This is a genomic window from Ruegeria sp. HKCCD7628 (assembly GCF_057221005.1).
In genome coordinates this window covers 1-55,987 of the sequence record NZ_JBWVBA010000015.1, presented here as the reverse complement: position 1 = coordinate 55,987, position 55,987 = coordinate 1, and the positions used below count along the sequence as shown (strand labels likewise).

The 55,987-nt window shown below is 56.0% G+C and carries 62 protein-coding genes and 1 tRNA gene (1 of these 63 cut by a window edge); 49 read left to right on the top strand and 14 right to left on the bottom strand.

Features of this window, described 5'->3' with window-relative positions:
* From AC2TAD_RS20650 to AC2TAD_RS20615, 8 genes are all read left to right on the top strand, one after another.
* A protein-coding gene (locus AC2TAD_RS20650) for a hypothetical protein (RefSeq protein WP_480870110.1) crosses the window boundary here: on the top strand, positions 1-771 show its 3' portion. 159 nt of this gene lie to the left of the window's left edge; the window shows 771 of its 930 coding nt (coding positions 160-930); its start codon lies beyond the left edge, outside the window; it ends in the stop codon at positions 769-771.
* A 276-nt stretch (positions 772-1,047) separates the two neighbouring features.
* Positions 1,048-1,890 (top strand): 50S ribosomal protein L2, encoded by an 843-nt coding sequence (gene rplB / locus AC2TAD_RS20645; RefSeq protein ID WP_170356688.1) that lies wholly within the window; start codon positions 1,048-1,050, stop codon positions 1,888-1,890.
* A gap of 3 nt (positions 1,891-1,893) precedes the next feature.
* A complete protein-coding gene (gene rpsS / locus AC2TAD_RS20640) occupies positions 1,894-2,172 on the top strand; it encodes a 30S ribosomal protein S19 (protein WP_005980699.1) in 279 nt (92 codons plus the stop codon).
* A 3-nt stretch (positions 2,173-2,175) separates the two neighbouring features.
* On the top strand, positions 2,176-2,556 hold the full coding sequence (gene rplV, locus AC2TAD_RS20635; RefSeq protein ID WP_039538267.1) for a 50S ribosomal protein L22: 381 nt from the start codon (positions 2,176-2,178) through the stop codon (positions 2,554-2,556).
* Positions 2,556-3,266, top strand: coding sequence for a 30S ribosomal protein S3 (rpsC, locus tag AC2TAD_RS20630; RefSeq protein ID WP_170356687.1), 711 nt, complete (start codon positions 2,556-2,558; stop codon positions 3,264-3,266). Before rplV ends, rpsC begins: the two co-directional genes overlap by 1 nt.
* Positions 3,267-3,278: 12 nt before the next feature.
* Complete coding sequence (gene rplP, locus AC2TAD_RS20625; protein WP_058283513.1) at positions 3,279-3,692, top strand: 50S ribosomal protein L16; 414 nt, start codon at positions 3,279-3,281, stop codon at positions 3,690-3,692.
* Positions 3,693-3,867: 175 nt separating this feature from the next.
* Positions 3,868-4,395: an amino acid synthesis family protein gene (locus AC2TAD_RS20620; protein ID WP_480870107.1), complete on the top strand. Its 528-nt coding sequence runs from the start codon at positions 3,868-3,870 to the stop codon at positions 4,393-4,395.
* Between the two features lie 40 nt (positions 4,396-4,435).
* Positions 4,436-5,056, top strand: coding sequence for a 2OG-Fe(II) oxygenase family protein (locus AC2TAD_RS20615; RefSeq protein ID WP_480870105.1), 621 nt, complete (start codon positions 4,436-4,438; stop codon positions 5,054-5,056).
* A gap of 24 nt (positions 5,057-5,080) precedes the next feature.
* Here the strand turns inward: AC2TAD_RS20615 and AC2TAD_RS20610 are convergent, their stop codons facing one another.
* Positions 5,081-6,004 carry a response regulator gene (locus tag AC2TAD_RS20610; RefSeq protein WP_480870103.1) on the bottom strand — a complete coding sequence of 308 codons (924 nt, stop codon included), beginning with the start codon at positions 6,002-6,004 and terminating at the stop codon, positions 5,081-5,083.
* Positions 6,005-6,423: 419 nt separating this feature from the next.
* Positions 6,424-7,473 (bottom strand): cytochrome-c peroxidase, encoded by a 1,050-nt coding sequence (locus AC2TAD_RS20605; RefSeq protein ID WP_480870101.1) that lies wholly within the window; start codon positions 7,471-7,473, stop codon positions 6,424-6,426.
* Between the two features lie 395 nt (positions 7,474-7,868).
* On the opposite strand from AC2TAD_RS20605, the gene rpmC reads away from it, so the two are divergent.
* From rpmC to AC2TAD_RS20445, 32 genes are all read left to right on the top strand, one after another.
* Positions 7,869-8,075 (top strand): 50S ribosomal protein L29, encoded by a 207-nt coding sequence (gene rpmC / locus AC2TAD_RS20600; protein ID WP_010437082.1) that lies wholly within the window; start codon positions 7,869-7,871, stop codon positions 8,073-8,075.
* Positions 8,076-8,079: 4 nt separating this feature from the next.
* On the top strand, positions 8,080-8,310 hold the full coding sequence (gene rpsQ / locus AC2TAD_RS20595; protein WP_170356682.1) for a 30S ribosomal protein S17: 231 nt from the start codon (positions 8,080-8,082) through the stop codon (positions 8,308-8,310).
* 76 nt (positions 8,311-8,386) lie between these two features.
* Entirely contained in the window at positions 8,387-8,755 is a 369-nt protein-coding gene (gene rplN / locus AC2TAD_RS20590; protein ID WP_039523372.1) for a 50S ribosomal protein L14, read from the top strand.
* Between the two features lie 2 nt (positions 8,756-8,757).
* Positions 8,758-9,069, top strand: a complete 312-nt coding sequence (gene rplX, locus AC2TAD_RS20585) for a 50S ribosomal protein L24 (protein ID WP_155148683.1) — start codon at positions 8,758-8,760, stop codon at positions 9,067-9,069.
* On the top strand, positions 9,062-9,622 hold the full coding sequence (gene rplE / locus AC2TAD_RS20580; protein WP_480870098.1) for a 50S ribosomal protein L5: 561 nt from the start codon (positions 9,062-9,064) through the stop codon (positions 9,620-9,622). The genes rplX and rplE overlap by 8 nt, the downstream gene beginning before the upstream one ends.
* A 19-nt stretch (positions 9,623-9,641) precedes the next feature.
* Complete coding sequence (rpsN, locus tag AC2TAD_RS20575) at positions 9,642-9,947, top strand: 30S ribosomal protein S14 (RefSeq protein ID WP_068340744.1); 306 nt, start codon at positions 9,642-9,644, stop codon at positions 9,945-9,947.
* A gap of 13 nt (positions 9,948-9,960) precedes the next feature.
* On the top strand, positions 9,961-10,353 hold the full coding sequence (gene rpsH / locus AC2TAD_RS20570) for a 30S ribosomal protein S8 (RefSeq protein WP_068340741.1): 393 nt from the start codon (positions 9,961-9,963) through the stop codon (positions 10,351-10,353).
* An 11-nt stretch (positions 10,354-10,364) separates the two neighbouring features.
* Entirely contained in the window at positions 10,365-10,898 is a 534-nt protein-coding gene (gene rplF / locus AC2TAD_RS20565) for a 50S ribosomal protein L6 (protein WP_170531622.1), read from the top strand.
* A gap of 11 nt (positions 10,899-10,909) precedes the next feature.
* Positions 10,910-11,269, top strand: a complete 360-nt coding sequence (gene rplR / locus AC2TAD_RS20560; RefSeq protein WP_170356678.1) for a 50S ribosomal protein L18 — start codon at positions 10,910-10,912, stop codon at positions 11,267-11,269.
* A gap of 116 nt (positions 11,270-11,385) precedes the next feature.
* Positions 11,386-11,949, top strand: a complete 564-nt coding sequence (gene rpsE, locus AC2TAD_RS20555; protein WP_170356677.1) for a 30S ribosomal protein S5 — start codon at positions 11,386-11,388, stop codon at positions 11,947-11,949.
* A gap of 13 nt (positions 11,950-11,962) precedes the next feature.
* Entirely contained in the window at positions 11,963-12,151 is a 189-nt protein-coding gene (rpmD, locus tag AC2TAD_RS20550; RefSeq protein ID WP_074736195.1) for a 50S ribosomal protein L30, read from the top strand.
* A 200-nt stretch (positions 12,152-12,351) separates the two neighbouring features.
* Positions 12,352-13,212 carry an endonuclease/exonuclease/phosphatase family protein gene (locus AC2TAD_RS20545; RefSeq protein WP_480870096.1) on the top strand — a complete coding sequence of 287 codons (861 nt, stop codon included), beginning with the start codon at positions 12,352-12,354 and terminating at the stop codon, positions 13,210-13,212.
* Between the two features lie 227 nt (positions 13,213-13,439).
* Complete coding sequence (locus tag AC2TAD_RS20540; RefSeq protein ID WP_170356675.1) at positions 13,440-13,655, top strand: DUF1127 domain-containing protein; 216 nt, start codon at positions 13,440-13,442, stop codon at positions 13,653-13,655.
* A gap of 120 nt (positions 13,656-13,775) precedes the next feature.
* Positions 13,776-14,648, top strand: coding sequence for a hypothetical protein (locus AC2TAD_RS20535; protein WP_480870094.1), 873 nt, complete (start codon positions 13,776-13,778; stop codon positions 14,646-14,648).
* Positions 14,649-14,798: 150 nt separating this feature from the next.
* Positions 14,799-15,272 (top strand): 50S ribosomal protein L15, encoded by a 474-nt coding sequence (gene rplO / locus AC2TAD_RS20530; protein WP_170356674.1) that lies wholly within the window; start codon positions 14,799-14,801, stop codon positions 15,270-15,272.
* 109 nt (positions 15,273-15,381) lie between these two features.
* A complete protein-coding gene (secY, locus tag AC2TAD_RS20525; RefSeq protein WP_170356673.1) occupies positions 15,382-16,746 on the top strand; it encodes a preprotein translocase subunit SecY in 1,365 nt (454 codons plus the stop codon).
* Complete coding sequence (locus AC2TAD_RS20520) at positions 16,743-17,390, top strand: adenylate kinase (RefSeq protein ID WP_170755581.1); 648 nt, start codon at positions 16,743-16,745, stop codon at positions 17,388-17,390. The genes secY and AC2TAD_RS20520 overlap by 4 nt, the downstream gene beginning before the upstream one ends.
* A 211-nt stretch (positions 17,391-17,601) precedes the next feature.
* Positions 17,602-17,970 carry a 30S ribosomal protein S13 gene (rpsM, locus tag AC2TAD_RS20515; protein ID WP_170332212.1) on the top strand — a complete coding sequence of 123 codons (369 nt, stop codon included), beginning with the start codon at positions 17,602-17,604 and terminating at the stop codon, positions 17,968-17,970.
* A 15-nt stretch (positions 17,971-17,985) separates the two neighbouring features.
* Positions 17,986-18,375, top strand: a complete 390-nt coding sequence (gene rpsK / locus AC2TAD_RS20510; protein ID WP_008757289.1) for a 30S ribosomal protein S11 — start codon at positions 17,986-17,988, stop codon at positions 18,373-18,375.
* Between the two features lie 114 nt (positions 18,376-18,489).
* A complete protein-coding gene (locus tag AC2TAD_RS20505) occupies positions 18,490-19,506 on the top strand; it encodes a DNA-directed RNA polymerase subunit alpha (RefSeq protein WP_480497475.1) in 1,017 nt (338 codons plus the stop codon).
* Between the two features lie 118 nt (positions 19,507-19,624).
* The gene (gene rplQ / locus AC2TAD_RS20500; protein ID WP_170356670.1) at positions 19,625-20,047 is read left to right on the top strand and encodes a 50S ribosomal protein L17; all 423 of its coding nucleotides are present in this window, start codon (positions 19,625-19,627) and stop codon (positions 20,045-20,047) included.
* A 112-nt stretch (positions 20,048-20,159) separates the two neighbouring features.
* Positions 20,160-20,783 carry a YitT family protein gene (locus tag AC2TAD_RS20495; protein WP_480870091.1) on the top strand — a complete coding sequence of 208 codons (624 nt, stop codon included), beginning with the start codon at positions 20,160-20,162 and terminating at the stop codon, positions 20,781-20,783.
* Positions 20,784-20,843: 60 nt separating this feature from the next.
* Positions 20,844-22,232: a trypsin-like peptidase domain-containing protein gene (locus tag AC2TAD_RS20490; protein ID WP_480870089.1), complete on the top strand. Its 1,389-nt coding sequence runs from the start codon at positions 20,844-20,846 to the stop codon at positions 22,230-22,232.
* The gene (locus AC2TAD_RS20485) at positions 22,229-23,539 is read left to right on the top strand and encodes a replication-associated recombination protein A (RefSeq protein ID WP_480870087.1); all 1,311 of its coding nucleotides are present in this window, start codon (positions 22,229-22,231) and stop codon (positions 23,537-23,539) included. The genes AC2TAD_RS20490 and AC2TAD_RS20485 overlap by 4 nt, the downstream gene beginning before the upstream one ends.
* A gap of 74 nt (positions 23,540-23,613) precedes the next feature.
* Entirely contained in the window at positions 23,614-24,420 is an 807-nt protein-coding gene (locus tag AC2TAD_RS20480; protein ID WP_480870085.1) for a crotonase/enoyl-CoA hydratase family protein, read from the top strand.
* A 104-nt stretch (positions 24,421-24,524) separates the two neighbouring features.
* Positions 24,525-25,568 carry an RluA family pseudouridine synthase gene (locus AC2TAD_RS20475; RefSeq protein WP_480870083.1) on the top strand — a complete coding sequence of 348 codons (1,044 nt, stop codon included), beginning with the start codon at positions 24,525-24,527 and terminating at the stop codon, positions 25,566-25,568.
* Positions 25,565-26,236, top strand: a complete 672-nt coding sequence (locus AC2TAD_RS20470; RefSeq protein ID WP_480870081.1) for an HAD-IA family hydrolase — start codon at positions 25,565-25,567, stop codon at positions 26,234-26,236. The genes AC2TAD_RS20475 and AC2TAD_RS20470 overlap by 4 nt, the downstream gene beginning before the upstream one ends.
* A gap of 4 nt (positions 26,237-26,240) precedes the next feature.
* The gene (locus AC2TAD_RS20465; RefSeq protein WP_480870079.1) at positions 26,241-26,948 is read left to right on the top strand and encodes an ATP12 family chaperone protein; all 708 of its coding nucleotides are present in this window, start codon (positions 26,241-26,243) and stop codon (positions 26,946-26,948) included.
* A gap of 207 nt (positions 26,949-27,155) precedes the next feature.
* Positions 27,156-28,172, top strand: a complete 1,017-nt coding sequence (locus AC2TAD_RS20460) for an amino acid ABC transporter substrate-binding protein (RefSeq protein ID WP_170356663.1) — start codon at positions 27,156-27,158, stop codon at positions 28,170-28,172.
* 126 nt (positions 28,173-28,298) lie between these two features.
* Positions 28,299-29,531, top strand: coding sequence for an amino acid ABC transporter permease (locus AC2TAD_RS20455; RefSeq protein ID WP_170356662.1), 1,233 nt, complete (start codon positions 28,299-28,301; stop codon positions 29,529-29,531).
* A gap of 2 nt (positions 29,532-29,533) precedes the next feature.
* Positions 29,534-30,832: an amino acid ABC transporter permease gene (locus AC2TAD_RS20450; RefSeq protein WP_353394382.1), complete on the top strand. Its 1,299-nt coding sequence runs from the start codon at positions 29,534-29,536 to the stop codon at positions 30,830-30,832.
* A 12-nt stretch (positions 30,833-30,844) separates the two neighbouring features.
* Positions 30,845-31,636 (top strand): amino acid ABC transporter ATP-binding protein, encoded by a 792-nt coding sequence (locus tag AC2TAD_RS20445; protein WP_353394379.1) that lies wholly within the window; start codon positions 30,845-30,847, stop codon positions 31,634-31,636.
* Positions 31,637-31,682: 46 nt separating this feature from the next.
* Here the strand turns inward: AC2TAD_RS20445 and AC2TAD_RS20440 are convergent, their stop codons facing one another.
* From AC2TAD_RS20440 to rpmH, 12 genes are all read right to left on the bottom strand, one after another.
* Complete coding sequence (locus AC2TAD_RS20440) at positions 31,683-32,180, bottom strand: SixA phosphatase family protein (protein WP_170755590.1); 498 nt, start codon at positions 32,178-32,180, stop codon at positions 31,683-31,685.
* Positions 32,177-32,863: a ferredoxin gene (locus AC2TAD_RS20435; RefSeq protein ID WP_480870075.1), complete on the bottom strand. Its 687-nt coding sequence runs from the start codon at positions 32,861-32,863 to the stop codon at positions 32,177-32,179. Before AC2TAD_RS20435 ends, AC2TAD_RS20440 begins: the two co-directional genes overlap by 4 nt.
* A 21-nt stretch (positions 32,864-32,884) precedes the next feature.
* Complete coding sequence (gene argB / locus AC2TAD_RS20430) at positions 32,885-33,748, bottom strand: acetylglutamate kinase (RefSeq protein ID WP_170356658.1); 864 nt, start codon at positions 33,746-33,748, stop codon at positions 32,885-32,887.
* 60 nt (positions 33,749-33,808) lie between these two features.
* Positions 33,809-34,462, bottom strand: coding sequence for a ribosome biogenesis GTP-binding protein YihA/YsxC (yihA, locus tag AC2TAD_RS20425; protein WP_170356657.1), 654 nt, complete (start codon positions 34,460-34,462; stop codon positions 33,809-33,811).
* The gene (locus AC2TAD_RS20420; protein ID WP_480870073.1) at positions 34,459-35,196 is read right to left on the bottom strand and encodes an MOSC domain-containing protein; all 738 of its coding nucleotides are present in this window, start codon (positions 35,194-35,196) and stop codon (positions 34,459-34,461) included. The genes yihA and AC2TAD_RS20420 overlap by 4 nt, the downstream gene beginning before the upstream one ends.
* Complete coding sequence (yidC, locus tag AC2TAD_RS20415) at positions 35,193-37,022, bottom strand: membrane protein insertase YidC (protein WP_480870071.1); 1,830 nt, start codon at positions 37,020-37,022, stop codon at positions 35,193-35,195. The genes AC2TAD_RS20420 and yidC overlap by 4 nt, the downstream gene beginning before the upstream one ends.
* Before the next feature lie 123 nt (positions 37,023-37,145).
* Positions 37,146-38,687, bottom strand: a complete 1,542-nt coding sequence (locus AC2TAD_RS20410) for a putative bifunctional diguanylate cyclase/phosphodiesterase (protein ID WP_480870069.1) — start codon at positions 38,685-38,687, stop codon at positions 37,146-37,148.
* Positions 38,688-38,757: 70 nt separating this feature from the next.
* Complete coding sequence (gene ttcA, locus AC2TAD_RS20405; protein ID WP_480870067.1) at positions 38,758-39,651, bottom strand: tRNA 2-thiocytidine(32) synthetase TtcA; 894 nt, start codon at positions 39,649-39,651, stop codon at positions 38,758-38,760.
* Positions 39,652-39,695: 44 nt separating this feature from the next.
* Positions 39,696-41,312, bottom strand: a complete 1,617-nt coding sequence (locus AC2TAD_RS20400; RefSeq protein ID WP_480870065.1) for an acyl-CoA dehydrogenase family protein — start codon at positions 41,310-41,312, stop codon at positions 39,696-39,698.
* Positions 41,313-41,343: 31 nt separating this feature from the next.
* Positions 41,344-41,580 (bottom strand): membrane protein insertion efficiency factor YidD, encoded by a 237-nt coding sequence (gene yidD / locus AC2TAD_RS20395; RefSeq protein ID WP_170356651.1) that lies wholly within the window; start codon positions 41,578-41,580, stop codon positions 41,344-41,346.
* Positions 41,577-41,999, bottom strand: a complete 423-nt coding sequence (gene rnpA, locus AC2TAD_RS20390; RefSeq protein ID WP_480870063.1) for a ribonuclease P protein component — start codon at positions 41,997-41,999, stop codon at positions 41,577-41,579. Before rnpA ends, yidD begins: the two co-directional genes overlap by 4 nt.
* A 26-nt stretch (positions 42,000-42,025) precedes the next feature.
* Complete coding sequence (rpmH, locus tag AC2TAD_RS20385) at positions 42,026-42,160, bottom strand: 50S ribosomal protein L34 (protein ID WP_005980833.1); 135 nt, start codon at positions 42,158-42,160, stop codon at positions 42,026-42,028.
* A 296-nt stretch (positions 42,161-42,456) separates the two neighbouring features.
* On the opposite strand from rpmH, the gene AC2TAD_RS20380 reads away from it, so the two are divergent.
* The 9 genes from AC2TAD_RS20380 to AC2TAD_RS20340 form a co-directional block, all read left to right on the top strand.
* Positions 42,457-43,188: a TVP38/TMEM64 family protein gene (locus AC2TAD_RS20380; RefSeq protein ID WP_480870061.1), complete on the top strand. Its 732-nt coding sequence runs from the start codon at positions 42,457-42,459 to the stop codon at positions 43,186-43,188.
* Positions 43,189-43,192: 4 nt separating this feature from the next.
* Positions 43,193-44,611, top strand: coding sequence for a dihydrolipoyl dehydrogenase family protein (locus AC2TAD_RS20375; RefSeq protein WP_480870059.1), 1,419 nt, complete (start codon positions 43,193-43,195; stop codon positions 44,609-44,611).
* Positions 44,612-44,629: 18 nt separating this feature from the next.
* Positions 44,630-46,012: a sensor histidine kinase gene (locus tag AC2TAD_RS20370; protein ID WP_480870057.1), complete on the top strand. Its 1,383-nt coding sequence runs from the start codon at positions 44,630-44,632 to the stop codon at positions 46,010-46,012.
* Between the two features lie 64 nt (positions 46,013-46,076).
* A tRNA-Arg gene (locus tag AC2TAD_RS20365) sits at positions 46,077-46,153 on the top strand.
* Positions 46,154-46,552: 399 nt separating this feature from the next.
* A complete protein-coding gene (locus tag AC2TAD_RS20360) occupies positions 46,553-46,894 on the top strand; it encodes a hypothetical protein (RefSeq protein WP_480870055.1) in 342 nt (113 codons plus the stop codon).
* Positions 46,895-47,971: 1,077 nt separating this feature from the next.
* The gene (locus AC2TAD_RS20355; RefSeq protein WP_480870053.1) at positions 47,972-48,904 is read left to right on the top strand and encodes a lysophospholipid acyltransferase family protein; all 933 of its coding nucleotides are present in this window, start codon (positions 47,972-47,974) and stop codon (positions 48,902-48,904) included.
* Positions 48,905-50,286: 1,382 nt separating this feature from the next.
* Complete coding sequence (locus AC2TAD_RS20350; protein ID WP_480870051.1) at positions 50,287-52,185, top strand: type I secretion system permease/ATPase; 1,899 nt, start codon at positions 50,287-50,289, stop codon at positions 52,183-52,185.
* Between the two features lie 43 nt (positions 52,186-52,228).
* Positions 52,229-53,482: an HlyD family type I secretion periplasmic adaptor subunit gene (locus AC2TAD_RS20345; RefSeq protein WP_480870117.1), complete on the top strand. Its 1,254-nt coding sequence runs from the start codon at positions 52,229-52,231 to the stop codon at positions 53,480-53,482.
* A 319-nt stretch (positions 53,483-53,801) separates the two neighbouring features.
* Positions 53,802-55,987: DUF7507 domain-containing protein (locus tag AC2TAD_RS20340; RefSeq protein WP_480870049.1), on the top strand; the 2,186-nt coding region annotated here is incomplete at its 3' end.

Here is a 55,987-nt window from a genome sequence, read left to right as displayed (position 1 = left end):
GGAAAGAAGTTGGTCAAATGGTTAATCAACTACCTTTTCCCGCCATTTCATAAAAAGATTGTTCGTTGGGTTATTGGTATTGGGTCAGCGATATTGCTGGATTCATATTTTTTTCAAGGATTAATCCAGTGGCTGCTGAGTGCTTTGGTAGCGCACTTTTTCAATCAATCAATCCCAGCGTATGATGGGCAAGACCAGAGCGGCGTGTTTGGAGTGATCCTTATATGCTTAGCGCTACTTTACAGTTTGTTAGCTCACTTTCTGGAGGATTTGCCAGGTATTTTGGATGCAAAACACCAAAGAGAAGTAGGCAGAGCAAAGTTGTCGCGAGACTTTGATTTATATCAGAAATTCTTGGGCGATTTTGGTAGTTCCACGGGGCTGGCGATGTTCATCAAAAATCACAATTTTGGAAACACATGGCAGTCGGTACTGTCGGAAAAATTAGACAATATGTGCTTTGAGTGGGACGTGCCGGAAAGGAAATTTCTTGTTGAGCCTTTGTGTGATCAATTTCCGAAATTGCTGAGTGAGCTTCAAGAGTTGCGTGCACTGTTGGCAGAAAATTCTGGCAGGCTCCAGGCCAACCACGAACTAGAAGGGATTTTTGATCCTTCGATTCATGACGAAATGGATATGCCAGCATATATTGAAAAAGCCATAGTTGATGCGAATAGGCTTTCTTCATCAATTGCTGAACAACGCGCTGAATTTGTTCAAGTGGCAGAAGAAAAGTTCGCCCTACTCAGCAGAACCACAGATGGTGATTAGCTACTGCCAGAAAATTTGCGTTAACACCGGTTAGGGCCATGTATCACTTCGATAGGATTGGGCCATTAGAAAGCTCCAATAAAAAGAAGTCTTGAGGCCCTATAGACACCCACCCCCAACCCTGTTACACGCTCCCAATCTTGCGGCCTCGGATTCGTTCCGGGGCCTCTGATATTTGTAACCGGGGACCTTCGGGGCCCTATACCCTTGGCACCTACGGGGGCCTATCACATAGCGGGGAAACTCCCTGCACTTGCTAAACGGAAGACAGAAAGCATGGCACTCAAGTCGTACAAGCCGACGACGCCGGGCCAGCGCGGGCTGGTGCTGATCGACCGTTCGGAGCTTTGGAAAGGACGTCCGGTCAAGTCTCTCACAGAGGGTTTGACCAAATCGGGCGGCCGGAACAACACCGGACGGATCACTTCACGCCGCCGCGGCGGTGGCGCAAAGCGTCTCTACCGGATCGTTGACTTCAAACGGAACAAATTTGATGTCGCGGCAACCGTCGAGCGGATCGAATATGACCCGAACCGGACCGCATTCATCGCACTGGTAAAATACGAAGACGGCGAGCAGGCATATATCCTGGCTCCGCAGCGTCTGGCTGTTGGTGACAAAGTCATTGCGTCGGCGAAAGCTGACATCAAGCCGGGCAACGCAATGCCGTTCTCGGGCATGCCCATTGGTACCATCGTCCACAACATCGAGATGAAGCCTGGTAAAGGCGGTCAGATCGCACGTGCGGCCGGTACTTACGCTCAGTTCGTTGGTCGCGATGGCGGCTACGCTCAGATCCGTCTGAGCTCGGGCGAGCTGCGCATGGTCCGTCAGGAATGCATGGCCACCGTTGGTGCCGTGTCCAACCCCGACAACAGCAACCAAAACCTCGGTAAAGCCGGTCGTATGCGCCACAAAGGCGTGCGTCCGTCGGTTCGTGGTGTTGCAATGAACCCGATCGATCACCCGCACGGTGGTGGTGAAGGTCGTACCTCGGGTGGCCGTACACCGGTTACACCTTGGGGTAAGGACACCAAGGGTAAGCGTACCCGCAACAAGAACAAAGCGTCCCAGAAGCTGATCATCCGCTCGCGGCACGCCAAGAAGAAGGGACGTTAATCCATGTCTCGCTCTGTTTGGAAGGGTCCTTTCGTCGATGCTTACGTGCTGAAAAAAGCCGAAGCAGCGCGCGAGTCGGGCCGCAACGAAGTCATCAAAATCTGGTCGCGTCGTTCCACCATTCTGCCCCAGTTCGTGGGTCTGACCTTTGGTGTGTACAACGGCCAGAAGCATATCCCCGTCAACGTCTCGGAAGACATGATCGGTCAGAAGTTCGGTGAATACTCGCCGACCCGTACCTATTATGGCCACGCCGCAGACAAAAAAGCGAAGCGGAAGTAAGTCATGGGCAAGGAAAAGAACCCCCGCCGCGTGGCTGAAAACGAAGCAATGGCGAAAACCCGCATGCTTCGCACCAGCCCGCAGAAACTGAACCTGGTTGCGCAAATGATCCGCGGCAAGAAAGTTGAGAAGGCTCTGACCGACCTGACTTTCTCGAACAAGCGTGTCGCGCAGGACGTCAAGAAGTGCCTGCAATCCGCAATCGCGAATGCCGAAAACAACCACAACCTGGACGTTGACGAGCTGATCGTCGCAGAAGCATGGGTTGGCAAGAACCTGGTCATGAAGCGCGGTCGTCCGCGTGCCCGTGGTCGTTTCGGCAAGATCATGAAGCCGTTCTCGGAGATCACCATCAAGGTGCGTCAAGTTGAGGAGCAAGCCTAATGGGTCATAAAGTAAATCCGATCGGCATGCGCCTGCAGGTCAACCGCACCTGGGACAGCCGCTGGTACGCCGACACCAAGGACTACGGTGATCTTCTGCTCGAAGACCTCAAGATCCGTGAGTTCATCAACAAAGAGTGCAAGCAGGCCGGTATCGCCCGTGTGATCATCGAACGTCCGCACAAAAAGTGCCGCGTTACGATCCACACAGCACGTCCGGGTGTCATCATCGGCAAGAAAGGCGCGGACATTGAAGTTCTGCGCAAGAAGATCGCCCTGATGACAGACAGCGAACTGCACCTGAACATCGTCGAAGTGCGCAAGCCCGAGCTTGACGCGCAGCTGGTTGCCGAGTCCATCGCTCAGCAGCTGGAACGTCGTGTTTCGTTCCGTCGCGCAATGAAGCGGTCGGTTCAGAATGCCATGCGCATGGGCGCCCTGGGTATCCGGGTGAACGTCGCTGGTCGTCTGGGCGGCGCTGAAATCGCACGGACCGAGTGGTACCGCGAAGGCCGCGTGCCTCTGCACACTCTGCGTGCCGACATCGATTACGCACATGCCGAAGCGATGACCCCCTACGGGATCATCGGGATCAAGGTCTGGATCTTCAAAGGTGAGATCATGGAGCACGATCCGCAGGCACGTGACCGTAAAGCACAGGAACTCCAGGACGGCCCTGCACCTCGTGGTGCTGGTGGCGGTCGTCGCTAAGGAGGGAAAGATATGCTTCAACCAAAGCGTACTAAATTCCGCAAGATGCACAAAGGCCGGATCAAGGGTCTCGCCAAAGGCGGCTCTGATCTGAACTTTGGCACCTACGGCCTGAAAGCTCTTGAGCCTGAGCGTGTAACTGCACGCCAGATCGAAGCTGCACGTCGTGCCATGACGCGTCACATGAAGCGTCAGGGTCGTGTTTGGATCCGCATCTTCCCCGACACTCCGGTCACTGCAAAGCCGATCGAAGTTCGTATGGGTAAAGGTAAAGGTTCGGTCGACCGCTGGGCATGCAAAGTCAAGCCCGGCCGCGTGATGTTCGAGATCGACGGCGTCAATGACGACATCGCCCGCGAGGCCCTGCGCCTGGCTGCGATGAAGCTGCCGATCAAGACCCGCGTCGTGGTTCGCGAAGACTGGTAAGCGATCGGGGCTTAGGCCCTGTTCGTGACAAGATTGACCCTCGTCGGGAAACCGACGGGGGTTTTCTGTTGCGCTTGTGAAATTAAGGGCCGCAAAAACCGTCGACCTCGTCTCACTGCGCCCCTAGGCTGCCCGGTAGAAATGGGAGGGCCCTGTGGTTCAGTTGCGCAAAAAAATGTTCGTCAAGGAAATCATAACCACCGATCAGTTGGGCCAGCCCTGCGATCCGATCAGCCGGGTTGCTGCGCTGGCGGTGTTCACGAACCCTCTGGCCAGCTGTCAGGCGGATGACCTTTCAGAGTTGTTTGAGATTGGTGCGCTTCTTGGCCCGGACCTCGCTTCCGAAGCGATATCCCAACTAGACGGTGCTCCGGTATCCTACGGCAAGGCAGCGATCATCGGCATAAACGGCGATCTTGAACAGGGCGGGGCGGTGATCCATCCCAAGCTTGGCGCGCCCATGCGCGCGGCAGCTGGCGGAGGAGACGCCGTGATCCCTTCGAACGCTAAGCTGGGCGCGCCGGGTTGCGCGATTGATCTGCCGCTGGGGCACAAGGACAACCCTTGGTCGTTCGACCATTTCGACACGATGACGTTGAACATCCCGGACGCACCTAAACCGGATGAGATCGTTCTGTGCCTTGCCTATGCCGATGGCGGTCGCCCGATCCCACGCTGTGGCAAAGGGCCCGTCAAAGGCTAATCGACTGGCCTTGCCGAAAACACTGGGGTATGCCCGGCCCATGGCACAGATTGAATCACTCTTCGTAACCCGTCTCTACCGCGCGTCCGTCTCCGAGTTCGATCCGAAGATCGACGCTCAGGAATTGGAAAGCTCATGCCTTGTCATCGCCGAGGATGATGAGGCCGGACAGGAATGGTGTGAAGAAAACGGCTATCCCGGCTACACCAGTTACGCCTCGCTGACCGATTTGCCGTGGCGGTTTCCGATCTTTGCCGATTTAGTCGCTGCGCTAGACCAGCACGTCGCCGCCTTTGCCAAGGATCTTGAGTTCGATCTGGGCGAGGGCGCGCTGAAGCTGGAAGACCTGTGGATCAACATCCTGCCCGAGGGCGGAATGCACTCCAGCCACCTGCACCCGCACAGCGTGATCTCGGGCACGACCTATGTGGCTATGCCCGAAGGCGCGAGCGCACTGAAACTGGAAGACCCCCGCTCAGGCCGGATGATGGCCGCGCCAACGCGGGTCAAAGGCGGGCGGCGGGATTTGCAGCCGTTCATCTATATGAAGCCGCAAGTCGGGGACGTGCTGCTTTGGGAAAGCTGGCTGCGCCACGAAGTGCCAATGAACATGGCCGAAGAAGAACGCATCAGCGTCAGCTTCAACTACAAGTGGGAATAACGTCGAAAGCGTGACGTCCCACGCTTATTGAAAAAGGGGCTCATCTGATTGAGCGGCTGTCTTCAGTTCTCCGATCATACGGTCGACGAAGGCCACTTGGGTGTGGGGCGACAAAAACGTTTTGCGGCCAATTCCGATGACGTCAAATTCAACGTGCACGGGGCTGCCGTCCCGGAACACCAACCCGGTTTCCAAAATCTGACGGCGGATATTGTCTGAAACGTTGACGATGGAATCAACGTAATGACCATGAGTGGCGATGCCGAAGATTCCCCGTCCGAAATAGGTGATCATCGGCGCATGATCGCAAAGTGCGTCTGAGATGCACTCAGCGATATCGGTCACTTCGTCAATAAATTCCTGTGATGTGCATCTTTCATAGATGGACGCGATATTTGTAACTGTCAGGATTTGCAGCTTGGTCGCACGGAACTTCAGCCTGCCAAGATGCGTCAGGTAGTTTTCAAAAGAATGTACTTTTAGAACCCCATCTACATCGTCGATTGTTATTGCGTCGCTGAGGGCAACGGCTTTGGTCATGTTTTGCGAAGTCGTGTCAAGTCGTTCAACACGCGCCGATGACTGCAATGCGTGCTTGATGCGTAGTTGCAGGTCATCGAAGTCCACCGGCTTGTTTACATAATCTGTCGCCCCTGCGGCAAAGGCATCGTCAACATGTTTCTTGTCGGACATCGCAGTGACCATGATGATCGGCGCATAGCGATAGTCAGGCAAAGATCGAATCCGGCGGCATAGCTCGACCCCGGTCATTTTGGGCATTTGAATGTCCAGAAGGAACAAATCAAACGGACGGTCAGCGTGAGCGATTTTTTCCAAGCCCTGAATCGCGGACGATGCTGTCTCTACAGTGAAACTTCCATTCGAGGCCAGCCCAAGCGAAAGCACCTTTAAGATGTCCATATCGTCGTCGACTAAAAGAACTCTCATTGCAAACCTCCTGTATGGTTGGCGGTCTTTGGCTGAACTCAAATTTGGTTAGTTCTATGTGGCCACAAATGGATGCGACGCTGAATGCTGTTTTGAAAGTCAGTGCAACTTAAAGTGTTGTCACTTTAAGATGGTGCCGTCAAAATTGCCGAACTGAAAAGATGTATTTCAGGCATAGCACCTGCCATTGCGGATTTTCTTATCACTATCGGGTGAAAAGGCCATGCAGATCGCCATCGCGACAGACGGGGTGAGTGGGAGAATGAGCTTTCCCTTGCAAGCTATCCGCTAATACCTTGCGCGGCAGCATACTGCGGTCTCTTGGTGTTATCATGCATCCGCTATGTCCAAGGTGGCATGCTCAGGGGTCGTCTGGTCTTTAAGGTTAAAAGGCAGGCCGTTAGGCCTGCCTTACGTGTTTATTCGGCGATGATCTCGCCCGAGGGGCGGGGGGTCGTCGCCGTCTCGGCCGGCAGCACCGGATAAGTTACTTCAGGCAAAGTGCCGGTCAGGCTTTCCAGAAGGGCAACGATCTGGTTGGCTTCGTTGTCGCCCAGTTCCTCACCCAGTTGCGACTCGGCCATGATCTGAACCGCGACTTTCAGGTCCCATACTTTGCCTGAGTGGAAATAGGGCGCAGTCAATGCGACGTTCCGCAAAGGTGCCGCGCGGAACACATATTCGTCGTCCACAGTCTCGGTCACGGCAAAGCGGCCTTTATCGCCGACGGGCAGAACATCCGCGCCGGGTTTTTCGATCAGACCGAAGGGGTAGTACCCGCTGCCGCCGACATTGACGCCCGAGTGGCAGGCGGCGCAGCCCATGTCCATGAATTGGGACAGACCGGCCAGCTGCTCTTGGGTCATGGCGTTGTCGTCACCGTTCAACCAGGCGTCGAACGGGGCAGGAGTGATAAGGGTGGCTTCGAATGCTTCGATGGCCTTGGCAAAATTGTCAAAGTTTACCGGGTCTTCTTCACCTTCGAATGATTCAGAGAACCACTCCACATATTGCGGCATCGAATTTAGCGTTTGCACCAGATTATCCGGTGTGTTGGCCATTTCGACACCGGCCTGAACCGGACCTTTCGCCTGCGCGGCCAAGTCTTCGGCGCGCCCATCCCAGAACTGCGCTTCGTTGAAAACCGAGTTCAGGGCAGTGGGGGAGTTGCGCGGGCCACGTTGCCAGCCGTGCCCGATCGAGGTTTCAAGGTTGTCGTCCCCGCCGGTCGCCAGATTGTGGCATGAGTTGCACGAGAACACACCCGATGCGGACATGCGCGGATCGAAGAACAAGGCTTTGCCCAACTCGATCTTTTCAACAGTGATCGGGTTATCATTCACTGCAGGTACGGTCGAAGGCAGGGGTTCGAAAATATCAAGCGCTTCGTTGCGCAAGTCATTCGCCTGAGCACCTGTAGCCAGGACCGCGATCATTGCTGCATGAGTGAGGCCGGATTTCAGTTTCATTGTTAGCTCCAATAACTGTAATCTCCCTGCTGAACTATTTAGTTTACTTTGAGTCAGGCACTTTGATTTAGATCAATTCTAAATTGGCTGCGCGACACATTTTTAGAATTCATCTAATTTACCCTGATGTTCTCTTAGAAACGGGGAAATACCGGTGGCATGTTTGCCGGTATTCGGGCAGCCCGGACGTGTTAGTTGGCTGAAGGACTCGCCGAAGTCTGACAACTGTCGATAGCTCAAACTTCCTCTTGCCACCTATCCCCTAAACCCTTATACGGCGGCATCCTGCGATCTCCCGGCGTTGTCGGGCGATTCGTATGTCTATCATTCATCCACCAGGTCCAAGGTGACCCTATCAGGGGGCCTTCTGGTGTTTTGAGCAAAGGAAAAAGGCGATGAACGCCCAAGAACTGCGTGACAAGACCCCGGACCAGCTCCGCGAGGAACTGGCCAACCTGAAGAAAGAAAGCTTTAACCTGCGCTTTCAACAGGCAACCGGTCAGCTGGAAAACACTGCCGGCATCAAAGCGGCCCGCCGCAATGCCGCCCGTGTCAAAACCATTCTGAACGAAAAGGCCGCTGCTGCGGCATCCGAGGAGTAATCAGATGCCCAAGCGTATCCTGCAAGGCACCGTGACCAGCGACGCCAACGAACAGACTGTAACCGTTCAGGTAGAGCGCCGCTTTACACATCCGGTTCTGAAGAAAACCATCCGTAAGTCCAAAAAATACCGGGCTCACGATGAAAAGAACGCCTTCAAGGTCGGCGACACCGTACGCATAATCGAATGCGCGCCGAAATCGAAGACGAAACGTTGGGAAGTTCTGGAAGCGTAAGCCTCCGGGATTTTCCCATTTGTCGAAACCCTGGGGGATCTAACGAGACCAGCCCCCACAGGTCGGGAGAAACCACATGATCCAGATGCAGACCAATCTGGATGTCGCTGACAACTCCGGCGCACGCCGAGTTCAGTGCATCAAGGTCCTGGGTGGTTCCAAGCGTAAATACGCCTCCGTCGGCGACATCATTGTCGTCTCGGTGAAGGAAGCCATCCCGCGCGGCCGCGTAAAGAAAGGTGACGTCCGTAAGGCCGTCGTCGTACGCACCGCCAAGGAAGTCCGTCGCGAAGACGGCACCGCGATCCGTTTCGATCGCAACGCCGCCGTCATCCTGAACAACAACAACGAGCCCATAGGTACCCGTATCTTTGGCCCCGTTGTTCGCGAACTGCGCGGCAAGAACTTCATGAAAATCATCTCGCTGGCTCCGGAGGTGCTGTAATCATGGCTGCTAAACTCCGCAAAGGCGACAAGGTCGTCGTGCTGGCCGGCAAGGACAAGGGCAAAGAGGGAACCATTTCCTCGGTTGACCCCAAAGCCGGTAAAGCTGTTGTCGATGGCATCAACATCGCCATCCGCCACACCCGCCAGACCCAGAACTCGCAAGGTGGTCGCCTGCCTCAGGCAAACCCGATCGAGCTGTCGAACCTGGCACTGCTGGACAAAAACGGCAAAGCAACTCGCGTTGGCTTCCGCATGGAAGGTGACAAGAAGGTCCGCTTCGCCAAGACCACAGGGGACGTGATCGATGCTTGATAACGCAACCTACACCCCGCGTCTGAAAGCTCAGTACGTTGAAACCATCCGTGCCGCTCTGAAAGAAGAGTTCGGCTATAAGAACAACATGCAGCTGCCTAAGCTGGAAAAAATCGTTCTGAACATCGGTTGTGGTGCTGAGGCCGTCAAAGACTCGAAGAAAGCGAAAGCTGCTGTCGAAGATCTGACTGCAATTGCTGGTCAACAGGCCGTTGCAACCAAGGCGAAGAAGTCGATCGCGGGTTTCCGCGTCCGTGAAGACATGCCGCTGGGCGCGAAAGTGACCCTGCGCGGTGACCGGATGTACGAATTCCTGGATCGTCTGATCACCATCGCGCTGCCGCGCGTTCGTGACTTCCGCGGTGTTAAGCCTTCTTTCGATGGCCAGGGCAACTTTGCCATGGGCATGAAAGAGCACATCGTGTTCCCGGAAATCGACTTCGACAAGGTCGACGAGGTCTGGGGCCTGGATATCGTAATTGCCACCACAGCGAAAACCGACGCTGAAGCGAAGAGCCTGTTGAAAGCATTCAACATGCCGTTCAACGCGTAAGCGCCGGGAGGATTGAGACATGGCTAAAAAAGCAATGATCGAACGCGAGAAGAAGCGCGAACGCCTGGTGGCCAAATATGCCGCAAAGCGTGCCGAGCTGAAAGAAATCGCGAATGACGAGAGCCGCCCGATGGAAGAGCGTTTCAAAGCGCGTCTGAAACTGGCGAAACTGCCGCGCAACAGCTCGGCTACCCGTCTGCACAACCGCTGTCAGCTGACCGGTCGTCCCCACGCTTACTACCGTAAGCTGAAGGTCAGCCGTATTGCGCTGCGCGAGCTGGGTTCTGCTGGTCAGATCCCCGGCATGGTGAAATCGAGCTGGTAAGGGAGACATAGATATGAATGATCCTATCGGCGATATGCTCACCCGTATCCGCAACGCGCAAATGCGCGGCAAGTCCACCGTTTCCACCCCGGCTTCCAAGCTGCGCGGTTGGGTTCTGGACGTGCTGGCGGACGAAGGTTACATCCGTGGCTATGAAAAGACGACCGGTGAAAACGGTCATCCGGCCATCGAAATCAGCCTGAAATACTACGAAGGCACCCCTGTCATTCGCGAACTGAAGCGGGTCTCGAAGCCCGGTCGCCGCGTGTACATGGGCGTCAATGACATCCCGCAGGTCCGTCAGGGTCTGGGTGTGTCGATTGTCAGCACTCCGAAAGGTGTGATGTCGGACGCAAACGCTCGCTCCAACAATGTTGGCGGCGAAGTGCTCTGCACCGTCTTCTAAGGAGGTCTGCAATGTCTCGTATTGGTAAAAAACCGGTCGAGCTGCCCAGCGGCGTTACCGCCTCTGTGTCCGGCCAGACCATCGAAGTGAAAGGTCCGAAAGGCACCCGCAGCTTCACCGCCACCGACGACGTTACGCTGTCGGTAGAAGACAACGTGGTCAAGATCGACCCCCGTGGCATGTCCAAGCGTGCCCGCCAGCAGTGGGGCATGAGCCGCACCATGGTTGCCAACCTGGTAACCGGTGTGACCCAAGGCTTCAAAAAAGAGCTGGAGATCCAGGGTGTTGGTTACCGGGCTCAGATGCAGGGCAATACCCTGAAGCTGAACCTGGGTTACAGCCACGATGTTGATTTCACTGCTCCGGAAGGTGTCACCATCACCGCGCCGAAGCAGACCGAGATCGTTGTGGAAGGTATCGACCAGCAGCAGGTGGGCGAAGTCGCGGCCAAAATCCGCGAATGGCGCCGTCCCGAGCCTTATAAAGGCAAGGGCATCCGCTATAAGGGCGAGTTCATCTTCCGCAAGGAAGGCAAGAAGAAGTAAGGACGCAGACAATGGCAAACAGCAAAAGAACCCTGTTTCTGAAGCGCCGCCTGCGCGTTCGGAACAAACTTCGCAAAGTCAACGCGGGCCGCGTACGCCTGTCGGTTCACCGTTCGAACAAGAACATCAGCGTTCAGCTGATCGACGACGTTCGTGGCGTGACCCTGGCCGCAGCCTCGACCCTGGAAAAAGATCTGGGTGTTGTTGGCAAGAACAACGTCGAAGCGGCCACCAAAGTGGGTGCGGCCATCGCCGAGCGTGCCAAGAAGGCAGGCGTCGAAGAGGCCTATTTCGATCGTGGTGGCTTCCTGTTCCACGGCAAGGTGAAGGCAGTCGCTGACGCCGCGCGTGAAGGTGGTCTGAAGATCTAAGACTTGCGGGCAGCTTGGCGGCTGCCCCGATGATCCGGGGGCCCTGACGTTAGTCGGGGCTCACTTGGATTGAAGAAAACGGCGCCGTATGCGCCACATGAGAAAAGGGATGCCAAATGGCAGAACGTGAAAACCGTCGGGGCCGTGGCCGCGACCGTGAAGAAGCACCGGAATTTGCAGATCGTCTGGTCGCAATCAACCGCGTTTCGAAAACCGTAAAAGGTGGTAAGCGCTTTGGCTTCGCCGCTCTGGTGGTTGTAGGCGATCAGAAAGGCCGCGTCGGCTTTGGCAAAGGTAAAGCGAAAGAAGTACCTGAGGCCATCCGTAAGGCGACTGAGCAAGCCAAGCGTCAGATGATCCGCGTGCAACTGCGCGAAGGTCGTACTCTGCACCACGATATCGAGGGCCGTCACGGCGCTGGTAAAGTGGTTATGCGCACCGCACCTGAAGGTACTGGTATCATCGCCGGTGGTCCGATGCGTGCCGTGTTCGAAATGCTGGGCGTTAAGGACGTTGTGTCCAAGTCGCTGGGCTCGCAGAACCCGTACAACATGATCCGCGCCACCATCAACGGCCTGCAGAAAGAGCAAAGCCCGCGTTCGGTCGCCGCACGTCGTGGCAAAAAAGTTGCTGACATCCTGCCCAAGCGGGACGAAGCACCGGCTGAAGCCGAAGCGTAAGGAGTAGCGTACCATGGCAAAAACCATCGTCGTCAAGCAGATCGGTTCCCCGATCCGCCGCCCCGCCGAACAGCGCGCAACCCTGATCGGTCTGGGCCTGAACAAGATGCACCGCACCCGTGAACTGGAAGATACCCCTTCGGTCCGCGGCATGGTCAACAAGATCCCGCATCTGGTTGAGATCATCGAAGAGCGCGGCTAAGCGCGACTCTTTCAGAAGTTCTTGAAACGCCCTCGACAGTGTCGAGGGCGTTTTCTTTGTTTTAATGATTGTTTGCTTTGTACCCGGACCCTCTGCACCATAAAACCTGAAAATCTCCGATACTTCAGACCTTTAACTGCCGTTAATGCAACTATTGTGAGTGCCTTAAGGATAGGCATTCGGGGTTAAGTATCAAAGTGATGCGCGGTGTTTTGATTGGATTGAGCTGTGTGGCGGGCACTCTCGTGATAGTCGGGTTTCTTGGCCAGTTTCACAGAGTTCCCGACACAATTTCGATAGGACGGCCGTTTTTCGGCCTTTTTTGTATTGCCGGTATGTTCGCTGCAAGGCCATTTTGGCTTAAGGTGGCCTTCGCGTTCGTTGTTGCCGCAGCGTTCTTTACGGCGGTAAGGCTTCTTTTACCTCAACAGCCGGGCGGTGACCTAAAGGTTTACGCGAAAAATCTGTGGTTCGCTAATACCGAAATTCCGGTTTTGGTGGACGATATTGAAGCAACGGGTGCAGACGCTGTAATGCTGCAGGAGGTTTCTGATAGAAATATAGAAGTTCTAAGTCTGCTGGAAAAAAGTTACCCGTATCAACACTTTTGCAGGTTTTCGAGTTGGAGTGGGATCGCGTTGGCGTCACGTCATCCGATCCAAGGCGAGCCTATTTGCCCGAACTCACGTGCTATTGCAGCCGTGCCAGTTGTTATCGAGAATTCAAAGGTCTGGTTAGTGTCTGTTCATATCCCTTGGCCCTGGCCCCATGACAGCCTCAATAACGAAATAGATGCCGAAAGAGTTCTGACCGATCTCGATGGCGCTCTCGTCATTGCTGGTGATTTCAACTCCATGCCATGGTCTGGACGTGTTGGACGGATAGCATCGCTAACGAACACACGGCTTGCCGGGCCAGTTCGACCCACATTTAAACTTCGACATGTACCGCTGCCGCTTGATTTTGTTTTGGCACCGGGAGGCGGGTCTCAGGAAATACGGCCTTTATTCGGTTCTGACCACGCCGGAGTATTGGCGAACATCAGGCTTTGGGTGCCGTAGATGTTTCTTTGAACGAGATTTATTGCAGGACAGGATTGTCAGACACGGGACCGACTATCACCGCGAAATTGGGAAAAAAGCTATACGGCCATTCCGCCAACGCATACCGGATAGACCGAAACATCCGTTGTTAGCGATACCCGTCCTCCTTATCTGAACGCTGTCCCAAACAGGAACGCAAACAGTATCCCGAGGAATTCGCCTTGGGCTCAGAAAGGAATCGAACCATGGCTAACACAGCAACATTTACTCGCGAGGGCTTTGGCCTGAGCGCCCGCATCGCAACGCTCGTCGCCCGCGTTAAAGAGGCATATGCCCTGCGCGCCGAGTACAACCGCACCTATTCCGAGCTTCAGGGTCTGAGCGACCGTGAATTGAACGACATTGGTGTGCGTCGTTGTGACATCAAGGATATCGCACGCGAACACGCGTATTGCTCCTAACCAAAACGCGAACACGCGAAGGCTTTGATCAGGAGGCGCCGGCAGGCGCCTCTTTGCGTTTGGGTGATTAGTTTGACACGATGGCGTTGAAATCGGACTTCCTGCGTTGCAGCCCGAGCAATGATCCGCCAAACACGTTGCGAATTAGGGACGAATGAAGGGCTGGACAGGGTGACAGAATTCCAGATTGGCATGCTGTGGGTCGATGGCCCGCTAAGCTACCTCGAGCAGCTCTGCATCAAGTCTTTCTTGGATGTTGGGCAACCCGTCCGTCTTTACACCTACGGGACAGTTTCAAATGTCCCTGACGGGGTCGAGCAACGTGATGCGCGAGAAGTTTTGCAGGATAGCGAATTCGTTACCCATGGTCGAACCGGCAGTCCTGCACCTCATGCTGACAAATTTCGCTACAGAATGCTGGCGCAGGAACCGGACCTGATTTGGGCTGACACGGATGCGTATTGCATCAAACCCTTCGAAACAGAGACCGGGCATTACTACGCGTATCTTGAAGGAACGATGGGAATTGGCGTCCTCAAATTACCGCCAGACAGCGAGGCGCTGGCGTTGCTGAACGAATTCACGCAGGATCCGTTTCGCATCCCGCCCTGGTTGCCAAAACGACACAGACAAACGTTGCAGGCCGCACTGGACAGTGGCTCTCCAATAAATGTACCCGAGGAATATTGGGGCGCTTGGGGGCCGGGTGCTGTTTTATGGGCGCTGCACACCTCCGGAGAAATCCGTTACGCACTGCCAGAGCATGTCTTTTACCCGGTCAATTTTACCCGGAGGCGGGCTCTTGCCCGACCAGATGTTGATCTGTCGCCCTATCTCAAGGACGATACGGTATCGATCCATTTTTACGGCAGGCGGATGAGGTCGATTTTGCGCAACCGTTTCGGAGGAGTCCCTGATCCGAACAGTTTAGTCGGGCAGTTGGTTGAAAAACACGGTATCGACCCGGCGGCAGCGCCCATTTTAGACACGTGAAATACGGGTTGCCCTGACAACAAACTTGCATAGATCGGCGCAACGCTGTATCGGGCTGCGGTGGCCTTGTGGCCATGAGAATCAAAACCAAGAAACGCCGCGTTTGGCCCATCACGCTTCGGGGGTCACATCCGGCTAAGGAGAAGCGAAATGAAACTGAATGAATTGCGCGACAATCCCGGCGCCGCACCGAAACGGACCCGCGTTGGCCGTGGTCCGGGTTCCGGCAAAGGTAAAATGGGTGGCCGTGGTATCAAAGGCCAGAAATCCCGCTCGGGTGTGGCCATCAACGGCTACGAAGGCGGCCAGATGCCTTTGTATCAGCGTCTGCCCAAGCGTGGCTTCAACAAGCCGAACCGTAAGGAATTCGCCGTTATCAACCTGGGCCTGATCCAGAAATTCGTTGACGCCGGCAAGCTGGACGCATCGGCTGCGATCACCGAGGATGCGTTGGTCGCATCCGGTCTGGTTCGTCGCAAGCTGGACGGCATCCGCGTACTGGCCAAAGGCGAAATCAGCGCCAAAGTGAACCTGGAAGTAACCGGTGCTTCGAAATCTGCCGTTGCGGCAGTCGAGAAAGCGGGCGGATCACTGACGGTCACAAAAGCCGCTGCGGCAGAGTAAGCGCTTGTGAGCGGGCAAAGACCCGCTTACATAGACATCAGAGTTTTCCAAGACGCCGCCCGAGCCGGAAAACGGTTCCGGGCGGTGTTTTCATAAGAGAGACCGATTTATGGTATCAGCAGCAGAACAAATGGCAGCCAACACAAGCTGGTCTGCCCTTGGGAAAGCCACCGATCTGCGCAACCGCATCCTGTTCACGCTTGCATTGCTGATCGTCTACCGTCTGGGCACCTTCATTCCGGTTCCAGGCATCGACGGCCAAGCACTGCGCGAGTTCATGGAGCAAGCGGGGCAGGGCATCGGCGGCATGGTTTCGATGTTTACCGGCGGGGCGCTGGGGCGCATGGGTATCTTTGCCCTCGGCATCATGCCCTACATTTCAGCTTCGATCATCGTGCAGCTGCTGACATCTATGGTTCCCGCGCTCGAACAGCTCAAGAAAGAGGGCGAGCAGGGACGCAAGAAAATCAACCAATATACTCGTTTCGGCACCGTGGCGCTGGCCACCGTTCAGGCTTATGGTCTGGCGGTGTCGCTGGAATCGGGCGATCTGGCGACCGATCCGGGCCTGTTCTTCCGCCTGTCGACCATGATCACTTTGGTTGGTGGCACAATGTTCCTGATGTGGCTGGGTGAGCAGATCACCGCACGCGGCATCGGCAACGGTATCTCTCTGATCATTTTCGTGGGCATCATTGCCGAAGTTCCGGCTGCTCTGGCACAGTTCTTTGCTTCGGGCCGCTCGGGCGCGATCAGCCCTGCTGTGATCATCGGTGTGATCGTGATGGTGATTGCCGTGATTACCTTTGTGGTCTTCATGGAACGCGCTTTGCGCAAGATCCATATCCAATACCCACGCCGTCAGGCCGGTATGAAGATCTATGAGGGCGGCTCGAGCCACCTGCCGGTCAAAGTGAACCCTGCGGGCGTGATCCCGGCGATCTTTGCAAGCTCGCTGCTGCTGCTGCCGGTGACGATTTCGACCTTCTCGTCGGGCGCAACCAACGGGCCGGTGATGTCGTGGCTGCTGGCCAACTTTGGCCCCGGTCAACCGCTGTACCTGCTGTTCTTCGCCTCGATGATCGTGTTCTTTGCCTATTTCTACACGTTCAACGTGTCGTTCAAACCGGACGATGTGGCGGACAATCTGAAAAAGCAGAACGGTTTTGTGCCGGGTATTCGACCAGGCAAGAAAACCGCCGAGTATCTGGAATACGTGGTCAACCGCGTGCTGGTTCTGGGTTCGGCCTATCTGGCGGCGGTCTGTCTGTTGCCTGAAATTCTTCGGGGCCAGTTTGCCATCCCGTTCTATTTCGGCGGTACCTCGGTTCTGATTATCGTCTCTGTGACAATGGACACGATCCAACAAGTCCAGAGCCACCTGCTGGCGCATCAATACGAAGGGCTTATTGAAAAGTCCCAACTGCGTGGCAAAGGTAAGAAACGCGGCAGGAAGGGACCCGCTCGTCGATGAACATCATTCTTCTCGGCCCCCCGGGGGCAGGTAAAGGAACGCAAGCGCGTCACCTGGTTGAAACCCGCGGCATGGTCCAGCTGAGCACTGGCGACATGCTGCGCGAGGCCAAGGACAGCGGCACCGAAATGGGCAACCGCGTGGCCGAGGTGATGGCTAAGGGCCAGCTTGTGACCGATGAGATCGTGATCGGCCTGATCCGCGAAAAGTTGGAACAAGGCGCTGAAGGCGGGTTCATCTTTGACGGTTTCCCGCGCACTCTGGCCCAAGCCGATGCGCTGGGTGAGCTGCTGGACAGCACCGGCGAGACGTTGGACGCGGTCATCGCGATGGAAGTGAACGATGACGCGCTGGTCGCGCGTATCACGGCTCGATCAACCTGCGGCGGTTGCGGTGAAGTCTATAACGACATAACCAAACCGATCCCGGCGGATGGAAAGTGTTCGAACTGCGGCAAGGAAGGTGACTTCAAGCGCCGCGCGGACGATAATGAGGAAAGCCTCAAGACCCGTCTGATGGAGTATTACAAGAAAACCTCGATGCTGATCGGCTATTACCACGCCAAGGGCAACCTGTCCTGGGTCGATGGTCTGGGCGAGATTGACGAGGTTCAGGGCGCGATTGCAGCCGCATTGGACGCCTGACCTGACCCGCATTTGAATATGGGCTTGACGGCACCGCCAAAAGCCCATATCGACCCCCATCCCCAAGGGGAATCAAGACCGCGTGCGGGATTCGTCCCAACCGCCCCGACCACCTCGAATAATGCTGAACCCTCTGGCGACACTGCCACGGTAAAGCGTTGTGAAAAAAGGTTCTGGAGTTACGGAACCGCAACGAAAAGGAAAGTGACACGTGGCACGTATTGCCGGCGTAAACATCCCGACTGCAAAGCGGGTACCTATCGCCCTCACATATATCACCGGAATCGGCAACACCTCGGCCAAAGCGATCTGCGAAGCCGTGGGCATTGAAGCGACCCGTCGCGTCAACGAACTGTCCGACGCCGAAGTTCTGAAAATTCGCGAGTATATCGACGAAAACTTCACCGTCGAAGGCGACCTGCGCCGCGAAGTTCAGATGAATGTCAAGCGCCTGATGGACCTGGGCTGCTATCGCGGTCTGCGTCACCGCCGCAACCTGCCGGTTCGCGGTCAGCGCACCCACACCAACGCTCGTACTCGCAAAGGCCCGGCAAAGGCCATTGCTGGTAAGAAGAAATAAGGGAGGGTCTGACTGATGGCACGTGATAAGACTCGCGTTAAGCGCAAAGAGCGTAAGAACATCGCATCGGGCGTCGCCCATGTGAACTCGACCTTCAACAACACCAAGATCCTGATCTCGGACGTACAAGGCAACGCCATCTCGTGGTCGTCTGCCGGTACCATGGGCTTCAAAGGGTCGCGGAAATCGACACCCTACGCCGCTCAGATGGCTGCAGAAGATGCAGGCAAAAAGGCGCAGGAACATGGCGTCAAGACGCTGGAAGTCGAAGTTCAGGGCCCCGGTTCGGGTCGTGAATCGGCTCTGCGCGCGCTGGCTGCTGTGGGCTTCAACATCACGTCGATCCGCGACGTGACGCCGATTGCTCACAATGGCTGCCGCCCGCCGAAACGTCGCCGCGTCTAAGCGATTTTGAATTGAGCTGGGGCTGTGTTTTTGCACGGCCCCAGCACGTCATTTTGAACCTCGGGCGTCTGCACCTTGTTGGTCATGGGGCGCGGACAGGAATGGAGGGATTACATGATCCACAAGAATTGGGCAGAATTGATCAAGCCAACCCAGCTGGACGCCAAGCCGGGAAACGATCCTGCGCGTCAGGCAACGCTGGTTGCTGAGCCGCTGGAGCGTGGCTTTGGTTTGACTCTGGGTAACGCGCTGCGCCGCGTTCTGATGAGCTCGCTGCAAGGTGCGGCCATCACCAGCGTCCAGATCGACAACGTTCTGCATGAGTTTTCGTCGGTCGCAGGTGTCCGCGAAGACGTCACCGACATCATCCTGAACCTTAAAGGCGTGTCGCTGCGCATGGAAGTCGAAGGCCCTAAGCGCCTGTCGATCAATGCCAAAGGCCCTGCCGTTGTCACCGCAGGTGACATCAGTGAAAGCGCCGGTATCGAGGTTCTGAACCGCGATCACGTCATCTGTCACCTGGATGATGGCGCCGACCTGTTCATGGAACTGACGGTCAACACCGGTAAGGGTTACGTCTCGGCTGAGAAGAACAAGCCCGAAGATGCACCCATCGGCCTGATCCCGATCGACGCGATCTATTCGCCGGTCAAGAAGGTTGCCTATGACGTTCAGCCGACCCGTGAAGGTCAGGTTCTGGACTATGACAAGCTGACCCTGAAGATCGAAACCGACGGTTCAATCACACCCGAGGACGCGCTGGCCTATGCGGCTCGTATCCTGCAGGATCAATTGTCGATCTTCGTCAACTTCGACGAGCCGGAATCGGCTGGCCGCCAGGACGAGGACGATGGTCTGGAGTTCAACCCGCTGCTGCTGAAGAAAGTGGACGAGTTGGAACTGTCGGTCCGTTCGGCAAACTGCCTGAAGAACGACAACATCGTTTACATCGGCGATCTGATCCAGAAGACCGAAGCCGAGATGCTGCGCACCCCGAACTTCGGCCGCAAATCGCTGAACGAGATCAAAGAAGTGCTGTCGGGCATGGGTCTGCACCTCGGCATGGATGTAGAGGACTGGCCGCCCGACAATATCGAAGATCTGGCGAAGAAATTCGAAGACGCGTTCTAAGCGCGTCTTCCCCAATGCCCGGGCTGCCGGGGACTGTATGGGCGATGATGCCCCAAGGAGAGCCGGTGACACGCATCGCCGGCCAGACAAAGCAAAAACGCAAGATAGGAATTGAACAATGCGTCACGCACGTGGTTACCGCCGCCTGAACCGTACTCATGAGCACCGCAAGGCTCTGTTTGCAAACATGGCTGGCTCGCTCATCGAGCATGAGCAAATCAAAACAACTCTGCCCAAGGCAAAAGAACTGCGCCCGATCATCGAAAAGCTGGTCACTCTGGGCAAGCGCGGCGACCTGCACGCGCGCCGTCAGGCCGCAGCTCAGCTGAAAGAAGACAAAGATGTCGCCAAGCTGTTCGAAGTTCTGGGACCCCGCTATGCCGAGCGTCCGGGCGGTTATGTCCGCATCCTGAAAGCCGGTTTCCGCTATGGTGACATGGCTCCGATGGCGATCATCGAATTCGTGGATCGCGACGTCGACGCCAAAGGTGCAGCCGACAAGGCTCGCGTTGCCGCCGAAGAGGCCGCAGACGAAGAATAAGAAAGCTTCGCTTTCTGACTTTGGCCCCTGCGTCCCAGACGCGGGGGTTTTTCTTTTTAATTGCGCGATAAACCTAGCTGGTTTGCTTCCTGCGCTAAAACCGGAGCTTTTCGTGTCCGTTCGCATGTCCGTATTTGATGTTCAGGGCCTTGCCTTTGGTATCGTCATGACAAGCCTTAGCGTCGTTTTTTTTAAAGCGGCTGGTTTGGTGACAGGGCAAACTGCGGGTCTTGCGCTTTTGCTTTCCTATGTTTTGCCGATTGGATTTGGCCCTTTGTTCTTCTTGATCGGTATCCCGTTTCTGATACTGGCTTGGGTAAAACGCGGCCCAGTTTTTGCTATTCGGACGATTGTCGTGGTGATCGGGATTTCGACGCTTTCACAACTGTTGGGAAAAATAGTCATCTTCGAACGGCTTGACCCGCTGATCGCCGCTGTTCTTGGGGGTGCGTGTAGCGGCATGGGATTGATTGCTATCTTCCGCCACAATGCCTCGGCGGGCGGGATGACTATTCTGGGGATCATTCTGGAACATAAGACCGGCCTGAAGGCTGGGTGGTTCCAACTTTCGGTCGATGTCATGGTATTTTTGGCCTCGGCCTTTGTGCTTAGCCCGTCGCAACTGCTGTATTCCTTCCTTGGGGCTGTGATCACCAATATGGCAATCGTATGGAACTTCGACGTGGCCCAGAGCGGCACCGGGCGTCCCGGTTATGGTCGGTCTGCAAACTCATAGCGATCTTGCAAACGGTCGGTGTTGCGGACATATCAATCCGTAAACATCCATGAGGGTCACATGCTCCGCGCGCTTTTGCTTTGTCTGCCGTTTGCCCTGTTGCAAGCCCCCGCCCATGCTCAAACCAAAGTGCCGCAATCGCAGGCCGAGATCAGCTTAGGCTTTGCGCCGGTGGTCAAACAGGCCGCGCCTGCGGTGGTCAATATCTATGCCAAGATCGTGCGGCAGGGGCGGGCGAACCCGTTTTTCTCGGACCCGTTCTTTCAGGATTTTTTTGGCGGCGGGTTTAACGAGCCGCGACAGCGGGTACAGAACTCGTTGGGTTCGGGGGTGATCCTGTCTGACGACGGCTATGTGGTGTCAAATTACCACGTGGTCGGCACGGCGACAGAAATCCGTGTTGTCACCACCGACCGGCGCGAGTTCTCGGCGCAGGTGGTGCTGGGCGATAAGGAAAGCGACATCGCCATTTTGCGGTTGGAGGACGCTGAGCGGCTGCCTTACTTGCCGCTGCGCGATTCAGATCAGGTTGAGGTGGGTGAGCTTGCGCTCGCCATCGGCAACCCGTTTGGTGTGGGGCAGACGGTGTCTTCGGGCATCATCTCGGGTCTGGCGCGGACGGGCACGGCCACGGGCAATGCGCGGGGCTATTTCATTCAGACCGATGCGGCGATCAATCCGGGCAATTCAGGTGGGGCGCTGATTGATGTGAATGGTGATCTGATCGGGATCAATACCTCGATCCTGACGCGTTCGGGCGGATCGAACGGCATCGGCTTTGCGATCCCGGCCAATCTGGTGGCCGAATTCCTGCGGCAGGCGCAGGCAGGTAATGACCAGTTCGTCGGCCCTTGGGCTGGGATCTCGGGTCAACACATGAGCGCAGATATCGCGGAATCTCTGGGTATGGCGATCCCACAGGGCGTGGTGATTTCCAACCTCCACCCGCTCAGCCCCTTGGCTGAGGGCGGGTTGCGTGTAGGCGATGTGGTGACGCATGTGGACGGGGATGAAGTCAATTCCCCCGCCGAGATGAAGTTCCGCATGTCTGTTGCCGGCGTCGGTGGCACGTCGGTTTTGACCTTGTTGCGTGGTGGGACGCAGGATGAGGTCGAGGTTGCCCTGATCCCGGCCCCTGATACGCCCTCGGCGGATGAAACCACGCTGGATGATCGGACGGTGATGCCGGGGCTGGTGGTCTCGCGCGTCAACCCGGCGGTGATCGCCAAGATGGGCCTGCGGTTGACGGAAGCCGGCGTGGTTGTGTTGGATGCCGGGCGGTATGGCGGGCGCTCGGGGTTGCGCGTTGGGGACGTTCTTAACAGCATCAACGGCAACGCGATTGCCCATCCCGATGACGTAACCCGCGCGCTGACCGATCCGGGCCGCCGGGTTCAGTTTGAATTGCTGCGCGGTGGGCGATCGGTCTCGCTGCGGTTCCGGCTATGAGCGATCTGTTCGACACCGGGGGCGACCGACTTGCGCCGCCCGCGCATCGCCCTCTGGCCGACCGGCTGCGCCCGCAGACACTGGCCGAGGTGATCGGGCAGGAACAGGTGTTGGGCCCTGATGCGCCTTTGGGGGTGATGCTGGCCTCGGGCAGCTTATCCAGTCTGGTGTTCTGGGGGCCGCCGGGGGTGGGCAAGACCACCATCGCGCGGCTTTTGGCGCAGGAAACCGATCTGCATTTCGTTCAGATCAGTGCGATTTTTACCGGCGTTCCCGATCTGCGAAAGGTGTTCGAGGCCGCGAAAATCCGCCATCAGAACGGGCAGGGCACGCTGCTGTTCGTGGATGAGATTCATCGTTTCAACAAGGCCCAGCAGGATGGCTTCCTGCCCCATATGGAGGACGGCACGATCCTGCTGGTGGGGGCGACAACCGAGAACCCCTCGTTCGAGTTGAACGCCGCTGTGCTGAGCCGCGCGCAAGTGTTGGTGCTGGAACGCCTTGATTTGGCCGATCTGGAGCGTCTGACGCAGCGCGCCGAAAAGGAGCTGGGCAAGGCGCTACCTTTGACCGGGCCTGCACGTGACGCATTGCACGAGATGGCTGATGGCGACGGGCGGGCGTTGTTGAACCTAATCGAACAGATTGCGGCGTGGAAAGTCGATACTCCGCTGGATCGTGAGGTGCTGGCAACCCGCCTGATGCGGCGCGCGACGAAATACGACAAGTCGGGGGACGAGCACTACAACCTGATCTCGGCTCTGCACAAATCGGTGCGTGGCTCAGACCCGGATGCGGCGTTGTATTGGTTTGCCCGAATGCTGGAAGGGGGTGAAGACCCTCGCTATATCGCGCGGCGTCTGACCATCATGGCGGTCGAGGATATCAGCCTGGCCGATCCGCAGGCACAGGCTTTGGCGCTTCATGCGTGGGAAGTCTATGAACGGATTGGCAGTCCCGAAGGCGAATTGGCGCTGGCGCAGGCGGTGGTCTATTTGGCCTTGGCACCCAAATCGAACGGGGCCTATGCGGGCTACAAGGCTGCTCGCGAACTGGCGCGAAAATCGGGTAGCGAACCTCCACCCAAACATATCCTGAACGCACCGACTTCGTTGATGAAAGAACAGGGCTATGGTGCGGGCTATGCCTATGATCACGACGCCGAGGATGGATTTTCGGGCCAGAACTATTTTCCCGATGGCATGGACCGCCCGGACCTGTACCAGCCGGTCGAGCGCGGGTTCGAGCGAGAGTTGAAGAAACGTCTGGAGTATTTCGCCAAGCTACGGGCCCAACGCAATCGTTAGTGCCGCTGCGTCAAGGGCGACAGGGCGGTAAAATCGCGCTTGGCTTGGGTCATGAGAGTTCAGGGAGGAAGCTCATGACCGTATCCATAGACAAAACCGATGACGTCTGGACTATCATCCACGACCGCCCCGAGGCCCGGAATGCCGTGGACAATATCCATGCCGAGACGCTGGTCGACGCGTTTCTGGAATTTGAAGGCAGCCCGGCCAAGGTGGCTGTGTTCTGGGGCAAGGGCGGGAATTTCTGCGCTGGATGGGATCTGAAACTGGCAGCCACTCTCTCTGACCCGGATTTGCGTGAGGCATATTTTGACCGTCTGTCCTTTCCCATCGGCTCGGCGCCCTCGATGGTCGGGCCATTGGGGCCATCAAGGCTGGAGCTGTCCAAACCCGTCATAGGCGCGGTTGAGGGCGCGGCTGTGGCTGGCGGGATGGAGCTGGCGCTGTGGTGCGATATCCGCGTGATGGCGGAAACCGCATACCTGGGTGTCTATTGCCGCCGCTGGGGGATCACGCTCATGGATGGGGGTTCAGTCCGGTTGCCGCGCCTAGTCGGGCAGGGCAAAGCTTTGGAAATCGCTCTGACCGGTCGCAAGGTTGAGGCGCAGGAGTGCTACAATATCGGATTGGCCGAAAAGATCGTGCCGCATGGTCAGGCCCGCGCCGCAGCCGAGGCCATGGCGCATGAAATCGCCCGCTTTCCGCAAGAGGCGGTGCGAGCCGATCGTCGCTCGATCATCGAAACGCGGGGGATGCCGGTGCGCGAAGCGCTTAAGGTCGAATGGGCCAACGGGTTGGATGCGATCCGCCGCGAAGGCACCGCCGGGGCGAGCAGGTTCCGGGATGGGGCCGGGCGCGGGGGTGACTTTACCAATATCTGACCGGGTTGACTCTGCCGGTAAGTCACGCCACAGACGCGCATGTTTTCAATGGCACTGAATGGCACACAACCCGCGCGGATCCGGCGCGCGAAAGGGATATCGGCATGAGCGGCGTACAGATGATCACCGTGGCAGAAGGCGATGGCGACCAGCGGGTCGATCGGTGGCTGCGCCGCCTGTTTCCACATGTCAGCCAGGGCCGCATTGAAAAGATGTGCCGCAAGGGTGAGCTCCGCGTGGACGGCGGGCGGGTGAAAGCTGCGACCCGGCTTGAGGTCGGACAGGTCGTACGGGTGCCGCCGCTGCCCGATGCCGATCACAAACCGGCCGAGATCAAGCGACGCATTTCGGATGCGGATGCCAAGATGATCCAGGCCTGTGTGATCTACCGCGACGATCACGTGCTGGTGCTGAACAAACCGCATGGCCTGCCGGTGCAGGGCGGCAGCGGACAGACGCGGCACGTTGACTGCCTGTCCGAGGCGCTGCGCTTTGGTTATGACGAAAATCCGCGTCTTGTGCATCGGCTGGACAAGGACACATCCGGCGTTCTGCTGCTGGCCCGCACGCGCGAGGCCGCCAAGGGGCTGACGGCGGCCTTCCGGCATCGCGATACGCGCAAAATCTACTGGGCCTTGGTTGCAGGTGTGCCGACCCCTTATCTGGGTGAGATCAAGACTGGTCTGGTCAAGGCCGCCGGTCACGGCAAGCACGGCGAGGGTGAGAAAATGATCCCCGTCCACCTGAACGAGGTCAACGACACCCCCGGCGCGAAACGGGCGCATACGCATTATGCAACGCTCTACCGTGTGGCAGGGCGGGCGGCTTGGGTTGCGATGGAGCCGATCACCGGCCGCACTCACCAGCTTCGGGCGCATATGGCGGCGATTGGGCATCCGATCATCGGGGACGGCAAATACGGTGGCTCGGGTCAGGAAAACCTTGGCGATGGCTGGGGCGCACAGCTAGGCGGGATCATAAGCAAAAAGCTGCACCTACACGCGCGGCAGGCCTCGTTCGAACACCCGGTGACGCGCAAGACGATTACCGTGAAAGCCCCCTTGCCGGATCACATGAAACACAGCTGGGACACGTTCGGCTGGACCGAGGACCTGGCCGCCGACGACCCGTTCGAGGAACTGCAATGAACACACCGCTGCGTCTGGTGCTGTTCGACGTGGATGGCACTCTGGTTGACAGTCAGGGCAGCATCGTTGCCGCGATGACGGCCAGTTTCGACGCGCTGTCCTTGCCGGTGCCGGATCGCTCGGCGATCCTGTCCATTGTTGGCCTGTCGCTGCCCAAGGCGATGGCGCAGCTTGCGCCGCAGCATTCGGATGCGGATCAGGTGCGGCTGGTCGAGGGGTATAAACAGGCGTACCACGCACATCGGCTGGAACAGGGTATGGCGGGATCGCCGCTCTATCCCGGTGCCCGCGAGGTGATTGAGGCGTTGCACGCCATCCCCGAAGTTCTGCTGGGCGTGGCCACCGGGAAGTCTCAGCGCGGATTGGATGCGTTGATCGAAGGGCACGGGCTGCAGGGTTATTTTGTCACGCGGCAGGTGGCGGATCATCACCCCTCGAAACCGCACCCGTCGATGATTGACACCGCGCGGGCCGAGACGGGGGTTGAGGCAATCGATACCGTAATGATCGGCGACACCCGGTTTGACATGGACATGGCCACCGCTGCGGGCGTGCCCAGCGTTGGCGTCACCTGGGGTTATCACCCGCGCCCCGCGCTAGAGGCCGCGACAACCATCATTGAAACCTTTGACCAGTTGCCCAATGCGCTGGAACAAATCTGGACCTGAGACGATGAGCGACTGGAAACCCAAACGATTCTGGACCCAAAGCGCAGTAGTCGAGGCTGAAGGCGGCTTTACCGTCGAGCTGGATGGCCGCCGGGTGAAAACGCCCGCCAAGGCGGGTTTGATCGTGCCTACGCAGACCATGGCGCAGGAGATTGCCGCCGAGTGGGACGCGCAGGAAAAAGAAGTCGACCCGACCAACATGCCCTTCACCCGCTCTGCCAATGCGGCCATCGACAAGGTGCAGCATCAGCACGCCGAAGTTGCAGACATGTTGGCTGATTACGGCGATTCGGACTTGTTATGTTACCGTGCGACGCACCCGCAAGAGTTGCAGCAGTGGCAAGCCGAGCAATGGGACCCGGCGCTGGATTGGGCGGCAGAGACACTCGCCGCGCGTTTGGTGCCCGTTGCTGGTGTCTTGCACAGACCTCAGGACACGTCGACCCTGCAGAGCTTGAGGCAGCGTGTCCATGATTTCAATGACTTCCAGCTTGCAGCCTTCCACGATCTGGTCAGCCTGTCCGGGTCGCTGATCCTTGGGTTCGCCGTTTCGGCCAATTGGCGCGCGGTGGAAGATATCTGGGAAATTTCGCGGCTGGACGAACTTTGGCAAATTGAACAATGGGGCCATGACGACGAAGCGCATGCTGCGTCCGAAGTCAAACGCGCCGCGTTCCTACACGCCAAACGGTTCTTTGATCTCTCGGTTTGAGCCCTGACGCCTGAAATTCCGCCAAAGACGCGGACATCTGCAAGGTGATCCATCGTTTTCGCTGATCCGACCCTTGACGTTTGTTTATGAATGCGACCAAACTCAAGCCCACTAAAGGGGAGACACCTTTGGGGAAACCTTTCCGGTGCCAAAGGTGCCGGACAGAACCGTCTCTGGACAGGGGCGGAAAATCAGGAAGAGGTAAAAATGAAAAAATCCGTAATTTTGGGCGTGGCGACCGTTGCCGGCCTGGCTGCAGGCGCAGCGACAGCGGGGACTGTCGATGATGTTAAAGCGCGCGGTAAGCTGAACTGCGGTGTAACCACCGGTCTGGTTGGCTTTGCTGCACCCGATGCAAATGGTGAATGGAAAGGCTTTGACGTTGCGGTCTGCCGTGCTGTCGCAGCAGCCGTTCTGGGCGATGCAAGCGCCGTCGAGTTTGTTCCGACAACTGGTAAAACCCGCTTTACTGCGCTGGCCTCGGGTGAGATCGACATGCTGGCCCGTAACACCACGTGGACGTTCAGCCGCGACGTGGACCTGAAGTTCGAATTCGTGGGCGTAAACTACTACGACGGTCAGGGCTTCATGGTTCCCAAGGCGCTGGGCGTCAGCTCGGCCAAGGAACTGGACGGCGCAACCGTCTGCATCCAGACCGGCACCACCACCGAGCTGAACCTGGCGGACTTCTTCCGCTCGAACAACATCAGCTACGAGCCGGTTCCGATCGAAACCAACGCTGAAGCGCAGCAGCAGTATCTGGCTGGCGCATGTGACGTTTACACCACCGACGCATCTGGTCTGGCCGCAACCCGCGCCACATTTGAAGATCCGTCGGCGCACGTCCTGCTGCCCGAAATCATCTCGAAAGAGCCGCTGGGCCCGCTGGTCCGTCATGGCGATCACGAGTGGGGCGACGTTGTCCGCTGGACTCTGAACGCGCTGATCTCGGCTGAAGAGCTGGGCGTGACCTCAGCCAACATCGACGAGATGGCCGCTGGCACCAACAACCCGGAAGTGAACCGTCTGCTGGGTACCGAAGGTACTCTGGGCGAGATGCTGGGTCTGGATGCCGACTGGGCTATGAAAGCGATCAAATCGGGCGGCAACTATGGCGAAGTCTTCGCGCAGAACATCGGCGAAGAAACTCCAATCGGTCTGGCACGCGGTCTGAACGCACAGTGGACCGATGGCGGCCTGCTGTACTCGCCGCCGTTCCGATAAAATCCATTGAAAAGGGCGCAGGGTTAACCTGCGCCCTTTTTCCAAAACAGAATGCTACGGACTGCTCGGGAGCGGGGAAAACCCTGCCGGGAAGGAAGCGTCCGAAAAGCACGGGGATCCCATAATATGTCGACTATGACTGACCCACCGAAAGCTGACTTTCGGTTGTCTATGCTCATAAACGATACCCGCTATCGCTCACTTACTTTCCAGGTGATTGCGGCAATCGTCATTGCGCTTTGTATTTGGTATCTGGGTAATAACCTGATCCAGAACCTTCGGGCCGCGGGGCTCAATATCTCCTACACATTCCTGGGCGACCCGGCCGGGTATGACATCAACCAGCGACTGATCGAGTATGACAGCCAGTCTTCGCACGGAAGAGCGGCTGTCGTCGGTATTCTGAACACCCTTTTGGTTGCGTTTTTGGCATGTATTACGGCCACAGTGTTCGGCGTAATCGCAGGTGTGCTGCGTTTGTCGAACAACTGGCTCGTTTCCAAGTTGATGGCGGTGTATGTCGAGATATTCCGGAATATTCCGGTTCTCATCTGGATCATCATCATTTTCACCATCATGACGGCAGTTTTGCCGGGGCCGCGGGCTTTCCGAGGCGACAACCCGACTTCAAGCATGCTGTTTGATTTGTTCGCCTTCACCAACCGTGGCGTCTATATTCCCCGCCCAGAATTTACAAACGGCTTGTTTGGCGCGACGGTCTTGAATTGGCTGCTGGTTGTCGTGGTTCTGATCGGATCCTGGTTCGGATCTCGTGAAATCGAGAAACGTGCCACTTTGAAGCAAGAGCAAACCGGCGAACGGCCCAAAACCCTGGTCGTCAAGCTGGCAGTTTGGCTGGTACCGTTTGCTCTGTTGATGGTTTTGATGGGATTGACTTGGGATGTCCCGGCGCTGAAAGGCTTTAACTTCAGCGGAGGAATTAAGGTCGGTGGTCCGCTCATTGCGCTTTGGTTCGCATTGTCGATCTACACCGGTGCCTTCATCGCGGAAAACGTCCGGGCGGGTATCCAAGCGATATCGAAAGGTCAGACAGAGGCCGCCGCCGCGTTGGGTCTGCGTCAGGGTCGGATCATGAATCTGGTCATCTTGCCTCAGGCTTTGCGGGTCATCATCCCGCCGCTGATTTCGCAGTATCTCAACATCACCAAGAACTCGTCTCTGGCGATTGCGGTGGGTTACGCGGACATCACTGCGACGCTGGGCGGTATCACGTTGAACCAAACGGGTCGTGCGATTGAATGCGTCTTGCTGCTGATGCTGTTCTATCTGACAGCCTCTCTGATGATCTCGATGGTGATGAATATCTACAACGCATCCGTCAAGTTGAAGGAGCGCTGAGCATGGCTGATCAAACAACAAACCCGATCGCCTTTGTGGCTGAAGGAACTATTCCTCCTTCTCCACCGCCGGCAAACCAGACGGGTATTGTCAAATGGCTGCGCGAGAACTTGTTCTCGGGCGTCACGAACACGATACTGACAGTTCTATCCATCTTGCTAATCTATGTTCTTCTCAAGAACACGTTGCCATGGATTTTGAACGGCGTGTGGAACGCGGACTCGCTTGCTCAATGCCGCGAGATTCTGGATGGAAAAACCGGTGCGTGCTTTGCAGTTCTGACCGAACGCTGGCATCAGTTGATCTATGGGTTCAAATACCCTGCAGAAGCTTATTGGCGCCCAAATCTGGCCTTTGTGCTTATGCTGGTGGCGCTGGCGCCGGTTCTGTTCTTTGACCTGCCGCGCAAACTTCTGGTGTTCACGGCGCTGTATCCCTTCATCGCATTCTGGCTGATTTGGGGTGGCAGCATTCTGGTTCCAATCGTGGCGCTGCTTGGTTTTGTTGCCGCGGGTGTCGTTTTCCAGAAACTTGGCCGTAACAGCTTTGCCGCTGGGTTCTTTGGCGCGATAGTGGTGGCTCTGATCGTTTGGAATATCGGTGGGGCTCTGATCCCGGAAGGTGCCAACGAAGGTGCTATGCTCACCGCCGTTCCAAGCCGTGATCTGGGTGGCTTTATGCTGAACATGATGCTGGGTTTGACCTGCGTATCGCTTTCAGTGCCGCTTGGGATCGCTTTGGCGCTGGGTCGTCAGTCGTCAATGCCGCTGATCAAATGGGTCTGTGTCATCTTCATCGAATTCATCCGTGGCGTGCCTTTGATCACGCTGCTGTTCGTGGCTTCGGTGATGCTGGCCTACTTCTTCCCGCCTGACAGTACGGTCGACCTGTTTCTGCGCGTGGTGATCATGATCACCATGTTCTCGGCCGCTTATATCGCCGAGGTGATCCGGGGCGGTCTGGCAGCGCTTCCACGTGGGCAGTACGAGGCAGCAGATAGCCTTGGTTTGGATTACCCGCAGGCGATGCGCCTGATCATCCTGCCGCAGGCTCTGAAGATCTCGATCCCTGGTATCGTGAACGTGGCCGTAGGCCTGTTTAAAGATACCACACTGGTTTCGGTCATTTCGATGTTCGATCTGGTGGGCATGATCCGGGGGCCCATCCTGGCGTCAACCGAATGGAACGGCGTCTATTGGGAGCTTCTTGGCTTTGCCGCGCTTCTGTTCTTCGTCGTCTGCTACGGCATTTCTCAATATTCCCAGTGGCTCGAGCGTCGCCTTGCCACGGACCATCGTTAAGGAGTTCAACACATGTCTGAACTTGCAATTGAACGCGAAATCGACCGCTCGAAGATGCAGGTGAGCGACGAGGTCGCCATCGAAATCAACGGCATGAACAAGTGGTACGGGTCATTCCACGTGCTGCGCGACATCAATCTGACCGTCAATCAGGGCGAGCGGATCGTGATCGCGGGGCCATCAGGGTCGGGCAAATCCACGCTGATCCGCTGCCTGAACGCGCTGGAGGAACATCAGCAGGGCACGATTATCGTGGACGGGACCGAGCTGTCGAATGACTTAAAAAACATCGACAAGATCCGGTCCGAGGTTGGCATGGTGTTCCAGCACTTTAACCTGTTCCCGCACCTGACCATTCTGGAAAACTGCACGCTGGCCCCGATCTGGGTGCGCAAGACGCCCAAGAAAGAAGCCGAAGAACGCGCGATGCATTTCCTGGAAAAGGTGAAAATCCCGGATCAGGCGCTGAAGTATCCCGGCCAATTGTCTGGTGGTCAGCAGCAGCGTGTGGCGATTGCGCGGTCCTTGTGCATGATGCCGCGGATCATGTTGTTCGATGAACCAACATCGGCGCTGGACCCCGAGATGATCAAAGAGGTGCTCGACACCATGATCGAACTGGCCGAGGAAGGCATGACCATGCTGTGCGTCACACACGAGATGGGGTTTGCCCGTCAGGTCGCCAACCGCGTGATCTTTATGGATGCCGGTCAGATCGTGGAACAGAACGAACCCGAAGAGTTCTTCAACAACCCGCAGAGCGAACGGACCAAGCTGTTCCTCAGTCAGATTTTGGGTCACTGATCCGGCGAAAATCCAGGAAAGGGCGGGGCTTCGGCCTCGCCTTTTTCTATTCCAGCAATTCGCGCGGTGTGATGAAGCCCATAACATCCCCACTTCGCCAGTCGATATCTGCCCAATCCTTGATGCTAAACTGGATCACGGTTGTCGCACATGTCGGGTAATCCAAGAAACGTGGGTGATCTGGGGGACGACGAACGATCCGGCGGGCGAACTCGCATATGCCCGAGTTGTGGCCTAGCATCATAACCGTTGGCTGCGTCGCGCCCGACAGTTCAATCAGCATGTCTTCGGGTTCGGCTAGATATAGTGCGCGGTGAAAGCAAATCCTGTCGGCTTGCAGCCCCATGCGATCCCATGTTTCACGCGTCCGGATTGCCGTAGAGCTGATTACTTCGTCCGGCGTCCATCCGTGTTCATTCAACCACCTGCCAATGGCGCGTGCAGATTTCCGGCCGCGTTTGTTCAGGGGGCGGTCATGATCCTCGAGCGTTGTATCGCCCCAACTGGATTTTGCGTGGCGGGTAAGGATCAGAGTCAGGCTCATGATGGGTGGAACGCTTTCATATGATGGGCGGACTGCTCGGGGTCGCGATTGGCGCCGGCGCTGACAGGGCAGGACAGACGTGCAAGGCAGCCTCCCGTCATGCAGGTTTGGCCCTCGTCTGTGGAGAGGTGCGCATGGCATGCGCCCACGTCATAGAATTCCTGATCGTTCAACGCGCCCACGGGGCAGGTCGAGGTGCAGGGCGCGGCACAGGTGGTGCACGGCGAGGGTGCTACCGCCTCGGGTACCTCGAACTCCTGTGCGAAATGCAGCGCACCCCGATATGAGATCATCATACCCACGGTGTCATGCACCAGCGCGCCCACCGGGCTGCTGAAGGTTCGCCCGGATTTCAGCGCCCAGTCGATGAAAGGTGCATAAGGTGGGCCGCCGAAAGGGAAATGCGCATCAGCCCCCAGATCAAGCGCCATTTGTCCAATCACGCGGGTTGACCAGCGGTCGACAGGATCGGGGCCGTTCCATTCCGGGGCCGCTTTCAGGACCGGCCAAAAGCCTGGCCCCGCGCCCAACAGAACCAGAGTGCCACCGTCCAGCCCCTTGGCTCCGCTGGTACGGGGATGGGTCGCGCCCATGGTGATTAACCCGGCCTGATGCGCGACACGTCCCACCCAGCCATAGCTGATGGCCGCTTTATAGGCTGAGGCGGGGGCGTGTTGCGTCATCTCTTCTCCGCTGTGGGGGACTCAGTCGGGGCGGATCAGTGACCCTGCGCCGTGTTCGGTAAACAGTTCCAAGAGCACCGCGTTGGGGGCGCGACCGTCCAGAATGACCACCGCCCGTACGCCGCTGTGCAAAGCATCCAGTGCCGTTTCAGTCTTGGGGATCATACCGCCTGCGATCGTACCTTCCATGGTCATCTCGCGGATCTGACCGGCCTTCAGTTCGGTTACGACTTCGCCCGCAGCGTTCTTGACGCCCGAAACATCGGTCAGCAGCAACAGGCGATCCGCTTTCAGTGCCGAGGCAATCGCACCTGCGGCGGTATCGCCATTGACGTTCAGCGTCTCTCCGTTCCGGCCTGCACCCAGCGGCGCGATCACCGGGATCACATCATGCGAAAACAGGTCGTGTAGGATTTTCGGGTTCATGTCCGCCGGAGAGCCTACAAAGCCAAGGGCCGGATCGGCTTGATCGCAGACCATCAGGTTGGCATCTTTGCCCGACAGGCCCACAGCCGAGCCGCCCTGATCGTTGATCGCTTGGACGATGCGCTTGTTCACAAGGCCAGACAGGACCATCTCGACCACTTCGACGGTGGCTTTATCGGTCACGCGTTTGCCGCCTACAAATTCGGACTGGATGTCCAACTTGCCTAGCATTGCGTTGATCATCGGGCCGCCACCGTGGACGACCACCGGGTTCACACCGACCTGACGCATCAGCACGACGTCGCGGGCAAAGCTTTCCATCGCCTCGTCACTGCCCATTGCGTGTCCGCCCAGCTTGATGACGACAATGGCATCGTCATAACGCTGCAGATACGGCAAAGCGCTATTCAAGGTGGCTGCGGTGGCGATCCAGTCCCGGTTCATATCTCTTGTCTTCATGGCTGCTGTCCCTCTGGCATTCCGTGTTAGGGCCTTTGCCCGGTGCTGCCAAGGGGCAAGCTATTCCAGATGCGCAATGATAGAGCGCAGCGTGGGAATCCCGTCGCCCTTTTCGGACGAGGTCAGCACGATTTCAGGGAAGGCGGCAGGGTGTTTCGACAGCGCTCCGCGTACCTGATCCAGAACCTTTTCGCGCTCGTTGGCTTTGACCTTGTCGGCCTTGGTCATCACGCATTGAAAGGTCACGGCGCTGGTGTCCAGGAGCTTCATGATCTCGGCATCGACAGGCTTCACCCCGTGGCGCGAGTCGATCAGAACAAAGGCCCTGCGCAGTGTTTGACGTCCGCTCAGGTATTGTTTCAGCAGCCGCTGCCATTTTTCGACAACCTTGACCGGCGCATTAGCATAGCCATAGCCGGGCAGGTCGACCAGATACAGCTCGGGGCCTTGGGTGAAAAAGTTGATCTCTTGTGTGCGGCCCGGCGTGTTCGAGGCACGCGCCAATCCCTTGGTGCCGGTCAGCGCGTTGATCAGGCTGGACTTGCCCACATTCGAACGCCCGGCAAAACACACCTCTAGCCGGTCTGGCGCGGGTAAGCCGTTCATGGCGACCACGCCTTTGACAAACTCGGATTCGCCGGCAAACAGTTTGCGGCCACGCTCTTGCGCGAACTCATCCGGTGTTTCGGCTAAGGGAAAGGGCAGGGTGGTCATAGCAGTTGAACCTTGTCACCGGTTTTGACCTCGCCACCCCTTATCACCTCGGCGTAAACACCGAAATCCTGATGATCCCAGGTATTGAGCGCCGCCAAAGTATCGGCATCACGCGCACCTGTATCGGGGTTGGCAGTCGTCGCAAGGCATCGGGTGATACGCTCGCGGACATGCAACACAGCCTGCCCGATCTGTACTTCGCGGCCCAGCCATTCGAATTCTTCCCACAGGGGCAGCCCGTCGAACCAAATATTGCCGCGCCAGCGTACTGGGGAAAGTTCTTGCCCCAACTTCTGCTCGACCGCGCGATGCGTGGCCATGTTGCACAGGCTAATCGAAGGGAAATCGCTGTCCGTCATCCCTCGTCCAGGCACTCGGACGATGCGGGCCGAGGCCGCACGATCCGCAGGCATCAGCGGCTTGACCCAATCCAGAAAGGCATCTTGTTGCGTGTCGGGCTGAAAGTGCAGCTCGGGTCGTTCGGGATGGGTCAGTGTGACCGTATCACCTTTGGTACGGGCCGAGATTGCCATCAGCGACGGTGCTTTGGCACCGCGGCTGAAATTGACACAAGGTGCCCATTCGGTTCCATCCGTTTTCGACGCTTCATGCGCGACGGCCCAAACACGATCCCCGGGCATGGTTTGCCCGGGGTTCAAAGTGACGGTCTGCACGGCCTCGCGGCCATGGCTTTTGATCGGATGTCGCCAGAGGTTGGTTACTTCACCTGTCATTTGTCATCCGTCTTCGGTGTTCGTTTGAAGCTTGACTTTATGTTTCCGAACACGTCCGGCTTGTAGCCCTGGCTGCGCATGATCAGGTATTGCTGGGTAAATGTAATCGTGTTGTTCGCAATCCAGTAGACCACCAGGCCACTGGCAAAGCTGCCAAGCATGAACATAAAGACCCACGGCATCCACGCAAAGATCATCGCCTGGGTCGCGTCAGTTGGTGCCGGGTTCAGCTTTTGCTGCAGCCACATTGAAACACCCAGCAACAGCGGCAGAATACCGATGAAGATCAGCGCCATCAGTGTATCGGGCTGCGGACCGGCCCACGGTAGCCAGCCAAAGAAGTTCAGTATCGAGGTTGGGTCGGGCGCGCTGAGGTCCTGGAATGGTCCAAACCACGGGGCCTGACGCAGTTCGATCGTGACAAAGATCACCTTATACAGCGAGAAGAAGATCGGAATCTGCATCAGGATCGGCAAACAACCTGCGGCGGGGTTCACCTTTTCCTTCTTGTACAGCTCCATCATGCCTTGCTGCATCTTCTGGCGGTCGTCACCAGCGGCCTCTTTCAGGGCTTCCATCTGCGGCTGCAGTTCCTTCATCTTCGCCATCGAGACGTAGGATTTGAATGCCAGCGGGAAGAGGATCGCCTTGATGATCAGGGTCAGGCCGATAATAGACCAGCCCATGTTGCCGATCAGAACGTTGATGTTGTGCAGCAGCCAGAAGATCGGCTTGGTCAGGAAATAGAACCAGCCCCAGTCGATGCTATCGATAAACTTCTGTACGCCTTCGGCTTGATACTCACGGATGGTTTCCCATTCCTTCGCGCCTGCGAATAGTTGGGTGGTCACTTCTTCTGTCGCGCCGGGGGCGACGGTCAGTGTGGGCAGGACTGTCTCGGTCTGATAAATCTTGCGGCGGGCGTCGTATTTCGCAGCAGCCTTGAAGGTCGCACCTTCTTCGGGGATCAGAGTGGTCATCCAGTAGTGATCAGTGAAGCCGACCCAGCCGCCTTCCTTGACCTGAAACACCTCGGCCTGAGCGCGTTCGTTCGGGTCGATGTCAAAGTCGCGGACGTCGCCATAGTCGATCTCGTCCAGCACGCCGTCGGCCATAACCATGACCCCTTCGTGGAGGATGAAGAAATTCTTCAGGTCGGGCAGGTCACCGTCTTCACCGATGCCGTGGCGGGCCAGAATGCCATAGGGGGCCATGCCCACCTCGGCCTGCGTGTTGTTTTCCACCGATTGGGTGACGTCGAACATATAGTTTTCGTCCACCGAGATTGTGCGGCGGAAGGTCAGGCCGTTGCCATTGTCCCATTTCAGCGTGACCGGCGTGTCGACGCCCAACGTCTCACCGCTTTCCAAAGTCCACAACGTGTTCGGGCCCGGGACATCGGTGCCTGCAACACCTGTGCCAGGTGCCCAGCCGTACAGCGCATAATAGGCCGATTCCGATCCGACCGGGGACAGCAGTTCCACAATCGGCGCGCCTTCTTCGATCGAGACTTTGTAGTCCTTCAGGAATAGCTCATCGATGCGGCCACCTGACAGGGAGAGGCTGCCCTCCAGACGAGGTGTGTCGATCACAATGCGTGGTGCTTCGGCATCGGGCAGCGTTTCTTCTGCAGCAGCTGTCGCCTCACCGGTCGTGCCGGCGTTTGTGGCGCTGGGCGTCTGAACCTCGGTCGCGTCGGTGGCGTTGATTTCAGCCTGATCGGGCAGCGCGGTTTGTTCCGGCGGTGGGAACAGCACGAACCAAACAAGGATCACGAGAAAGCTGAGCGCGGTTGCGAGGATGAGATTCTTATTCTGATCGTCCATCTGGGACAGCCACCTTAAGCAGTGAAACACACCCGGTGGGTTCAACAGAGTGCAGCCCCAAAGGTCAAGCGGATTCGCCCGTCAAACCGTCGCGGATTGGGTTTTTCATGCGGAATTGGCCGATCAAGAGCCAGTTTGCCGCCCTATCTTGGGAACTCCATTCACCTTGTTCTGATGCGCTGCGATCCAGTCCAGCGTTTTTTCGAATGGCATGGGTTTTCCGATCCCAAAACCCTGAACGTGATCGCATCCCAACTGGGCCATCAATGCATGCTCTCCCGGAGTTTCCACGCCTTCAGCCAGAGTTTCCAAATTCAGCCGTTCCGCCATTGTGAGAATGGCACTGACCATTTGCTGCTGGCTGGCGTCCTTGTCCGCCTTTGTCACGAAAGAACGATCAATCTTGATGCGCGAGACGTCAAAACGTTTGATCGACGCGATCGAGGCATGACCTGTACCGAAATCGTCAAGGTCAATGCAACAGCCCAGCTTTGACATACTTGTCACGTTGCGGGTGATCACGTCATCCGGTCTGCGAGAAAACACTGTCTCAAGCACTTCGACGGCCAATCTGTCCGGGGTCAGATCATTCTGATCCAATTCCCATTTTAGCCGATCAATGAGTGTAGGATCCCGCAACTCGTCCGATGAAAAGTTGATCCCGATCCGCGGCACTATAACCCCGGCGCGATCCCATTTTTGCATCGCTGTGAACGCGTGGTGGCGCATTGCCTGACCAAACCGCTCCATCAGCTCGGCCTGCTCAGCGAAGGGCAGGAAGATATTCGGACCCAGCACGCCCTTTTGCGGATGCTCCCACCGGGCCAGCGCCTCGAATCCGGTCACGCGTCCCGTATCGGTCGAGACTTGCGGTTGGAACCATGGGCGGATTTCTCCGCTGTCCAGAGCCGCGTCGAACTCTTTACGTAAATTTGCACGAATGCGCGATCGACGACGCGTTTCGTTGGAATAAGCGCGTATGGTCGAGGGCCCATTTCTTTGCGCCTCTTCCAGCGCGGATGAGGCTGCGTCGATCCAAGTTTCGAATCCGTCGTCGCGTGAAGAGGTTAGCAAGCTGAACCCGATCGAGCATGAGACGTAGATTCCAGAACCATTGAGGGTCAAGGGCTCTTCAATGGCAGATTGGATACGACCGGACATCTGAATGCAAGCCTCAAGGTCAAGGTGCTTTGATGGCCGCAAGCCAATGGCAATCTTGTGCGGGTCCAGCTGCGTGGCAATATCCTGCGCGCGGATAGCAGATAAAACGCGGGCACAGAATTGTTCTGCCATATGGTTGGCCGCCGCATTCCCGTGCAGATCAATAAACTCGTCGAAGTTGTCCAAAGCGACGATCAGGCAGGCGGATTCTTCGCGGATATTGCGCGCCGTTTGATAGAACCCCTCGATTTCCGAGGCGAAACTGCCGATAGATTTAAGGCCGTTGGCTTCGCTTCGGTCTGCGTGTGACTTAGCAGTATCTGCAGCCGTCAGGATGATTGCTACTAGAACCGGTAGGGACAGGGCCACGATGACCAGGGCGCGTTCCCCGCCGATCCAGAAGGCAGCGAGGCTGATCGCAGGGATGAAAGCCAAGGCCTGAGGGCCGCTGAGTACGGTTGTCAGGACATTCAGAACTCTGCTGACAGAGATATTTTTCCACATCAGATTACGGGCCTTTTTCTTGGGCGTCGCACGCTGTGGTCAACCCTAGAAAAGCAATCTGAGTCAGACGTTAACGCAGATGTGGAATTTCGTCAGCAATTTTGCCTTTTTCGCCGGGTTCTAAAGAAAGCCCTGCGAAATCAAACAATTTTGGGTCCAAAAGATGAGACGGCCGCGCGTTTGTCAGAGCGCGGAACATCACTTGTCGCCGACCGGGGCTGTTCTTTTCCCACTGGTCGAGAATCTGTTTCACCTGCTGACGCTGCAACCCGTCCTGACTGCCGCACAGATCGCAGGGGATGATTGGGTAGCTCATTGCGTTGGCGAATTTCTCGCAATCGGCTTCGGCCACATGGGCCAGCGGGCGGAACACGAACAGGTCGCCTTCTTCATTCACCAGTTTCGGAGGCATCGTGGCCAGACGTCCGCCGTGGAACAGGTTCATGAAGAACGTCTCGAGGATGTCGTCGCGGTGGTGCCCCAAAACGACGGCGGAACAGCCTTCCTCACGCGCAATACGATAGAGATTGCCACGGCGCAGACGCGAGCAAAGTGCACAATAGGTGCGACCCTGTGGTACTTTGTCCATCACGACAGAATAGGTGTCTTGATATTCGATCCGGTGGGGTACGCCCATCCGTTCCAGAAACTCGGGTAGGACAGTGGCGGGAAAACCGGGTTGCCCCTGATCCAGATTGCAGGCCAGCAGATCGACGGGCAGAAGACCGCGCCATTTCAGCCCATACAGCACTGCCAGCAGGGTATAACTGTCCTTGCCGCCTGACAGGCAGACCAACCAACGCGGAGGTTTGCCAACTTTGTCATGGGCCGACGGGTCCACCATCCCGTATTGCTCGATGGCTTCGCGGGTTTGGCGCACGATGCGCTTGCGCAGCTTCTTGAACTCGGTGGTCGAGGGCGCGCCGGCAAAGAGCGGGTGGATATCGTCAGCTTCGTCAAACATGCGCAGCCCCTACAATAGTTGGCGCAACCGGGCAAGGGTGACGCTTAGCCCAGCCGTGCGAGCAAGGCATCTGTGTCTAGCCCCCGGACCGATCCGGGGATGCGACCGCTGTCACCTGTCAGGCGCGTCACGATGAACCCGTCGGCCACGGCGGATGGGGCGTTGCGCAACAGTAGCGAAGCCGTCAGCAGCAGAGCGGTGCGTTCAGCAAACCAGCGCGCCTCGGGTTCAGAGGGCAGGCCGGGCCATTGGTCACGATAGGTTTGCAAGGCCGCGTCATAGGCGCGGTCTGCGCCGCGCGCGGTCTCCAGTTCGGCCTGCAAAACCTCGGCGGCCAAAGGCTCACGCGCCAGCGTTCGCAGGATATCAAGGCAGATCACATTGCCCGATCCCTCCCAGATGCCATTCAGGGGTGCCTCGCGGTAGAGAAGGGGAAGGGGCGTATCTTCGACGTACCCCATGCCGCCCAGAACCTCCATCGCTTCGACTACGACCACGGGGCAGCGTTTGTTGTTGAGGAACTTGGCCAGCGCCACGCCGATACGGGCAAAGGCGCGGTCCTTGGGGGTTTGCCCGTCAAAAGCCTGCGCAACGCGCATCCCGAGGGTCAGCGCGCCCTCCCAATCCAGAATCAGATCACTCAGCACGGCGTGCATCAGAGGTTGGTCGATCAGGCGGCGCTGAAAGGCGCTGCGGTGACTGACCCAGTGATGCGCCGAGGACAGGGCCGCGCGCATCAGCCCGGCGGGGGCCATCGCGGTATCAAGCCGTGTGTGATGCACCATCTCAAGGATCGTGCGAATGCCCGCGCCTTCGTCGCCCAGTTGATGGGCCAGAGCGTCGTGATATTCGATCTCGGCCGAGGCGTTGGCACGATTGCCCAGCTTGTCTTTCAGGCGCATCAGATGGATGGCGTTGCGCTCGCCCTCCAGCCAGCGTGGCACAAGGAAACAAGTCAGCCCGCCCGGGGCCTGCGCCAGCGTCAGGAACCCGTCCGACATCGGGGCCGAGCAGAACCATTTATGCCCGTGCAACCGCCAATGATCACCGTCCCGCGTGGCGGTGGTGGTATTGGCGCGGATGTCTGAGCCTCCCTGTTTCTCGGTCATCGCCATGCCCAGCGTGGCGCTGTGCTTGTGCGCTATGGGCTGGATAGCGGGATCGTAAGTATGCGCGGTCAGATTAGGCACCCAGCACTGGGCAATATTGGCGTCGGCTTTTAACACAGGCACCGCCGCATAGGTCATTGTCAGAGGGCAGCAGTGGCCGGGCTCGATCTGGCTGGCCATATAGACCATTGCAGCATGGGTTGCATGACCGCCGGGCTGACTATCCCACGGCAGCGCGGCGTATCCGGCGCTTTGGCTCAGCTGTATCAACTGGTGATAGGCGGGGTGAAACCGCACTTCGTCCAACCGCCGCCCTCCGGTATCGAACAGGCGTAGTTCCGGGGCATTCCGGTTCGCATCGCGCGCGGCCTCTTGGGTTTGGGCTGTTCCCAGAGCACGCCCATAGGCCGCCAGCGGGTCAACGCGCCCCTTCGCGCGGTTCACGCACCCTTGCAGTACCGGGTCCGAAGTCCAGAGGTCGATATCGCCGCGCTCGGGCGGTTGGTTCAGAACGTCATGTGTCGGCAGGGTGTCGCGGGCGCGTGTGGTCATGGGCCGAGTGTCAGGCCGGGGTCGCGCGCGGTCAACCCTCGTCGGTATCGTCGGGCACCGGGTCATAGCCCGTGCCACCCCACGGATGGCATCGGCCAATGCGGCGCGCGGTCAGCCATGCGCCCTTGATGGCGCCGTGCTTTTCCAACGCCTCCAACGCATAGGCAGAACAGGTGGGTTGATAGCGGCAATTATGCCCGACCCAAGGGCTGAAGATCAGACGGTATGCCTTGACGGGCAGGGCAAAGACACGCGCCAGCAGGGTCATTTCCGTTCACTATGGATTTTGCGCAGCGCATAGCGCAGATCGCCCAGCAGCGCCTCAAAGGCGCGATCCGCCGTGACCTCGGCCCGGCCAATCAGGACGTAATCCCAGCCGTCGTGACCCCGAACCGGCAGAACGGCGCGCGCAGCCTCGCGCAGACGGCGTTTGGCGCGATTGCGGGCGACGGCATTTCCGACTTTCTTAGAACAGGTAAAGCCCACGCGAATCCCCGATGCTTCGTCCGGGGCGCGTTTACGGGCCTGCACCATCATCGACGACGTCCCCTGCCGCCGCGCGCGGGCGGCCTTCAGGAAATCGGATCGCTTTTTGAGGATGATCAAAGGTTCAGACACACAAACGGACGCCGCCGGAGGCTTGCTGGGTTGGTGTGAACCATCCTCAGGGGCCTCCGGCGGCGTCATGTTCATAACCTGAAGGGTCGAGCGGCTTACGCGCTCAACGACTTGCGGCCGCGTGCGCGACGTGCGTTCAGGATTTTGCGGCCGGCCTTGGTGGCCATGCGCGCGCGGAAACCGTGGCGGCGTTTGCGAACCAGGTTCGAAGGCTGATAGGTGCGTTTCATCGCTCCGTCTCCAATCTATAGCGGTCGGGTGCGGCGTAGATTCGCCTTGCCCTAGTGTTCGAAGCCCGTCCTCTACTGGGTGGCGGGGGGTAAGTCAAACCCCTAGGTGGGGGTTTTGCCGCCTTTTGCAACAATTCTGTAACCGCCACAGTTGAAAAGTTTCAATTTGACGGTTTTGCCGCCTGAAACCCTCACATTCCCTACCTTAAACATCAAGGCGGCGTGAGGCCCCTGTTGCAGCGCTGCGCGACGTCGCATGTTGAGCGTAGATGAAACGCACAAAACCGGACACAGACATGAGCGATACAACTCAGGCCCCCCGTAGCGGGCTTGCGCGCCATATTCCATTGTTGGTGATTCTTGCCGTAGCCGTGGCGGGGTTCTTCACTTTGGGCGACTACCTGACCTTTGAGACCCTGCGCGACAATCGCGAATCCCTGCTGGCGTGGCGGGATGCGAATTATTGGGCCATGGCAGGTGCATTCGTGGCGATCTATATCGTGATCGTAGCATTCTCATTGCCCGGTGCCGCCGTGGCTTCGATGACAGGCGGGTTCCTGTTTGGCCTGTTTGCGGGTACCGTGTTCAACGTTTTCGCGGCCACCATCGGCGCATCGGCGATCTTTCTGGCGGCGCGCTGGGGGTTAGGAGAGTCTCTGACAGCGAAACTGGAATCCTCGGAAGGAACGGTCAAAAAGCTGAAGGACGGGCTTCGCGAGAACGAAATCTCGGTCCTGTTCCTGTTGCGCCTTGTACCGGTGGTGCCTTTCTTTGTTGCAAATCTGGTGCCGGCACTGGTGGGGGTGAAGTTCCGTAACTTCCTGTTTACCACCGCGCTGGGCATTATTCCGGGCGGCATCGTCTATACTTGGATCGGCGTTGGCCTGGGTGGTGTGTTCGATCGGGGCGAAACACCGGATGTGTCCTTGTTGTGGGAGCCGTTCGTGATTGGGCCTATCATTGGCTTGTGTATACTGGCGGCATTGCCCATCGTTATCAAAGCTGTGCGCGGCAAAAAGGACGCCTGATCTTATGCAAGAATTGAAGACGGATATCCTGGTGATCGGCGCCGGGTCGGGTGGCCTGTCGGTTGCGGCCGGGGCCAGCCAGATGGGCGCGGATGTGATCCTGCTGGAGGGTCACAAGATGGGTGGAGACTGCCTGAACTTTGGTTGCGTGCCTTCGAAGGCGCTGATCGCCAGCGGTAAGGCGGCTTATGGGCAGGCGCATTCATCCGCGCTGGGCGTGGCCGATGTGGTGCCGCAGGTGGACTATGCCGCCGCCAAGGATCACGTGCATGATGTGATCGCGCAGATTGAGCCGATGGACAGTCAGGAACGGTTCGAAGGTTTCGGCGTCAAAGTGATCCGCGAATATGGTCACTTCGTGTCGCCCACGCAGGTGCAGGCCGGCGATCATCTGATCACCGCGCGCCGGGTGGTGATTGCGACCGGCTCGTCGCCGTTGGTGCCGCCGATCCCCGGTTTGGATCAGGTGCCCTATTATACCAACGAGACGATCTTCGATCTGCGCGACAAACCCGAGCATCTGCTGATCATCGGCGGCGGCCCGATCGGGATGGAGATGGCGCAGGCCCATATCCGTCTGGGCTGCAAAGTCACCGTGATCGAGGGGATGCAGGCGCTGGGCAAGGACGACCGCGAGGCGGCAGAGATCGTGCTGGACTCGTTGCGCGTCGAAGGTGTCGAGATTCACGAGCAAGCCATGGTCGCACAGATTCGCGGCGCGGACGGCAAGGTCGAGGTTGTGACCGAGACCGGCCAGATCTACTCGGGCTCGCACCTGTTGTTGGCCGCGGGGCGCAAAGCCAATACTGACCGGCTGAACCTTGAGGCGGCGGGGATCGAACCTACGCGCACCGGTATCAAGGTGGAGGACGCGCTGCGCACCACAAATAAGAAAGTCTATGCCATCGGCGATGTGGCGGGCGGACTGCAATTCACTCATGTCGCGGGCTATCACGCGGGCATCATCATCCGGTCTGCGCTGTTTGGTCTGCCCTCCAAGGCGAAAACCGCGCATATACCATGGGCCACCTATACCGACCCCGAACTGGCGCAGGTTGGTCTGACCGAGGCGCAGGCACGCGCGCAGCACGGCGACAAGGTGGAAATCGCGCGCTTTGATTATCACCACAACGACCGCGCCATATCTGAGCGCAAGACGAAAGGCTTCATTAAGGTCATGGTTGTAAAAGGGCGCCCCGTGGGTGCGACAATCGTGGGCCATCAGGCGGGTGAATTGATCAACTTGTGGTCTTTGGCATTGGTTAATAACCTCAAGATGGGACAGATAGCCGCGATGGTTTCGCCCTATCCGACGATCGGAGAGCTTAACAAACGCGTGGCAGGTGCCTATTTCTCGCCAAGGCTGTTTGAGAATCAGACAGTTAAACGAGTGGTCAGGTTCGTCCAGCGCTGGATGCCCTGACCGGGAGGAGAGTGCAAAGTGAACTCGCTGTCGGGCCGATTTCTGATCCTGACCACGGTCTTCGTCATGTTGGCCGAGATCCTGATCTTTGTCCCCTCGATTGCACGGTTTCGCGAGGACTTTCTGCTCAACCGGCTTGAACGCGCCCAAATTGCGTCGCTGGCGCTGCTGGCAGATGACATGCTAGCCGATGATCTTGAGGCCGAACTGCTGGCCAATGCGGGCGTCTATAACGTCGTACTGCGGCGCGATGAGGTGCGGCAACTGATGCTGTCCTCGCCAATCCCCCAACAGATCATCAAGACATTTGATCTGCGTGACGCGACCCCCTGGGTTTTGATCCGCGACGCCGTGGCGCGCCTGTTCACGCCGGAAAACGAGATCATCCGAGTGATCGGAGAACCTGTCAAAGGGGCGGGTTTGTTGATCGAGGTGACCACTGACAGCAAGCCGTTACACATGGCGATGACGGATTACGGCCTGCGGATACTTGGCCTGTCCTTTGTAATCTCAATCATTACTGCGTTTTTCTTGTTCCTTGCCGTGCGGGTGGTTCTGGTTCGTCCGATTAAGGGCGTCGTCGGATACATGCAGCGCTACGCGGGTGCGCCCGAAGACGCGCGGGGGATCATTTCCCCCAACTCCAAGGTAACCGAGCTGCGCGAGGCGGAAGAGGCGCTGCAACAGTTGCAGACCGAACTGACACAGGCCCTGAAGCAACGCGAGCGCCTTGCTCAACTTGGTGGTGCGGTGGCCAAAGTCAGCCACGACCTGCGGAATATCCTGACGTCGGCTCAGCTGTTCACGGACAGGATCGAATCCAGTGATGACCCACTTGTGCGCCGTATGGCTCCTAAACTGGTGAATTCGATTACCCGTGCTGTCTCTCTCTGTGAAGGGACGCTCGCGTTTGGCCGGGCTGAGGAACCTGCGCCGACTTTGACGATGGTCCCCCTGCATACTATCGCCGATGACGTCGTAGCCAGCGAACAGTTGGCTGTGGCGGACGCTTGCGTTGAGATCCGAAACGATTTGCCTGAAGATTTGGTTGCGCGAGCAGACCCAGAACAGATTTTCCGAGTTATCATGAACCTAGTCCGAAATGCCCGTCAGGCACTTGTGGCGTCGGGCAAGCCCGGGAAAATCACGATTTCGGGCTGTGAGTATGAGAGCAGCTGGTGCGTCGAGGTCAAAGATACCGGTCCCGGTCTTCCGCCCAAGGCCCGTGAAAACCTGTTTACACCATTTCAGGGGGGCGTGCGCAAAGGAGGATCGGGGCTTGGTCTGGCGATTTCGCAGGAGCTGGTGCGCGGACACGGTGGAGATCTGCTGTTATCCGAAACCGGACCGATGGGAACGACCTTTGAAATCCGTCTCCCACGGGGCGACGTGACTTTTTGATTTTTTTTTGCAGAATCGGCTTGCACGTATCTAACGCCGGGTCTAAACACCGCCTCACCAACGCGGACCGATAGCTCAGCTGGATAGAGTACTTGACTACGAATCAAGGGGTCGGGGGTTCGAATCCTCCTCGGTCCGCCACTGGTTTCCCCTAAATCATTGAAGATAAAAAACTTTTTATTTTTAAAGTTCGAATCCGTCGGGGGGGATTCAAACCGATCCCGCAACATTTGTGTGCAATTGCCATTCCTGACTCAGTTCAGAAATCCGTAGCTCCACCTGAGTCCATATGTAATACACGACGAAAACGAGGTTTGAGCACTGAGTACAATTCGAATTGGTTTTGACGGGCCGTCGGTCGACAATGGTGAAATTGACGTAGCCGACCTAGCACCTTCTCTTCTCGCTCTAGGTGATCTTTTTGAAGCAGCCAATCGCGCGTTGAACAAAGATCGCAGCGAGGTGAAGCTAAAAATCAGAGCGAGCGAGTAGGGCAGCTTTATTGCTCTTCTTTCGCTGGATGTGAGCTTCATAGCTGACATGCTCGATATGGTTGCCGCCCATCCAGACCGCATGACTGCGGCCAATCAGCTTTTGGATTTGATTATCAAAGGTGGCACGATTGCCGGAGGCACTTTTGGTTTCTTCAAAACTCTCAAATGGCTGAATGGTGGTAAACCGGACAGCGCTGACAATAACGATGATGGGACCACCTCACTTACCAAAGGCGGGACAACGATAATCGTTGATCAGCGCACCATCATATTGCTGGAAGACTTGTGCGTTTCCCAAGATCGGCCGCATGACGGATATTCAGTATTGGAGGCTGCTTTCTCACGGAAAGCAGTCTTTGATCAACGAGCAGCACCAAGATTTAAGTAGACAGTTCTATGTTTGTGCGTGTGTAAGTTTTTAGGCCAAACACAAAAGTGACTTCTCTGATCCGATTACAAAAACCTCAATTCCATGTTCCCGCAATTGCACAGAGGCTATTAAATTTGGCCAAGGTCAAACCAATACCTGTGTGAGTAGTAGCACTAGGAGTTCGCGGGTGAAGGGGCGCCGCATTGTAGCAAATCAGATTTCAATCACAATTTCCGTACAACAGTCCTTCATTTCGAAATGTAAAAAACTGGGGTGAGCGCTAAGCATTTGCTTGCTTGACGGCGAGGCATAATACTGAAGCGATTTGAACGCCCGCGCTATCTTATTCTGGGATGACAGGCAGCGCGGGCTATAGTCTGGTCATGGGACTGCCCAGACCAACTGCAATTTGCAAATGAACACGGGTAGCTAACCAAACCGTTGTGGTTGCTGATTTAAACTAATACTGACCGTCTAACTTCCTATTGCGATATCAACGTTTAAGACAGGCCGCGATATCGGGATACACAGGTAAGTGCGCGCGCGACAGCAATTTGATTTCCGCGCATAAAAAAATCTTGAATAGATGCATTTTAGATTCAACTATTCAAATGCGTGGCAATTTATCATTACCTCTGTTGCTTGCGCATTCGCCAGACTGTCTGGTTAGCCTCCTGGCGACGTATGTGAGTGGAGTCGCCAGGAGTTCACTTGTTCGTTTACTTGAAAGGCCGCACAGAGCGGAGTTCGTTCGAAGTCACAGGCAATGAGTGGAACCGGCTGAGCGACCTCTTTGGCCGCTAAAAACTTGAAGAACCAAAGTCTTTATTGACTGCTAAGCAGCCTTTATTCAAAACAGAGCGCGAAACCGCTTCGAGTCCTGAGCGCACCTCAATCTCACTCACGGCATTCTAAGGTAAACAGTTTTTGGACATTTTCTGTATGTGCGAACTCTCATGTTGCCAACGGAAGAAACTGACATTTTGGCAATCATAATTGCTCGGCCTTTTTTGTACCGCGGCTAGGCAGAAATGAGGATGTTGCAGAAACTGATCGCTTACTGTGTATTAGTATTTTCAGAATTGGGCAGCCTATATGAGTTTCACCAAAACAAAGGACCGCATATTTCTCGCCTATGAAACATTTTCCGGCTGGCTTGCCCGACGTTCCAGACCTGTCAGAAAGTTCTTCTATGCTGTTGTCGGTTGGGTTCTTAGATTGATCTACGTGCTTCCGGGAAATCATGCCCGATATACCGCAGTCGCACTATCGGCGCATGTGGACCACCCCTCACCTAGGCGATTGTTTAAGGAATACGTGCGGAAGCTTTTGCTGGGTTTTGATCGTGCAGAAAGGATACGGCATGGCTTCGGTGAAGAAATCGACGAAACTTTAATTGTCCAGGATTGTGAAAGATTTGAACGGCTCTTTGAGAATGGGAGTTTTATCCTCGTCTTACCTCACGCCCACGGTGCGATACCGATGGCCCGATGCCTCTCGAACTCGTACCCCATATTATCGATTGTTCGGGTGTCAAAAGACAAAAACCGTGCCGAAGCTCAACATAGACTTTATCATAGTGTTGGATGCGAGTTTGTAGATGTGCGGGAAGCGGATCCAACTTCCGTTGCAAGGATCATTTTGAGAACATTAAAACGAGGCGGGATCGTGGTCGCGATGGTTGATCGCATTGATGAGCCGCCCACGCAAATCTTGAGCCCAGCACGTGATCTTGCCGCTGTGTCGGCGTTCGGTGAGATCGTTGGTGTTCAAACCTGGCCAGCAAGATATGCCCAAAAGGCAGGGGTCCCGATACTACCTGCGACTGTAGTACAGACCGAAACGGAATTGCATTTGGTTTTGGGCCAAAGTGTTATGGCTGGAGGGGATCTAGTATCCACAACTCAAAACTGGATTAGTGAACTTGAACATCTTCTGAGACTATATCCTCAAGAGTGGACATTCTGGCTAGACAAACACTGGTCGCGTGTTTTGCGCCGCAATCCACCTGTATCCAGAAAGTTATAAGTTTCAAGATGCCTATGAAAAAACGATCGAGTACGCGCATGCAAAGTTAAGAGATAGGAAAAAACATGTCATAAGCTAGGAGATTGCCTCTGACCAAAGGCTGCGATGTCTGCATGTAGAAAGTTGCGCAGAGATTAGGGCAATCTAAGTTCACAACTTGAGAGACCGGCACGACTGGAAACTCCGGCAAACACAACCACATTTGCTAGTATGATTAGCCGCCGAGAATTTGTTGCAGTTGCAACTACCGCACTTGCTGTTCCGTACATCGCGAGGGCGCGGCCCGACGCGCTAAGCGAAGCGATTGGTCAGCTCCCACCGCTACATTCCCTCCAGGTCAAAAAAGGCGACGAAACTGTCTTTGCCGAAGCGCCTCGCGGCCCCGGTCGCAATCGACCTACAAACATCAAATCCTGCTCAAAGAGCATCGTCTCTCCGCTTCTCGGGCCGGCGATCGAAAACGGCGAAATCCCGTCGATCACTTCGACTCTTGGCGTGGTCGCGCCCGGCATTCTTCCACCGGATGCCACACCCGGAGCAGCGGAAGTTTCGATGGAGGACTTGGTGACACTGCGAGCCGGTCTCGAAAGGACTTCAGGCACCAACTACGGTGATTGGGTGAGTTCAGGAAACTGGATTGCAGACGCTATAACCCGCCCGATGGTAGCGGAGCCTGGGACGCGCATGCTGTATCCACAGGTTCCACACACGTCCTTGGGGTCGCTCATTGTCTTCTACCAATAGGACTTTAGTCAAAACTTCCCCCTTGCGCCTTCGCATACTATGAGCACCGAATGGTTAAAAAACATCGAAACTTGTATTCGAGGGCCATACTCTACTGCCGGATCGAGCGATCTTTACTAGTCGATGCATTCTTTCATAAATTCTATACCACGCAATGAATATTTAGCCGACTTAAGTCCACCCGCCAACATTCGCACATAATGGGTATTATCCGTAGCAATTTGTGGAGAGGCCATTAAGCTTATGAATCGTTGGGAAGCCAGATGAACGCGCCAAAAAACCTCCAATTTCCACCCGCGGAGAACGTCAGATTCCTGCCATGAGCGACAAATGCTGCGCTAATTATCTATGCCGTTTTTGGCGCGTTTTAGTTATTCGTTGCAGTTTGTCTGAGCGTTGGTTTTTGTTTTTGAACAAGGGTTTGGGTGACAACTTGGGTAACAATTGACGAGTTTTGTACTTGGTTTCCATTTAGGTGGAAATTGACGTTCATCCTATCTGAGTGCTGCTCGGAGCCCAACCTGTATCTTAGTCAGTTCGCTTTAGGTGAACTTAACGCGCCTGGGCGGCCTATCGGGCTCGTGGATCACCTTAATAATTTATCACAACACTGTTGAAACATGTGGCTCTTGTATACAATGATTGTGTTTCCAGTGTTTACTGTAGCGAGTACCCGTTTGGAAGAAGCCGATTCTCATCGCGTATCAATTTCTCTTGCGGCCGCAAAAAGTCGTGACTTGTTGTTGATTGCAATGGCTTTTAGCATTTTTACTAACCTGCTTATGCTTACAGGCCCGGTATTCATGCTTCAGATTTACGACAGAGTTTTAAGCTCTCGTTCTGAAGAAACCTTACTGGTTCTATTCGGCTTGGTGACGCTGTTATTCACAATTTACGGGTTTCTAGAATACGCACGTGGACGCGTTTCTGCGAGGATAGGTGCCCGAATTCAGAGCACCTTCGGGCCGCTTGCGTTCAAAGCGCTTCTGGAACGTTCGGCGCTCAAAAGAAGCTCGGGAATCGAAAGCCACGGGTTGCAGGACATTGAAGCGCTCAAGGCATTCTTCTCGTCCCCGTTATTGTTGGCTATCTTTGACCTACCTTGGACGCCCATTTTTTTAGTCGCAGTTTTTATCTTTCATCCTTATCTCGGCTGGCTCGCGCTTGCTGGGGGTTGTGTGCTCGTTTCGGCAGCTTTGATAAACCAGATTTTAACCGTTAATAAAACGCTACAAGCCCAATCAATCTCTCAGTCAGCAAACCGATTTGCCGGTCAAGTCCAAGAAATGAGCGATTTGGCCTGGTCGCAAGGAATGGCTTCAGACTTGGAAAAGCGTTGGAAAAAGCTTCAAGATGCAGCGCTTCATTCTTCAATTCTAGCAAATGACTGGACGGGTGGTTTTGCGTCTTTTTCCAAAGCTTTTCGGTTTTTTCTCCAAGCGGCGATGCTTGGGCTTGGCGCTTGGTTAGTTTTGCAAAATGAACTGACTGCAGGCGCGATGATCGCGTCTTCAATATTACTAGGCAGGGCACTGGCTCCAATCGAACAGTGTATTCCACAATGGTCGCTGGCGCAAAAGGCGAGACGAGGTTGGCGTCGGCTAGATGAGCTTTTGCAACAATTAAAGCTCGATGACGAAGTGACTACATTGCCGAAACCTGAAGCGTCGTTAACAGTCGATGGCGTCACGGTCTTTGCGCGAGGGCGCGAACACCCTGTTCTGGGAAATGTCTCATTCCATCTAGCACCTGGCGAAGCGTTGGGGATTTTGGGGAAAAGTGGTTCAGGAAAAAGCACTTTAGCTAGGGTTGTTATGGGATTGGTTAGTCCACATAACGGAGAAGTACGTTTAGGTGGCGCTACGCTTAAGCAATACGGTCCGGAAGAAATGGGTAAGCAGATTGGTTACTTGCCGCAGGACGTTCATTTTTTTGCTGGAACGATTGCAGAAAACATAGCTCAGATGTCACTCGAAGTTTCTTCTGAAAGAGTGGTGATAGCTGCCAAAAGGGCTAAGGTTCACAGTATCATTTTAAATCTTGATGAAGGATACAACACAGTTATTGAACCACTTGATGATAAGTTGTCAGGAGGTCAAAAGCAAAGACTTGCCCTTGCTCGCGCTCTCTATGGTGATCCTAAGATCCTTGTGCTGGATGAACCCAATTCCGCATTGGACAAAGAGGGGTCTGATGCGTTGAATGCAGTCGTTTCAGAGTTGAAAGCCGCGAACAAATCAGTTCTGATTATGACTCATCGCCCAGTCGCTATTTCAGAATGTGATAAGTTACTTATTCTCCAAGGCGGTCAAACAAAAGATTATGGTCCTCGCGACCAAGTACTTGGTTCCTCGCTCAAGAACGTGATGTCGATAAAGAGGCAAATTCAAGCCAATGAAAACGAAGAGTTTAGATCTGCCGGGGCGCATCGAAAAGTTTCGAAAGCAAGTAAAGAGTTTCGTTCAATCCGTAAAAGAAAGTTGGGTAAACAGAAAGCACAAGGCTTTAAGTCAGTCAGGAAAAAACACGGACATTGAAGAAGTAGCTGATTGGAGCGCCTTAGTTCCTATTTACATTGGCGTGACCTCAATAGCGGTTTTGATTTTTGGGATTGGCTACTGGAGTTTGTTTACTAGGATTTCCGGTGCTGTTGTTGCCAGCGGTACTGTGAAAGTAGAAACCGAAAGACAAGTCGCTCAGCATCCAGACGGAGGCGTTGTTTCAGCGATTTTAGCTCGCGATGGAGATTCAGTGGAGGCCGGCGACGTATTAGTCAAACTTGACGGCACATTTCTAAGATCTGAGTTGCAAGTCGTGGAACGACAACTGATGGAAATTCTCGTGCGACGTTTCAGGTTGGAGGCTGAGAGAGACCAGCTTTCAAATCTTCAGGATATCGCTTTAGGAGAATTTTCAACGCTGGACAACGAATGGATGATCTCACAGCTTCAGGGTCAAAGAAACCTTTTCAACGCGAAACTGGCTTCACACAAGAACGAAATCGATCAACTGAAACAACAGTCATTTCAAATCGAGGATCAAGTCCGAGGTATGGAGGCTCAAGTGAGCGCGCTAAAAGATCAATTGGATCTGGTCGAGACCGAAATCAAGGATCTTGAGGCCCTGTTGGAGCAAGGGTTGGTTCAAGCGTCTCGGGTTTTGGCGCTCAGGAGAGAGCAGGCGAGGCTAAAGGGAGAGATAGGCCAGCTAGAAGCTGCAAAAGCCGAGGCGAAAGGGCGGCAAACGGGCGTTTCAATCGAAATTATAAACTTGGAAAATAGGCGCCGGGAAGGCGCCATTACAGAATTGCGTGATTTACGTTTCAGCGAGATCCCTTTGGTGGAAAATCGTCAAAGTTTGAAGAAACGACTCTCGAGGTTGGAAGTTAGGTCACCGTCCGAAGGCGTTGTTTTCGGGTCATCCGTTTTCGCGGAACAGGCTGTTATCAAACCTGCTGATCCGATTATGTACATCGTCCCAAAGGATAGACCACTTCAAGTATCAGCGCGAATTGACCCCGTGCATATTGACCAAGTTTACGAAGGTCAGCCGGTTTCACTTCGTTTTACTACCTTTGACCAACGTACAACGCCTGAAGTTCTTGGTGTCGTAGTCAGGATATCAGCTGATACATTTACAGATGATGCGCAGGAGGTGCCTTATTATGAAGCGGTGTTGCAACCCGACACAAAGTCTCTGACTGCGACAGGTGATGTTTTGCTCGTTCCGGGAATGCCTGTGGAGGCATTTATCAAAACTGATGCACGTGCACCGATTTCATACCTCGTTCAGCCTTTGGCCAACTATTTTCGACGCGCTCTAAGGGAAAATTAAGTCGTTGTTTTCCGTATCCTTTAAGAGCCGGAAAGAGACATTCGTAGCGACGTTAGCGGACTAGCCGGCACTGGACTTTATTCGATGCCGTCGCGTCCAGTCGCTGTTCGATTGACGTGTTTTGCACGTACAAATCCGTTAGTTTGTTGACTCAATTTTGTCGAGTTTATATCGTCCCGATACCTTTAGCGTGAGCTTTTTACTGTTTAGTGCCAAAGTGCGTACCTCGGCTAAAGGTCAAAAAACTTAATGAGTGCAGATAAGAATATGGTTTGAAGCCCCAGAGTAGAGATTTTTTCATAGTTTGCCGGGGGGCATTATGGCTGACTTTAATCTCGAAGCGGAAGGTTCCAGAGAAACCATTGGTGGAGTGACATTTATCAACTCTCCAAATGAGGGATCCGGTACAGGAAATTTCGAACCTTTTTTGGCTACAAGCGACGAAGCGAGTACATCAGATGGTGTTGCCGCTGGATTCAATACCGTAAACGATTCAAATTCCGCAATAAATAATGCCTTTGGTAACAACGAGTTAGACAAACAAAAGACGAGAGAAGTTAAGCTGACTGATATTCCCGTCACCGTTATTGACGGAGTCGAATATTATGAAATTCGCTTGGATTTGAATGAGAGCAATAGCGACGATCTCATAACACTAGAAACATTTCAAATTTACTTGTCCGACGATGGCACGATCGGAACCTACAATGACCTGACTTCGAATGGAAATTTGGTCTACGATATTGATGCAATTGAACCAACTACTCTGTTTTTGGCCGAAACATCTACAGGCAGTGGCACTGACGACTACACGGTATTGATCGAAAAAAGCGTCATCGATGCGTATTTTCTAGCAAACCCCAGTGAGTCTTTTGAAGATTACTATTTCTACCTTTATTCGGAAATGGGCCGCCCTGGTGAATATGACGAAGAGGCAGGCTTTGATGAGTGGAACATCCAAAGCGCTGGGACGATTAATGGCTTCAAGTTCGGGGATCTTGATGGCGACGGTGTTTACGAACCAGAAGATGGAGAAAGCGGGCTGGAAGGTGTTGTTGTATACATAGACAGCAACAATAATGGCATATTTGATGCAGACACTGAACGCGCAACTGTCACGGATGAAAATGGTAACTTCACTTTCTTCGGAGTCGCGACCAGTTCTGACGATATAATTATTCGTGAGGATATTTCTAGTTTAGAGGCGGGCTCCGAGCCAACCAACGGCACCTTGGATGGTCAAGGCGATGATCCCTATTTCTGGGTCGCGAACCTTTCCGAGGCCGGAGATACAGATTTTGTCCAGATCGGAAACTTGGTTCCAAATCCACAGATAATGATTACCAAAACGGTTGTCGATGTGGACGGTGAAGGCTCTGAGGGAATAGCTGAAGATGCCGGGGATGAAATTACTTATCAATTGGTGATCGAAAACACGGGCAATCTGGCTCTGGCTGGCGTTACTGTGACTGACCCCTTGACTGGGGTAAACATTTTGGTCGGTGATCTGGAGGTAGGTGAAGTCGTCACAATCGATGACGGCGACAGTGATGGATTGGGTGGAACAGTAGATCTAACCTATCAAGTAACGCAGGAGGATCTGGACAGCAGAGGCGATGCAGAGTTTGGCGATGTCAGTGACGACGACGATGGCAACATAGAGAACACCGCCAGCGTAAGTGGGTTCTATGAAGAACAGGAAGTGACAGACAGCGATGATGCTGACGCTCCTTTGGCCTACCAGCCTGGGATAGAGATCGAGAAAGAGATTACAAGCGTTGACGACCTGAATGGCAACGGCCTTGTCGACGCGGGTGATCAGATCAATTACAGCATCACGGTCACCAACACGGGCAACGTGACGCTGACGGATGTGGATGTTGAGGACCCGCTTCTGGGGGGTGCTCTGGCCTCTGGCGAGACGATCGCTGTTGGGGGTGAGGAGACCTATACGGGGTCTTACACGATCACGCAGGCCGATGTGGACAGCCAGGGCGATCTTGAGCCCGATGATCTTGGCGGTGACGACGACGATGGCAACATCGACAACACGGCGACTGCCGACAGTGCTGAGACGGAGGAAGTGTCGGATTCCGCGCAGCAGCCGATCGCCTACCAGCCTGGGATAGAGATCGAGAAAGAGATTACAAGCGTTGACGACCTGAATGGCAACGGCCTTGTCGACGCGGGTGATCAGATCAATTACAGCATCACGGTCACCAACACGGGCAACGTGACGCTGACGGATGTGGATGTTGAGGACCCGCTTCTGGGGGGTGCTCTGGCCTCTGGCGAGACGATCGCTGTTGGGGGTGAGGAGACCTATACGGGGTCTTACACGATCACGCAGGCCGATGTGGACAGCCAGGGCGATCTTGAGCCCGATGATCTTGGCGGTGACGACGACGATGGCAACATCGACAACACGGCGACTGCCGACAGTGCTGAGACGGAGGAAGTGTCGGATTCCGCGCAGCAGCCGATCGCCTACCAGCCTGGGATAGA

Coding starts and splice junctions, on each gene's coding strand:
- rplB (WP_170356688.1), top strand. CDS start 1,048: ATGGCACTCAAGTCGTACAAGCCGACGACGCCGGGCCAGCGCGGGCTG.
- rpsS (WP_005980699.1), top strand. CDS start 1,894: ATGTCTCGCTCTGTTTGGAAGGGTCCTTTCGTCGATGCTTACGTGCTG.
- rplV (WP_039538267.1), top strand. CDS start 2,176: ATGGGCAAGGAAAAGAACCCCCGCCGCGTGGCTGAAAACGAAGCAATG.
- rpsC (WP_170356687.1), top strand. CDS start 2,556: ATGGGTCATAAAGTAAATCCGATCGGCATGCGCCTGCAGGTCAACCGC.
- rplP (WP_058283513.1), top strand. CDS start 3,279: ATGCTTCAACCAAAGCGTACTAAATTCCGCAAGATGCACAAAGGCCGG.
- AC2TAD_RS20620 (WP_480870107.1), top strand. CDS start 3,868: ATGTTCGTCAAGGAAATCATAACCACCGATCAGTTGGGCCAGCCCTGC.
- AC2TAD_RS20615 (WP_480870105.1), top strand. CDS start 4,436: ATGGCACAGATTGAATCACTCTTCGTAACCCGTCTCTACCGCGCGTCC.
- AC2TAD_RS20610 (WP_480870103.1), bottom strand. CDS start 6,004: ATGAGAGTTCTTTTAGTCGACGACGATATGGACATCTTAAAGGTGCTT.
- AC2TAD_RS20605 (WP_480870101.1), bottom strand. CDS start 7,473: ATGAAACTGAAATCCGGCCTCACTCATGCAGCAATGATCGCGGTCCTG.
- rpmC (WP_010437082.1), top strand. CDS start 7,869: ATGAACGCCCAAGAACTGCGTGACAAGACCCCGGACCAGCTCCGCGAG.
- rpsQ (WP_170356682.1), top strand. CDS start 8,080: ATGCCCAAGCGTATCCTGCAAGGCACCGTGACCAGCGACGCCAACGAA.
- rplN (WP_039523372.1), top strand. CDS start 8,387: ATGATCCAGATGCAGACCAATCTGGATGTCGCTGACAACTCCGGCGCA.
- rplX (WP_155148683.1), top strand. CDS start 8,758: ATGGCTGCTAAACTCCGCAAAGGCGACAAGGTCGTCGTGCTGGCCGGC.
- rplE (WP_480870098.1), top strand. CDS start 9,062: ATGCTTGATAACGCAACCTACACCCCGCGTCTGAAAGCTCAGTACGTT.
- rpsN (WP_068340744.1), top strand. CDS start 9,642: ATGGCTAAAAAAGCAATGATCGAACGCGAGAAGAAGCGCGAACGCCTG.
- rpsH (WP_068340741.1), top strand. CDS start 9,961: ATGAATGATCCTATCGGCGATATGCTCACCCGTATCCGCAACGCGCAA.
- rplF (WP_170531622.1), top strand. CDS start 10,365: ATGTCTCGTATTGGTAAAAAACCGGTCGAGCTGCCCAGCGGCGTTACC.
- rplR (WP_170356678.1), top strand. CDS start 10,910: ATGGCAAACAGCAAAAGAACCCTGTTTCTGAAGCGCCGCCTGCGCGTT.
- rpsE (WP_170356677.1), top strand. CDS start 11,386: ATGGCAGAACGTGAAAACCGTCGGGGCCGTGGCCGCGACCGTGAAGAA.
- rpmD (WP_074736195.1), top strand. CDS start 11,963: ATGGCAAAAACCATCGTCGTCAAGCAGATCGGTTCCCCGATCCGCCGC.
- AC2TAD_RS20545 (WP_480870096.1), top strand. CDS start 12,352: ATGCGCGGTGTTTTGATTGGATTGAGCTGTGTGGCGGGCACTCTCGTG.
- AC2TAD_RS20540 (WP_170356675.1), top strand. CDS start 13,440: ATGGCTAACACAGCAACATTTACTCGCGAGGGCTTTGGCCTGAGCGCC.
- AC2TAD_RS20535 (WP_480870094.1), top strand. CDS start 13,776: ATGATCCGCCAAACACGTTGCGAATTAGGGACGAATGAAGGGCTGGAC.
- rplO (WP_170356674.1), top strand. CDS start 14,799: ATGAAACTGAATGAATTGCGCGACAATCCCGGCGCCGCACCGAAACGG.
- secY (WP_170356673.1), top strand. CDS start 15,382: ATGGTATCAGCAGCAGAACAAATGGCAGCCAACACAAGCTGGTCTGCC.
- AC2TAD_RS20520 (WP_170755581.1), top strand. CDS start 16,743: ATGAACATCATTCTTCTCGGCCCCCCGGGGGCAGGTAAAGGAACGCAA.
- rpsK (WP_008757289.1), top strand. CDS start 17,986: ATGGCACGTGATAAGACTCGCGTTAAGCGCAAAGAGCGTAAGAACATC.
- AC2TAD_RS20505 (WP_480497475.1), top strand. CDS start 18,490: ATGATCCACAAGAATTGGGCAGAATTGATCAAGCCAACCCAGCTGGAC.
- rplQ (WP_170356670.1), top strand. CDS start 19,625: ATGCGTCACGCACGTGGTTACCGCCGCCTGAACCGTACTCATGAGCAC.
- AC2TAD_RS20490 (WP_480870089.1), top strand. CDS start 20,844: ATGCTCCGCGCGCTTTTGCTTTGTCTGCCGTTTGCCCTGTTGCAAGCC.
- AC2TAD_RS20485 (WP_480870087.1), top strand. CDS start 22,229: ATGAGCGATCTGTTCGACACCGGGGGCGACCGACTTGCGCCGCCCGCG.
- AC2TAD_RS20480 (WP_480870085.1), top strand. CDS start 23,614: ATGACCGTATCCATAGACAAAACCGATGACGTCTGGACTATCATCCAC.
- AC2TAD_RS20475 (WP_480870083.1), top strand. CDS start 24,525: ATGAGCGGCGTACAGATGATCACCGTGGCAGAAGGCGATGGCGACCAG.
- AC2TAD_RS20470 (WP_480870081.1), top strand. CDS start 25,565: ATGAACACACCGCTGCGTCTGGTGCTGTTCGACGTGGATGGCACTCTG.
- AC2TAD_RS20465 (WP_480870079.1), top strand. CDS start 26,241: ATGAGCGACTGGAAACCCAAACGATTCTGGACCCAAAGCGCAGTAGTC.
- AC2TAD_RS20460 (WP_170356663.1), top strand. CDS start 27,156: ATGAAAAAATCCGTAATTTTGGGCGTGGCGACCGTTGCCGGCCTGGCT.
- AC2TAD_RS20455 (WP_170356662.1), top strand. CDS start 28,299: ATGTCGACTATGACTGACCCACCGAAAGCTGACTTTCGGTTGTCTATG.
- AC2TAD_RS20450 (WP_353394382.1), top strand. CDS start 29,534: ATGGCTGATCAAACAACAAACCCGATCGCCTTTGTGGCTGAAGGAACT.
- AC2TAD_RS20445 (WP_353394379.1), top strand. CDS start 30,845: ATGTCTGAACTTGCAATTGAACGCGAAATCGACCGCTCGAAGATGCAG.
- AC2TAD_RS20440 (WP_170755590.1), bottom strand. CDS start 32,180: ATGAGCCTGACTCTGATCCTTACCCGCCACGCAAAATCCAGTTGGGGC.
- AC2TAD_RS20435 (WP_480870075.1), bottom strand. CDS start 32,863: ATGACGCAACACGCCCCCGCCTCAGCCTATAAAGCGGCCATCAGCTAT.
- argB (WP_170356658.1), bottom strand. CDS start 33,748: ATGAAGACAAGAGATATGAACCGGGACTGGATCGCCACCGCAGCCACC.
- yihA (WP_170356657.1), bottom strand. CDS start 34,462: ATGACCACCCTGCCCTTTCCCTTAGCCGAAACACCGGATGAGTTCGCG.
- AC2TAD_RS20420 (WP_480870073.1), bottom strand. CDS start 35,196: ATGACAGGTGAAGTAACCAACCTCTGGCGACATCCGATCAAAAGCCAT.
- yidC (WP_480870071.1), bottom strand. CDS start 37,022: ATGGACGATCAGAATAAGAATCTCATCCTCGCAACCGCGCTCAGCTTT.
- AC2TAD_RS20410 (WP_480870069.1), bottom strand. CDS start 38,687: ATGTGGAAAAATATCTCTGTCAGCAGAGTTCTGAATGTCCTGACAACC.
- ttcA (WP_480870067.1), bottom strand. CDS start 39,651: ATGTTTGACGAAGCTGACGATATCCACCCGCTCTTTGCCGGCGCGCCC.
- AC2TAD_RS20400 (WP_480870065.1), bottom strand. CDS start 41,312: ATGACCACACGCGCCCGCGACACCCTGCCGACACATGACGTTCTGAAC.
- yidD (WP_170356651.1), bottom strand. CDS start 41,580: ATGACCCTGCTGGCGCGTGTCTTTGCCCTGCCCGTCAAGGCATACCGT.
- rnpA (WP_480870063.1), bottom strand. CDS start 41,999: ATGACGCCGCCGGAGGCCCCTGAGGATGGTTCACACCAACCCAGCAAG.
- rpmH (WP_005980833.1), bottom strand. CDS start 42,160: ATGAAACGCACCTATCAGCCTTCGAACCTGGTTCGCAAACGCCGCCAC.
- AC2TAD_RS20380 (WP_480870061.1), top strand. CDS start 42,457: ATGAGCGATACAACTCAGGCCCCCCGTAGCGGGCTTGCGCGCCATATT.
- AC2TAD_RS20375 (WP_480870059.1), top strand. CDS start 43,193: ATGCAAGAATTGAAGACGGATATCCTGGTGATCGGCGCCGGGTCGGGT.
- AC2TAD_RS20360 (WP_480870055.1), top strand. CDS start 46,553: ATGCTCGATATGGTTGCCGCCCATCCAGACCGCATGACTGCGGCCAAT.
- AC2TAD_RS20355 (WP_480870053.1), top strand. CDS start 47,972: ATGAGTTTCACCAAAACAAAGGACCGCATATTTCTCGCCTATGAAACA.
- AC2TAD_RS20350 (WP_480870051.1), top strand. CDS start 50,287: ATGATTGTGTTTCCAGTGTTTACTGTAGCGAGTACCCGTTTGGAAGAA.